This is a genomic window from Aerococcus mictus (genome assembly GCF_003286595.3).
GTDB classification, from domain to species: domain Bacteria; phylum Bacillota; class Bacilli; order Lactobacillales; family Aerococcaceae; genus Aerococcus; species Aerococcus mictus.
This window is the reverse complement of record NZ_CP132985.1, coordinates 288,358-346,028: the sequence shown is the minus strand read 5'-3', so window position 1 is coordinate 346,028 and position 57,671 is coordinate 288,358. Positions and strand designations below refer to the sequence as shown.

General features: G+C 42.6%; 53 protein-coding genes and 1 pseudogene (2 of these 54 only partly in view). 9 read left to right on the top strand and 45 right to left on the bottom strand.

Annotated features, from left to right (window positions below; translation table 11 throughout):
* From cobK to DBT49_RS01475, 18 genes are all read right to left on the bottom strand, one after another.
* A protein-coding gene (gene cobK, locus DBT49_RS01560; protein WP_070559487.1) for a precorrin-6A reductase crosses the window boundary here: on the bottom strand, window positions 1–214 show its beginning. Its footprint begins 614 nt before the window's first position; only the first 214 of its 828 coding nucleotides appear in the window; its start codon is at window positions 212–214; the stop codon falls past the left edge of the window.
* Between the two features lie 42 nt (window positions 215–256).
* Window positions 257–997 (bottom strand): precorrin-3B C(17)-methyltransferase, encoded by a 741-nt coding sequence (gene cobJ, locus DBT49_RS01555; protein WP_070559488.1) that lies wholly within the window; start codon window positions 995–997, stop codon window positions 257–259.
* A 6-nt stretch (window positions 998–1,003) separates the two neighbouring features.
* Window positions 1,004–2,176, bottom strand: a complete 1,173-nt coding sequence (locus tag DBT49_RS01550) for a cobalt-precorrin 5A hydrolase (protein ID WP_070559489.1) — start codon at window positions 2,174–2,176, stop codon at window positions 1,004–1,006.
* A complete protein-coding gene (locus DBT49_RS01545) occupies window positions 2,160–2,912 on the bottom strand; it encodes a cobalt-precorrin-4 methyltransferase (RefSeq protein ID WP_070559490.1) in 753 nt (250 codons plus the stop codon). Before DBT49_RS01545 ends, DBT49_RS01550 begins: the two co-directional genes overlap by 17 nt.
* Window positions 2,913–2,945: 33 nt before the next feature.
* On the bottom strand, window positions 2,946–3,500 hold the full coding sequence (locus DBT49_RS01540) for a decarboxylating cobalt-precorrin-6B (C(15))-methyltransferase (RefSeq protein WP_070559491.1): 555 nt from the start codon (window positions 3,498–3,500) through the stop codon (window positions 2,946–2,948).
* The gene (gene cbiE / locus DBT49_RS01535; RefSeq protein ID WP_070559492.1) at window positions 3,490–4,116 is read right to left on the bottom strand and encodes a precorrin-6y C5,15-methyltransferase (decarboxylating) subunit CbiE; all 627 of its coding nucleotides are present in this window, start codon (window positions 4,114–4,116) and stop codon (window positions 3,490–3,492) included. The genes DBT49_RS01540 and cbiE overlap by 11 nt, the downstream gene beginning before the upstream one ends.
* Window positions 4,113–5,240, bottom strand: a complete 1,128-nt coding sequence (gene cbiD / locus DBT49_RS01530; RefSeq protein ID WP_070559493.1) for a cobalt-precorrin-5B (C(1))-methyltransferase CbiD — start codon at window positions 5,238–5,240, stop codon at window positions 4,113–4,115. Before cbiD ends, cbiE begins: the two co-directional genes overlap by 4 nt.
* 45 nt (window positions 5,241–5,285) lie before the next feature.
* Complete coding sequence (locus DBT49_RS01525; RefSeq protein ID WP_070559494.1) at window positions 5,286–5,939, bottom strand: cobalt-precorrin-8 methylmutase; 654 nt, start codon at window positions 5,937–5,939, stop codon at window positions 5,286–5,288.
* A 2-nt stretch (window positions 5,940–5,941) separates the two neighbouring features.
* A complete protein-coding gene (locus tag DBT49_RS01520) occupies window positions 5,942–7,330 on the bottom strand; it encodes a cobyrinate a,c-diamide synthase (RefSeq protein WP_070559495.1) in 1,389 nt (462 codons plus the stop codon).
* The gene (locus DBT49_RS01515) at window positions 7,330–7,797 is read right to left on the bottom strand and encodes a flavodoxin domain-containing protein (RefSeq protein ID WP_111872425.1); all 468 of its coding nucleotides are present in this window, start codon (window positions 7,795–7,797) and stop codon (window positions 7,330–7,332) included. Before DBT49_RS01515 ends, DBT49_RS01520 begins: the two co-directional genes overlap by 1 nt.
* Before the next feature lie 254 nt (window positions 7,798–8,051).
* The gene (locus tag DBT49_RS01510) at window positions 8,052–9,692 is read right to left on the bottom strand and encodes a peptide ABC transporter substrate-binding protein (protein WP_070559497.1); all 1,641 of its coding nucleotides are present in this window, start codon (window positions 9,690–9,692) and stop codon (window positions 8,052–8,054) included.
* A 15-nt stretch (window positions 9,693–9,707) separates the two neighbouring features.
* A complete protein-coding gene (locus DBT49_RS01505) occupies window positions 9,708–10,226 on the bottom strand; it encodes an ECF transporter S component (RefSeq protein ID WP_083300477.1) in 519 nt (172 codons plus the stop codon).
* A gap of 74 nt (window positions 10,227–10,300) precedes the next feature.
* Window positions 10,301–11,251 carry an adenosylcobinamide-phosphate synthase CbiB gene (gene cbiB / locus DBT49_RS01500; RefSeq protein ID WP_070559499.1) on the bottom strand — a complete coding sequence of 317 codons (951 nt, stop codon included), beginning with the start codon at window positions 11,249–11,251 and terminating at the stop codon, window positions 10,301–10,303.
* A 26-nt stretch (window positions 11,252–11,277) separates the two neighbouring features.
* Window positions 11,278–12,363: a pyridoxal phosphate-dependent aminotransferase gene (locus DBT49_RS01495; RefSeq protein WP_070559500.1), complete on the bottom strand. Its 1,086-nt coding sequence runs from the start codon at window positions 12,361–12,363 to the stop codon at window positions 11,278–11,280.
* Window positions 12,339–12,989: a histidine phosphatase family protein gene (locus DBT49_RS01490; protein WP_070559501.1), complete on the bottom strand. Its 651-nt coding sequence runs from the start codon at window positions 12,987–12,989 to the stop codon at window positions 12,339–12,341. The genes DBT49_RS01495 and DBT49_RS01490 overlap by 25 nt, the downstream gene beginning before the upstream one ends.
* Complete coding sequence (gene cobS / locus DBT49_RS01485; RefSeq protein WP_070559502.1) at window positions 12,989–13,750, bottom strand: adenosylcobinamide-GDP ribazoletransferase; 762 nt, start codon at window positions 13,748–13,750, stop codon at window positions 12,989–12,991. Before cobS ends, DBT49_RS01490 begins: the two co-directional genes overlap by 1 nt.
* On the bottom strand, window positions 13,747–14,343 hold the full coding sequence (locus tag DBT49_RS01480) for a bifunctional adenosylcobinamide kinase/adenosylcobinamide-phosphate guanylyltransferase (RefSeq protein ID WP_070559503.1): 597 nt from the start codon (window positions 14,341–14,343) through the stop codon (window positions 13,747–13,749). The genes cobS and DBT49_RS01480 overlap by 4 nt, the downstream gene beginning before the upstream one ends.
* Before the next feature lies 1 nt (window position 14,344).
* On the bottom strand, window positions 14,345–15,121 hold the full coding sequence (locus tag DBT49_RS01475; protein WP_070559504.1) for a hypothetical protein: 777 nt from the start codon (window positions 15,119–15,121) through the stop codon (window positions 14,345–14,347).
* Between the two features lie 382 nt (window positions 15,122–15,503).
* Between DBT49_RS01475 and metE the strand changes: the two genes are divergently transcribed.
* Complete coding sequence (gene metE / locus DBT49_RS01470) at window positions 15,504–17,783, top strand: 5-methyltetrahydropteroyltriglutamate--homocysteine S-methyltransferase (RefSeq protein ID WP_070559505.1); 2,280 nt, start codon at window positions 15,504–15,506, stop codon at window positions 17,781–17,783.
* Complete coding sequence (metF, locus tag DBT49_RS01465; RefSeq protein WP_013668737.1) at window positions 17,761–18,615, top strand: methylenetetrahydrofolate reductase [NAD(P)H]; 855 nt, start codon at window positions 17,761–17,763, stop codon at window positions 18,613–18,615. The genes metE and metF overlap by 23 nt, the downstream gene beginning before the upstream one ends.
* Window positions 18,616–18,671: 56 nt before the next feature.
* Here the strand turns inward: metF and arcC are convergent, their stop codons facing one another.
* The 6 genes from arcC to argF form a co-directional block, all read right to left on the bottom strand.
* The gene (gene arcC, locus DBT49_RS01460) at window positions 18,672–19,598 is read right to left on the bottom strand and encodes a carbamate kinase (RefSeq protein WP_111872426.1); all 927 of its coding nucleotides are present in this window, start codon (window positions 19,596–19,598) and stop codon (window positions 18,672–18,674) included.
* A gap of 120 nt (window positions 19,599–19,718) precedes the next feature.
* Window positions 19,719–20,810 (bottom strand): putative NPN-dependent ornithine cyclodeaminase, encoded by a 1,092-nt coding sequence (locus DBT49_RS01455; protein WP_064292378.1) that lies wholly within the window; start codon window positions 20,808–20,810, stop codon window positions 19,719–19,721.
* Window positions 20,800–21,981 carry a fused N-dimethylarginine dimethylaminohydrolase/saccharopine dehydrogenase domain-containing protein gene (locus tag DBT49_RS01450; RefSeq protein WP_070559507.1) on the bottom strand — a complete coding sequence of 394 codons (1,182 nt, stop codon included), beginning with the start codon at window positions 21,979–21,981 and terminating at the stop codon, window positions 20,800–20,802. Before DBT49_RS01450 ends, DBT49_RS01455 begins: the two co-directional genes overlap by 11 nt.
* 41 nt (window positions 21,982–22,022) lie before the next feature.
* A complete protein-coding gene (locus DBT49_RS01445; RefSeq protein WP_070559508.1) occupies window positions 22,023–24,581 on the bottom strand; it encodes an ATP-dependent Clp protease ATP-binding subunit in 2,559 nt (852 codons plus the stop codon).
* A 216-nt stretch (window positions 24,582–24,797) separates the two neighbouring features.
* Window positions 24,798–26,168: an alanine/glycine:cation symporter family protein gene (locus DBT49_RS01440; protein WP_070559509.1), complete on the bottom strand. Its 1,371-nt coding sequence runs from the start codon at window positions 26,166–26,168 to the stop codon at window positions 24,798–24,800.
* 381 nt (window positions 26,169–26,549) lie between these two features.
* Window positions 26,550–27,542 carry an ornithine carbamoyltransferase gene (argF, locus tag DBT49_RS01435; protein WP_013669249.1) on the bottom strand — a complete coding sequence of 331 codons (993 nt, stop codon included), beginning with the start codon at window positions 27,540–27,542 and terminating at the stop codon, window positions 26,550–26,552.
* 273 nt (window positions 27,543–27,815) lie between these two features.
* On the opposite strand from argF, the gene DBT49_RS01430 reads away from it, so the two are divergent.
* Window positions 27,816–29,048 (top strand): helix-turn-helix transcriptional regulator, encoded by a 1,233-nt coding sequence (locus DBT49_RS01430; protein ID WP_070559510.1) that lies wholly within the window; start codon window positions 27,816–27,818, stop codon window positions 29,046–29,048.
* 72 nt (window positions 29,049–29,120) lie between these two features.
* Here DBT49_RS01430 and DBT49_RS01425 read toward each other — a convergent pair whose 3' ends face one another.
* The 5 genes from DBT49_RS01425 to larC form a co-directional block, all read right to left on the bottom strand.
* Window positions 29,121–30,077: a DMT family transporter gene (locus DBT49_RS01425; RefSeq protein WP_076340200.1), complete on the bottom strand. Its 957-nt coding sequence runs from the start codon at window positions 30,075–30,077 to the stop codon at window positions 29,121–29,123.
* Between the two features lie 87 nt (window positions 30,078–30,164).
* Complete coding sequence (gene larB, locus DBT49_RS01420; protein WP_070559511.1) at window positions 30,165–30,845, bottom strand: nickel pincer cofactor biosynthesis protein LarB; 681 nt, start codon at window positions 30,843–30,845, stop codon at window positions 30,165–30,167.
* 51 nt (window positions 30,846–30,896) lie between these two features.
* Window positions 30,897–31,691, bottom strand: coding sequence for an ATP-dependent sacrificial sulfur transferase LarE (larE, locus tag DBT49_RS01415; protein ID WP_070559512.1), 795 nt, complete (start codon window positions 31,689–31,691; stop codon window positions 30,897–30,899).
* A gap of 13 nt (window positions 31,692–31,704) precedes the next feature.
* Window positions 31,705–32,148, bottom strand: coding sequence for a nickel pincer cofactor biosynthesis protein LarC2 (larC2, locus tag DBT49_RS09745; protein WP_083300478.1), 444 nt, complete (start codon window positions 32,146–32,148; stop codon window positions 31,705–31,707).
* A gap of 23 nt (window positions 32,149–32,171) precedes the next feature.
* A complete protein-coding gene (larC, locus tag DBT49_RS09740) occupies window positions 32,172–32,912 on the bottom strand; it encodes a nickel pincer cofactor biosynthesis protein LarC (RefSeq protein WP_070559513.1) in 741 nt (246 codons plus the stop codon).
* A 183-nt stretch (window positions 32,913–33,095) separates the two neighbouring features.
* On the opposite strand from larC, the gene DBT49_RS01405 reads away from it, so the two are divergent.
* Window positions 33,096–34,331, top strand: coding sequence for an AraC family transcriptional regulator (locus DBT49_RS01405; RefSeq protein WP_102695256.1), 1,236 nt, complete (start codon window positions 33,096–33,098; stop codon window positions 34,329–34,331).
* Between the two features lie 45 nt (window positions 34,332–34,376).
* On the opposite strand, the gene DBT49_RS01400 is transcribed toward DBT49_RS01405, so the two are convergent.
* The gene (locus tag DBT49_RS01400) at window positions 34,377–35,576 is read right to left on the bottom strand and encodes a coenzyme F420-0:L-glutamate ligase (protein ID WP_070559515.1); all 1,200 of its coding nucleotides are present in this window, start codon (window positions 35,574–35,576) and stop codon (window positions 34,377–34,379) included.
* Window positions 35,577–35,771: 195 nt separating this feature from the next.
* On the opposite strand from DBT49_RS01400, the gene DBT49_RS01395 reads away from it, so the two are divergent.
* Window positions 35,772–36,737: a glutathione S-transferase family protein gene (locus DBT49_RS01395; RefSeq protein WP_111846112.1), complete on the top strand. Its 966-nt coding sequence runs from the start codon at window positions 35,772–35,774 to the stop codon at window positions 36,735–36,737.
* 85 nt (window positions 36,738–36,822) lie between these two features.
* Here the strand turns inward: DBT49_RS01395 and DBT49_RS01390 are convergent, their stop codons facing one another.
* Window positions 36,823–37,128, bottom strand: a complete 306-nt coding sequence (locus DBT49_RS01390; protein ID WP_224786524.1) for a DUF2316 family protein — start codon at window positions 37,126–37,128, stop codon at window positions 36,823–36,825.
* 106 nt (window positions 37,129–37,234) lie between these two features.
* Here DBT49_RS01390 and DBT49_RS01385 point away from each other — a divergent pair, with 106 nt between their 5' ends.
* Window positions 37,235–37,927: a response regulator transcription factor gene (locus tag DBT49_RS01385; RefSeq protein WP_070559516.1), complete on the top strand. Its 693-nt coding sequence runs from the start codon at window positions 37,235–37,237 to the stop codon at window positions 37,925–37,927.
* Entirely contained in the window at window positions 37,924–38,820 is an 897-nt protein-coding gene (locus DBT49_RS01380; RefSeq protein ID WP_111872427.1) for a sensor histidine kinase, read from the top strand. The genes DBT49_RS01385 and DBT49_RS01380 overlap by 4 nt, the downstream gene beginning before the upstream one ends.
* A 78-nt stretch (window positions 38,821–38,898) precedes the next feature.
* Here DBT49_RS01380 and DBT49_RS01375 read toward each other — a convergent pair whose 3' ends face one another.
* From DBT49_RS01375 to DBT49_RS01355, 6 genes and pseudogenes are all read right to left on the bottom strand, one after another.
* On the bottom strand, window positions 38,899–39,678 hold the full coding sequence (locus DBT49_RS01375) for an ABC transporter permease subunit (protein ID WP_070559518.1): 780 nt from the start codon (window positions 39,676–39,678) through the stop codon (window positions 38,899–38,901).
* Between the two features lie 3 nt (window positions 39,679–39,681).
* Window positions 39,682–40,602, bottom strand: coding sequence for an ABC transporter ATP-binding protein (locus tag DBT49_RS01370; RefSeq protein ID WP_070559519.1), 921 nt, complete (start codon window positions 40,600–40,602; stop codon window positions 39,682–39,684).
* A gap of 273 nt (window positions 40,603–40,875) precedes the next feature.
* Complete coding sequence (locus tag DBT49_RS01365; protein ID WP_070559520.1) at window positions 40,876–41,889, bottom strand: lipoate--protein ligase; 1,014 nt, start codon at window positions 41,887–41,889, stop codon at window positions 40,876–40,878.
* A gap of 239 nt (window positions 41,890–42,128) precedes the next feature.
* Window positions 42,129–45,329: a pneumococcal-type histidine triad protein gene (locus DBT49_RS01360; RefSeq protein ID WP_407648531.1), complete on the bottom strand. Its 3,201-nt coding sequence runs from the start codon at window positions 45,327–45,329 to the stop codon at window positions 42,129–42,131.
* Between the two features lie 198 nt (window positions 45,330–45,527).
* Window positions 45,528–46,268, bottom strand: a pseudogene (locus tag DBT49_RS09790) (pneumococcal-type histidine triad protein); the annotation flags it as partial.
* A gap of 44 nt (window positions 46,269–46,312) precedes the next feature.
* Window positions 46,313–47,221 (bottom strand): metal ABC transporter solute-binding protein, Zn/Mn family, encoded by a 909-nt coding sequence (locus DBT49_RS01355; RefSeq protein ID WP_070559687.1) that lies wholly within the window; start codon window positions 47,219–47,221, stop codon window positions 46,313–46,315.
* 252 nt (window positions 47,222–47,473) lie between these two features.
* On the opposite strand from DBT49_RS01355, the gene uidA reads away from it, so the two are divergent.
* Window positions 47,474–49,309 carry a beta-glucuronidase gene (gene uidA / locus DBT49_RS01350; protein WP_070559522.1) on the top strand — a complete coding sequence of 612 codons (1,836 nt, stop codon included), beginning with the start codon at window positions 47,474–47,476 and terminating at the stop codon, window positions 49,307–49,309.
* A 246-nt stretch (window positions 49,310–49,555) separates the two neighbouring features.
* Window positions 49,556–51,058 carry a DUF1846 domain-containing protein gene (locus tag DBT49_RS01345; protein ID WP_070559523.1) on the top strand — a complete coding sequence of 501 codons (1,503 nt, stop codon included), beginning with the start codon at window positions 49,556–49,558 and terminating at the stop codon, window positions 51,056–51,058.
* Between the two features lie 35 nt (window positions 51,059–51,093).
* Here the strand turns inward: DBT49_RS01345 and DBT49_RS01340 are convergent, their stop codons facing one another.
* From DBT49_RS01340 to DBT49_RS01305, 8 genes are all read right to left on the bottom strand, one after another.
* Window positions 51,094–51,768, bottom strand: a complete 675-nt coding sequence (locus DBT49_RS01340; RefSeq protein ID WP_070559524.1) for a potassium channel family protein — start codon at window positions 51,766–51,768, stop codon at window positions 51,094–51,096.
* A 40-nt stretch (window positions 51,769–51,808) separates the two neighbouring features.
* Window positions 51,809–53,185: a TrkH family potassium uptake protein gene (locus DBT49_RS01335; RefSeq protein ID WP_070559525.1), complete on the bottom strand. Its 1,377-nt coding sequence runs from the start codon at window positions 53,183–53,185 to the stop codon at window positions 51,809–51,811.
* A 17-nt stretch (window positions 53,186–53,202) separates the two neighbouring features.
* A complete protein-coding gene (locus DBT49_RS01330) occupies window positions 53,203–53,508 on the bottom strand; it encodes a DUF4298 domain-containing protein (RefSeq protein WP_070559526.1) in 306 nt (101 codons plus the stop codon).
* A gap of 213 nt (window positions 53,509–53,721) precedes the next feature.
* A complete protein-coding gene (gene pstB, locus DBT49_RS01325) occupies window positions 53,722–54,489 on the bottom strand; it encodes a phosphate ABC transporter ATP-binding protein PstB (RefSeq protein ID WP_216403018.1) in 768 nt (255 codons plus the stop codon).
* 37 nt (window positions 54,490–54,526) lie between these two features.
* Window positions 54,527–55,348, bottom strand: coding sequence for a phosphate ABC transporter permease PstA (gene pstA / locus DBT49_RS01320; protein WP_060777685.1), 822 nt, complete (start codon window positions 55,346–55,348; stop codon window positions 54,527–54,529).
* A complete protein-coding gene (pstC, locus tag DBT49_RS01315) occupies window positions 55,348–56,220 on the bottom strand; it encodes a phosphate ABC transporter permease subunit PstC (RefSeq protein WP_070559527.1) in 873 nt (290 codons plus the stop codon). The genes pstA and pstC overlap by 1 nt, the downstream gene beginning before the upstream one ends.
* A gap of 107 nt (window positions 56,221–56,327) precedes the next feature.
* Entirely contained in the window at window positions 56,328–57,215 is an 888-nt protein-coding gene (locus DBT49_RS01310) for a substrate-binding domain-containing protein (RefSeq protein WP_070559528.1), read from the bottom strand.
* Between the two features lie 313 nt (window positions 57,216–57,528).
* Window positions 57,529–57,671, bottom strand: the final stretch of a protein-coding gene (locus DBT49_RS01305) for a sensor histidine kinase (protein ID WP_111872428.1). 307 nt of this gene lie beyond the right edge of the window; the window shows 143 of its 450 coding nt (coding positions 308–450); its start codon lies off the right edge, out of view; it ends in the stop codon at window positions 57,529–57,531.

Sequence of the window (57,671 nt, the reverse complement as noted above, 5' to 3'; positions counted from 1 at the left end):
GGGTGGCATCAACCACCAGGTCAATGGCATGGCCTTTGAGATAAGTCTCCATCTCATCTTGGTCCATCCGACTTTGGATCACTCGGTCCTTAAATTTTTTCGAATAAATCTTACCATAATTAGTCGCCACTGAAAGGGTCACCTCACAACCCCCTTCAAGTAGGGTCTCCATTATTTTTATGCTATCCGAAGTCCCACCAAATAGAAGTATCATCAGCTCATCCTTTCTCGCTCAGCTTGTCTTAAATCTTCCAGCTTAAATCCCATACTTATCTTCGTAACCGCGAGGGGTATACATCCAATTCTTATAAACCTTGGTAAAGCGGTTGCCCACAATCACCGTAGTAGTCATATCAACCACTTCTTCATCGAGCTCGTCGATGGTCGTAATGATGGTTTCTTCCTCTTCACGGCCCACATCCTTAACGATGCCAACGACAATATCGCCGCCCTTATAGGATTTAATAATCTCTAGGGCCTTAGCTAAATGTTTGGGCCGGCCTTTGGAACGGGGATTGTACAAGCAAATCACAAAATCCCCTTGGGCTGCAGCATGGAGACGTTTTTCAATCATGGCCCATGGTGTCATTAAGTCACTCAGGCTAATAAAGCAAAAGTCATTCATTAAAGGGGCACCAAGGTTGGCCGCTCCAGCAATCCCAGCACTGAGACCTGGGATAACCTTAACTGGGATATCTTCTTCTTGACTAGCTAATAATTCAAAAATTAAACCAGCCATGGCGTAAATTCCTGAGTCGCCACTGCAGACCACCGCAATATCCTTACCGGTGTCTTTAGCTAATTCAATAGCCTTTTGACAGCGGTCAATTTCACCTTTCATACCAGTAGAATAAACTTCCTTACCTTTAATCAAGTATTCAATTAAGGCAATATAGGTCTTATAACCCACAATAATTTCCACCTGGTCAAGGACTTCAAGACACTCCTTGGTCATTAAATCCTTGTCACCTGGTCCCAATCCAACAATATATAACATCTTTCATTACTCCTCTTCTTGATAATAAGCCAGGGTAAAAGTTACCCCCTTATGGGCATAGCGTCCACTGACCACATGGCCCTTGGATTCTAGGTGGGCAGCTGTTTGTGAGACTGAACTCACGCCGACTGTCTTTTTGACAAAATCAGAACCCGGGTAATAACTTTCAAATGCCAGTAAGTCGTCTTTGGAAAACGTCTTAAAGTTAAAATAGTGGTCCTTGGCCAGTTGTAAAATGGCCTCTTCTTCTGCTTTTAAATCAATAGACACCACGGTTTTAATACTTTCCCAGCGTAAATTTTCCCCATGGAGGAATTTTTCTAATTCCTCTAAGAGTAAGGGATAGGGGGTATTTTTTTTGCAACCGATTCCTAAAATGTAGCGGCGGGGAATCATTTTCACCAAGGGCAGGTCCTTGGGCAGACTAAGATGATTTTGCTGGCGATTAGTCACCAGCACTAGGCCTTGGTAAGCCGCCAAAGTAGTGGGAGCAAGTAAGCTAGTTTTTGCTGCTGGCTCCGAACGCTCCCCTTTGACCAGGGTCTGATAACCCGGAGGCGGGGGGAAGTTAAATACCGTCTCATTTAAGTAGAGAATGGGTGCCTCTTCGGCAACCAGCAAGTTAAAGCGCCGGGTTTGTCTTTTAAAATCACAATAGACAGCCCCATAGCTAAAGGCCAAGTCATCAATTCCTAGCCGGCCTTGGCTATCGGTTGCTGTAGTAATCACTGCTTGACTAGGAAGTTCTTTAGCAAGTAGTCGGGCATAATGGTTAGCCCGTCCAAAGTGCCCCGCTAAAAGACTAATCACGTGTTGGCCGCCTTCATCGAGGACCAATACCGCGGGATCAGTCATCTTATCTTCAATCACTGGCGCCAAGGCCCGGACCACTACCCCAGTGGCCATAATGGCAATCACCAGGTCTGCAAATTGGAAAGCTTCCTGGAGGGCCAGAACTGCCCGCCCCTGGCTCTGCCTGTATTCATGGTAAGAGGGATCTAGGGGCGCTTGGTCAGTCGTTCTGACATAAAGCCTGGCCTGGGGAAAGCACTTAGATTTAATCTTTCGTCCCAAAGCTCTGGCCTTTTGGGTAATAGTAACAATAACTACCCGCTTATTTTCTTCCCCACGCTGCATCCGTGCTAAAAAGCGGGCATCAACCTTAGTTTCTAAAGCCATGACTAAAGTCCGTATCGTAGAGCTTGGAATAATAGAATTCTTCCCCTAAGAAATCCCCCACTAAAATCAAAGCAGTGAGCTTAATCCCAGCATCTTGGGTCTTTTCAGCGATATCTGCTAGAGTACCCACTACTTGTTTTTCTTCGGGCCAGGTGGCCTTATAAATCACTGCAGCTGGGGTGTCTTTGGAATAACCACCTGCCAATAATTCTTCCACCACGCCCTGGATATTTTGGACTGAGAGGAAGATGGCCATGGAAGTTTGGTGACTGGCTAAGGACCGTAAATTTTCTTTTTCAGGAACGGGTGTCCGCCCTGCCATCCGAGTAATGATCAGGCTTTGACTGACTTCAGGGACAGAATATTCAGTACCGATAGCTGCCGCTGCCCCTAAGAAGGAAGAAACTCCGGGAATAACGGCAAAGTCAATTCTACGTTTCTTTAATTCTTCAATTTGTTCTCGGATCGAACCGTATAGGGAAGCATCACCCGTGTGTAAACGGACCACTTCTTGGTCTTGGGCGATAGCTTCCTCAATCAAGGCCAGAATTTCATTGAGGTCTAACTTGGCACTGTCATAAGTTTCTGCCCCGCTCTTACAATAGTCGAGCAGGTCCTTATTGATGAGTGAACCCGCATAAATGACCCGATCGGCTTGGGCTAAGGCCTTATAGCCCTTTAGGGTAATGAGCTCCACATCGCCGGGACCCGCTCCCACAAAAGTTACTTTAGCCATACTTAACAACCTTTCTCTTTCATTCGCGCTTATTTACTTCTTACAGGAGATAATAGTGGTGGGGTTAAAGGGCTTAAAGTAGTGCCCTGGCCCCATGGTTTTTCGGGTGGCTGCTTGCAGGGTTTGCACCTCAAGGTCTTGCCAGGGGCCCGCTTCAAGGTAAGTAATGGCCTTATGGGCATTTTCCATCAGGATAAAGGTCAATACCAAACGTCCCCCCGGATTCAAGAGTGCATAGGCCCAATCAATAATTTCTAGTAACTTGCCCCCACTGCCTCCAATAAAAATTGCATCAAAGTGGCCCAAGTCTTCCGTCATGGGTGCTTCCGCTAAAAAGACTTGATAATTTTTTAGGCCAAAGTGGGCCCGGTTTTCTTTGATTAAATCTACTGCCGCTTCTTTATGTTCAATGGCATAAACGGCTAAATCAGGATATTCTTGGGCGGCTTGTAGGGAAATACTTCCGGTCCCGGCACCAATATCCAAAAAGCGTTGGGCTTGGTGTAATTCTAAGAGGTCTAAAGCAACCGCCCGAATGGGAGCCTTGGTCATGGGGACTTTGCCCCGGATAAAACAACTATCTTTCATTTAAAATCACCACCACATTCATCGCATAGTCGCGGTCTTCCACTTGGCTCAAAGGCCGTTTCTCGATCCGCTCATTGTCATAAGATAAATTCTCACCAATAACCATCTGACAATCAGCAAGTTCTTCTCCCTCGCTCCCCTTTAAGAGAGCTTGAGCAATTTGATAAGGCCCCCACTTGTCATCGGTCACCATGGCGACCTTAGGAAATTGACTGATCCAATCGATGTTGGGCTCCCGACCATGACTCGAGGTTAAATAGACATCATTCATGGCCATACCTGTTCGAGCAAAGATATACTGGAGGGAAGAAATGCCAGGATGGATACGAATAGCTTGCTGGGGTAAATTACGGTAAAGGTAGTTACCAATCCCATAAAGCATGGGGTCCCCCGAAGCGAGCACTGCTACATCTTCACCCTTAGCCAGGTGATTCTTTAAGCGGGCTAAAAGTTGTCCCAACTTGCCTAGTCGATGGGGCTGACCCTTAATATAGTCAGCTAAGGAATCCAACTGCCGCTGGCTTCCGTATACATGGGGCAAGTGAGCTAAGAGGTCAACAGCATGGTTGACCAGATAATCAGTTTGCCCTGGGCCAATACCAATCACATGAATCATCCCCAAATCGCCTCCAATTCCTTCAATGGCTTAGTCATCACGGTTACATCATGGTCACTTAGAAAAGTAATGGCCTCCACATGGATATCTGGGGCCCGGAACTTAAAGAGCTTTAAGACCCTGGCCTTAATTTTATCCACAATGACTTGGTAAACTTGACCATAACCCGCTGCTAAGATAAGTTCAGCTTGGGCTTCGGTAGTGATGGCCTCATTGACCTCCTGCAATAAGTCGAGGGGGGCTCCTAGGAGGGCCAAATTGGCCAGCATGATTTCGTTTCTGGCATCAGCATCCTTGGAATGGGTGGAAAAAATTCCTCCCGCAATTTTAATAAACTTGCCCAAGTGGCCCACCAGTAAGATATCGGTAAAGCCGATCCGCATGGCCTCTAATAAGACATAGCCCACAAAATTACTCATCTGAACAATATAATCAGGGTTCAAATGGGTATGTTCAGCGATAAAGTCATTGCCATAATTTCCCGGCGTTAAAATCAACTTATCTAGCCCTAAAGCTTTCTTTTGTTGCATTTCTAGGGTGATTGATTCTTTCCAGGTATCTTCCGACATTGGGCGAACGATTCCCGAAGTACCGAGGATGGATATCCCACCCAGGATACCAAGTTGGGGGTTTTGAGTAGCCTTAGCGGTCTCCTCTCCTCCAGGTACCGAGATAAGAATGTCCACCCCTTGGTCTGGTCCCAAGAGTTGGCGGGCAGCTTCCTGGATCATTTTTCGAGGTGTGGGATTAATGGCAGCATTGCCGGGCTCAATTTTTAAGCCGGGTTTGGTTATCCGCCCCACTCCTTGACCCCCATCCAGGGTAATTTGATTATCCTGGCGGCGGGTCACGGTGGCATAGATATCCAAGCCATCAGTGGCATCGGCGTCATCGCCCCCATCTTTGACCACCGAACAAGACGCTTGGTCTAAACTGAGCTGGCAATGGTCAATTTCTAAAACTAGGTCCACCCCTGCTGGAGTTGTCAACTGAACTTGGTGAACCGGTTTTTGGGTCAGTATCATTTCCACAGCAGCCATAGTCGCAGCGGTGGCACAGGTTCCGGTGGTATAGCCCATCCGGAGGCGCTTGCCGTTATAAGATAAATAACCTGTTTCATTCATCCCGATTCAGCTCCCTTTCCCTGTCTTCTAACTAATTTGGTCAACTTAATTTTGATAGATGGTATCTTTAATATCATATTGGATAGCATTAATAATGGCAGCTGCCACATTGGATCCGCCTTTACGCCCTAAGGCAGCAATACTTGGAATGGGATAATCATGGAGGGCTTGCTTGGACTCAGCTGCCCCTACGAAACCTACCGGCACCCCCACAACCGCTTCGGCTTGTAAACGTCCTGCGTCAATCATCTCTAAGATTTTATAAATGGCAGTCGGCGCATTGCCCACGACAAAGACTTTGGGCCCTTCAAGCTGAGCCGCTAATTCAATGGCTGCCATGGACCGGGTAATCCCCTTGTTTTCAGCGATTTGATAGGCTCTGGGGTCGCGGATAAAGCAGTGGGTCTCTGTGCCTAGCTCCCTTAAAATCCGCTTATTAATTCCCGATTGAGCCATAGTGGTATCAGTAATCAAGTGCCCTCCAGAGCGAATCACATCTTGGATCACTTGGGCGCCTTGGCGGTCAAAAACTAAGTTATGTAAATAATCAAAATCCGCTGAGGTATGAATCGCCCGCTTAATGATACGCTCCTCTAGGTCATTTTGAAATTGGAAGTCAGGGAAGTCCCGTTTGATTTCCGCGTCAATAATTTCAAATGAGCGGTCAGTGATGCGTTCAGGTTTTTTAATATAAGCCATCTCTAGTCCTCCTTAATCCATGAAATCATTTGGTCAATGACTTTAGGGTCTTGGTAAAAGTGTACATGTTGGTAGGCAGCATAGGTCTTATTCTTTTGAAAGCCCCCCTGCCACTCCTTAACCCGTTTACCATCGCGGTCCTTGTATAAGTTTCCAATCGTCCTTTCTGGACTGGTAAAGGTTGAATAATGAAATTCATGCCCCCTTACCTCATCACCAGCTTGGCCGTAAAAAGAATCGCTAGTAAGTGCCATAGTACAGTAGCCGAAGCGGCGTAGGCGGTCCGTCATTTGGCTCTGCCCTTCAAAGATCCCCACCATGGGGTAGTCTTTATCATCCTTAATAAAACGACTTCCTAAATACATAAGGCCACCGCATTCGGCCAAAATGGCCTTACCAGCCTTGTGGGCCTCGCGGAGGGCAGTGCGCATGGCTTGGTTCTTAGATAAAGTTTCGGCATAGAGTTCTGGAAAGCCCCCGCCAATATAGTAGAGGTCAGCCTTCGGTAAGTCTTGGTCATGGAGGGGACTAAAGGTTTGGAGTTGGCCACCCCGTTTCTCTAATAAGGATAAGTTATCAGGATAGTAAAAGGAAAAGGCCTCGTCATAGGCATAGGCCACCTTAAAAGGAGTTTGCTGGTCAGCCTTTTCATAGGGGGCCAAACTAGATTCAATAGCTGCTTGGTCGGCTTTGAGTCGGTCTGGATCTAATTGAGACAAGTTTAAGATGTCATCAATCGCAATACTTTCTTCCATAGCTTGGGCTACTTGACTGACTTGGTCAACTAAATGATTATTCGCTTCTTCCAGGGCCAGGCCTAGGTGGCGAGAAGGTAAGGAATAGGCTTCATTACGAGCCAGATAGCCTAGAACCGGCACCTGGTTATACCGTTCAATAGCATTCTTGATTAATTGATAATGGCTTGCTGAGGCCACCCGATTGACTAGGACACCGATAATATTGAGGTCAGGGATCAAGTTGAGATAGCCCTTGACCATGGCTGCCGCTGAAGTCGACATGGCCCGCCCATCAATCACTAAGAGGATGGGAATATCGAGGGCCTTAGCAATGCCCGCGCTAGAGGCCATGAGAGCATCAGAACCAAAGCCATCAAAGAGGCCCATGACCCCTTCCACTACAGCAATATCGCTACCCTCTAGATGACGGGTATAGAGTGCTTTTAAGACCTGGTCATCTGGAACTAAGAATTGGTCCAAATTGATCGAAGGACGCTGGCTAATCTCTTGGTGGAAACGCGTGTCAATATAGTCAGGCCCCACCTTGTAGGGTTGGACTTTCAATCCGCGCTTGATCAGGGCTTGGATCAGACCTAAAGTCAAGGTCGTCTTGCCCACATTACTGGTCGCTCCGGCAATCATTAAGGCTCTCATCAGTTATTCTCCTTTGCTATTTGTAAAAAGGCCTGGGCAATAGCGGCTAGGCCGGCAATTTCTTCATCATAGTCAGGATAGCCATCAATTTTTACCCCAGGTGCCAGTAAGTGCCCGCCACTTTTTTCAATGACTTCTACAAAATCATCCACGGCCTTAGCATAAATGGGATAGTCCCGGTCCCCAGAACCAAATACTGCTAGGGCCTGCTTTAATTTGGGGTTGGCTTGGATCAAATCGGGCAGGTCTTCGTATAGATCTAATAATTCTTCGGGAATTTCAGCATTGTTGCCGTAGGTATAGGAACCAATAGCTAAACCATCAGCTTCTAACAAGGTCTCATAGTCATAGGCATCGGCCCCAACTAATTGGGCGCTTAAGCCCAGGTCTTCCAAGAAGGAGGCCAGAATAAAGGCAGCAGCTTCGGTATTACCTCGCAAGCTACTATAAACAATGCATATCTTCATCGCCAAGTCCTCCTAACAGAAAAAAACGATTATTCAACAAATCAGGGTTTGCTCAATAATCGTTTTTGAATCATTTATCGCACGCAAAAATGACAGCCCTTTTTCGCCTTATTTATCAAACCCTGAGACATAAATAAAACTTCCTTTTATTACTGGCATTCTGACTGATACCTTAACGTAAACACAGTAGCATAGGGACTGCGTCGGACTCGCACCGACTTCCCCAGTAATAAAAGGGAGGACTTAGATATTATTTAATTACTTTGAATGGAAGCTAATCGAAAATCAACTTCAGGACCAATGGGGCGGTAGATAATGCCTTGAACCCGGTCGCTCCTGAGATGCCATTCATTTTGTTGGTAAAGTGGCACCACAACGGCTTGATTTTTGATTAATTCTTCAATTTTTTGGGCCACTTGGTAAGGCCGGTCTCGATCTTGATTATAAGGGAAAGCAAGGTCAGTGATCAACCGATCCAACTCAGGATTTTGATATCGCCCGCGGTTAAAGGAATTGTCACTTTTCAAATTTTGATAATAAGCCAGGGGATCATCGTAATCTGCCCCCCAGGCAGTCAAGGCAAAATCAAAGTCTTGCCGGTTCATACGGTCAATCCGATTTTTCTTGGGAACATTTTGTAATTCAATGGTCAAGCCGTCAAGGGCTTGCTCCAGAGTTTCTTTGAGGTATTCAGACAATTTGCGGCTATTTTCATCATCATTAGCTAATAGGGTGAGCCTTAAGCTTTCCTTCTGGTTAGCCGCCTTATAGCGGTCAAAAGCCTCCTGGGCTTGGTCTAAGTCGTACCAAGCATCTATGGCTGGGCTGTCGGTGATATCTTCTCCCGTCGCTGGGTCAACCACTAAGTGGCTAGGAACAAAGGTGTTTAAGGCCTGAGCCCCCCCACCAATGAGATCTTCAACCGAGCGGCTATCGATGGCATAGGCAATGGCTTGGCGCAAATCAAGCTGCGATAAATCAGTATCTTGGTGGTTAAACTCCAGGTAGTCAGTCCAAGCCTTGACTTGTAAAGTTCCCTCCCCCTTGGCTTGATAATTCTTGGCAATCTGGCCATGAAGGGGCATTTGATCTAACTGACCCGATTCAAATAAATTCACCCCAGTGTTCTCTTCCTTAATCACCTGAACTTTGACTCCATCAATAGCGACAGGGTGACGATTATATTGGTCACTCTTACGCAAGTCCCATTGGTCTTGGCCGGCCTGCCAATTTTCGATGACAAAGGGGCCATTGCCTAAGACATGGTCACTATCTTGCCCATACTGATTTCCTTGGGCCTTAACATAGGCTTCATTGACGGGATAGAAAGGAGTAAAGGCTAAAATCTTGGTGAAATTAGGGTTGGGATAGTCGAGTTGGATTTCTAATTGATAGTCATCCAAGGCCTTGACCCCAAGTTGGTCTAGGGGGGCTTGCCCGGCCATAATGGCTTTTGCCCCTTGGATTCCACCAGCTAAATTAGCATAGGGAGCTGCTGTCTTGGGATTGACTAAACGTCTAAAACTATAGACAAAATCATGGGCAGTGACCGGCTGCCCGTTTTCCCACTTGGCATCCTGGCGCAGGCTAATCTGGTAGGTCTTTCCGTCGGGGGAGACTTCAGGAAAATCCTGGGCCAGGTTAGGCTGTAAATCATTATTTTCATCCTGCCAATAAAGTCCATCAAAGACCTGGCTAGCGTAGGTCAGGCTGGTAATATCATTAGCCTTTTGATTATCCAGGGTCGTTAAGGGGTACTTGGCAGGAAAATTGATCTGATTAACTGACGGAGTGCTAGATTGATTCTGATCACTGTTTTTCCTTTGGCCCGCTTGACAAGCGACCAAAAAAAGACATAGCAAGCTAATCAATAGCGCTTTCAGTAAGCTTCGCATGCATTTGATACTCCTCTATTTTGTCTTTGTTTTCATGAATGGGTTTAAGAATTTAGCGGGGAGGCTAAGGTAAACCACTTCAGCCAATACTAAGTTAACCACACTAGCAATTAATAAAGTTAGCAATAACCCACCCGTTACCATGGCTAAAATCGCTTGCCAACCGAGAAGAGGGATTAAGGCTAATTGGGCCAGTAAAACATTAAACACTAAGGCAACAGCATCACTGAACAGGATTTTTCCTATGGACTTACCAGCCTTTCCTCGTAGATAGCCATAAACTGAACAGGTAAGTCCCATCATTACTCCAATAATAATATGGGCAGGTAGGGTCAGCGGAAAACCTGATAGGAGAGCGGTTAAGCCATGAGAAAGGAGGCCTAGCAAGAACCCATAGCCTGGACCTAGAATAATTGCCCCAAGAAAGGCAGGAAAAGAGTCTAAGGCGATACTACCTAGAAAGTGAACATTGGCTCCAATAGTTGCAATAGCTAAAAGTAAGGCAGTTAAAATATTGGCATGTAAATTTTTCATAAATAATCCTCGTTTCATTTTTGTTTTTTCCGCTGGACGAATCCAGCTTATCCTAAAGCATGGCTTAGCGGCTATCAGCTACTAATGAGCATCATCAACATCGACAAAGCCATGGCTAGACTGGCACTGGTATATAATAAAGCAATACTGGCTTTTACCTGCTGGGGACCGATCAACTTTTGTGGGTCTCCAATGGTTGGTTTTTCAATGGACTGGCCATGGTAGACATGGGTTCCGCCCAGCTGAACACCCAAGGCCCCAGCAGCTGCTGCTTCTGGATAACCCGCATTGGGGCTGCGATGGGCACGTCCATCCCGAAAACTAATCTTCCAAGCATTAGCCATATCTAAGCCCAAAAGGCCACTGGCTAAAACAATCAAAAGACAGCTAAGTCGGGCTGGAATATAATTTGCCAAGTCATCCAACTTGGCCGCAAAATATCCAAAATATTGATAACGGTCATCCAAGTAGGCAATCATCGAATCTAAGGTATTAATTCCCTTATAGAGGAGACCACCCACCGGGCCAAATAAGATCACGTAAAATAAGGGGGCCACAAAGCCATCACTTAAGTTTTCAGCAACAGTCTCAATGACGGCTTGGTAAACTTCTTCCTCACTGAGCTGACTGGTTTCTCTCCCGACAATCCGACTCAGTTGCCGACGCCCCGCTTGTAGACCACCTTCCTTCATCGCTTCTAAGACCCCATTAGCCTCATCAGCTAAGCCCTTAACGGCAAAGCAGGTATAGGTGAGATAGATCCATACCAGCGCATAGAGGATGGGCGACAAGTGCTTAGCCCCGTAAAGTAGCAGAGAACTAATCAGCAAAATGATGATTAAAAGTAAGAAAACTAAGACCCCGCCTAAAAAAGTTTGAGTCATCGGCTTTTTCTTATCGAACTGGCTAAGTCTCTCAAAACCACGAATGAAGCGGCCATAGAATTTCACCGGGTGAGGCCAGTTTGGGGGATCGGCTAGCCATAAATCTAACAGAAAGGCCAGCAAACGGTAAATAGCAAGCATCCTTTACCTCTCTTTCTTTATTTCACTCATAAAATATCAGCCAAGGCTTGAAGTAAAGCCTGGTTTTCTTCCTTCGTTCGAACGGCCAAACGGTAGTAACCTGGTCCCAAGCCCTTGAAATCACTTGTCTGACGCAAAACAATGCCCTTTTTCAATAAGTTTTGGGCCAAGTCATTGGGTCCTTGGATTAAAAAGAAGTTAGCAGCACTAGGAAAGACTTTCAAAGCCGAAAAACTCTCCAATCCTGCCTGCAAGTCTTTTTTAGCTTCTGCTAAATAATTCAAAGAGTCTTGGCGGTAAGCGGATAAGTCAGGCATTTCTCGACCACAGGCTTCCGCTAAGCCGTTGACTGACCAAGTCAGCTGAGCCGCCTCTAAGTCATCCAAGAAGGATTGGTTACTGGTCATGGCTACGCCTAGGCGAAGAGCGGGTATGGCGTAAAACTTGGTTAGGGAGCGAATAATCACCAAATTTTCTTCTTTTTCTACTTGTCCTAGCAGCGAATAGTCAACCTGGTCAGGAAGAAAATCAATAAAGGATTCATCCACCACTAAGAACCCCCCGCGGTCGCTGACACCAATTAATAAACGCCTTAATAAGTTGGGGGGATACAAGGCCCCAGTGGGATTATTAGGTTGGCAGAGCCAGACCGAAAACACCCCTGCCTGGTCTGCCTCTCGGGTACGGTGAGTATCCAGCCAGGCCCAAAAGCCCTCTAAATTAAAGGTAAAATCATCTTCTGCCTGGGTCTGATAAGACCAGTGGGGGCGCTTATATTTCTTAGCACTAGCCCCATACTCATTAAAACAAGGTTCAATGGTAACCATCGGGTATGGCAAGGTAAAGGCCAAGAGGTCAATCAATTCTGCGGCCCCATTGCCCACCAGTAAGTGGTCATAGGACACTTGATAAAAGTCCGCCAGGGCTTGGCGTAAGTCCCGATAAGTGTAGTCCGGATAGCGATCCAGCTGGTCCAAATGGGAAACAATGACTTCCTTAAAGGCCTGGGGCAAGCCGAGGGGATTAATATTGGCGGAAAAGTCCAAGGCCTGGGTCATATCCCTGCCCATTTCCTGGCTAAGTTCCTTTAAATTTCCACCATGTTTTGGCATTTTTCATCCCCCTCTTCAATAGCCTCAACTAGCCGGTCCAAAAATAAAGACTGGTCAATCGAATAACGATAAATCCTTCCCTGGGTAAAGTGACAATCAAAATATTTGACGTCCAAATTTAAGAGCCGACTGACCAATAAGCGCAACCAACCATGGTGGCCCAGTAAGAAATAGCTGCTCTCATGACTAGCTGAGCTAAAGACGCTTAATAGAGCCCTCAAGACCCGATCTCTAAAGGCAAAATAGCTTTCTGCCCCAGTCGGAGTGGTAAGAAAGGGTTGGGCAATGTATTCCCACCAGGTCTTAGGATCCATGGCTTCAATCTCTTGAGCCGTTTTCCCTTCCCAGACCCCCAAATCACGTTCGTTCAAATCAACTTCCCGAGTCCAAGGAAAGGCCTGGAAATCATTTTCAGCTTTTAGGCTGTCTGCAATAATCTGGGCAGTTTCTTGGGTCCGCTGCATTCTAGAGGTCACTAAACGGTCAATGCTTTTTCCTCTTAGTGCCTTTCCCAAGGCCCGGGCTTGTTGTTGTCCCAGTGGGGTTAAATGCGGGTCAAGCCGGCCATAAAATTGACCATCAACATTGCGCACGCTTTGGCCGTGCCGGGCTAAATAAAGATCCATCAAAACCCTCCTAAAGCCAGTATGCCTAAAAGAAAAGTGACCTCACTCAAAGGTCCCATACACCCCACCGTGTCTCCACTCATTCCGCCTAAGAGATGATAAATATGGCGGCGGTAAAGGAAGACAACCAGCGTGGTTACCCCATAGGCCAAGAGGCTCTTGACACCAATAATGAAAAACAAGATCACCAGCGTTAACAACTGGCCCAGTAAGATTCCCCATTTGGGGGTCCCTACCATCATTTTCCCCATACCATTGGGGTTGTAGCCTGAATAAACCAGCTGCCAGTGGCCTAAGGCAAGCATGGCACGAGAAATCAGTCCCAGACTAATGATCAACCCTATTTGAGAGCCTAATCCAGGAAGGCCATTCAGGACCTCACTCCCAAGCACGTAGTATAACAAATAATAAAAGATCAAGGCAATGCCACCAAAGGCCCCTAAGCGTGAATCCTTCATAATCCGTAACATATCCTCTTTTTTGCGAGCGGAGAAGATCCCATCACAAGTATCCGCCAAGGCGTCCTGGTGAAAGCCACCGGTGATTACCGTCTCAAAAACAACCACCATCAACCAGGCGACATGGATTGGTAACACATAAGCCAGGAGAGCATAAATGCAAGCCAAGAGACTAAAGAGCAAGCCCCCAAAAAGCGGTAGTAAATATATCCCCCGACGGTAGCGCTCTAGCGGATGGTCGACGGCGATAGGAATAGGAATCCGGGTAAAAAATTGAAAATAAATGATTAAAACTTTAATCATGGCTTCACCTGTTTTTTTAGTCCCATAATGGCTAAGTAGACCTCATCACTAGCAGCAGCCAGTTGCTGGTTGACTTGGCCGTAAAAATCAACAAACAAACGGCCCAACTGACTAGGCGGAGTTACGCCCCAACCGGTTTCATTGGTCACCAACCATAAGCTGGCAGAAGTCTTTTGAGCCGCTAGAAGCAGGTCAACAACTTCTTGCTGGAAATAGTCAGAAATGGCACTAATCTCTTCGGCTTTAAGATTAGCGATCTTCTGATCAAAGTCTTCCGTTGCAATGCCCTGCTTTTCTAAATAAGCGAAGAAAAGATTGGTTAGCCATAAAGTCACACAATCCAAGAGATAGCCATCATAAGACTGGCTAGCTATCCAGTCCGGCAGGTCGTTAAAACGTTCGACCGTTTCAAAGCGGGGCGATCGCTTGGCTTGGTGGGCCAGGATACGCCGCTCCATCTCCTTATCCGTGTGTTGGTTGGCTTGGGTAGCAATGTAGCAAAGGCGCTTAGCGGAAGAGGCCAAGGCCATCTCTTCGGCTAACTGGGTCTTACCACTCTTGGCCGCTCCAGATATCAGAATAATTTCCCCCATATTAAACCATCACTCCCAGGTCATAAACTTCATCAAAATGCTCTTTTAGGAAACTTTCCAATTGGTCTGTTCCTACTACAACCAGGGCGGTTGCGGGTCCAGCTGAATCTTGGTGAATGCTTAAACCTTCCACTTGAGGATTAACCTTAAAGATTAATTGATTACAGTCAGCCACTTGTCCCGCTTCATTCAGGGCTCCCTTAGACCCGATCGGACAAATCTCATGAACCAAGTCCGGACGCCCCAGCAAGCGATCAATGTCCTGATAAGAAACCAGCTTATCCATCTCATCAAGGACAGCTTGGCCGCAACGGGGACGTTTTAATTGAAAGACCCGGTCACCACTCACAACCCGTCGAATCCACAGGCCCTTAGCGTTTTGTGCCTTTCCCATCAAAACGATCCCTAAAGCGGACATAGTGGTTAACATATTCTCTTCCGTGGAGCCATTGACTTGGATATGGGGAAAACCGGCCCGGTTGAGTTCCGCTTGAAAGCCTTCTTGATAGGCAAGTCCCGTGGGATTCATTTCATTATTAACCAAATAAAATGCCAAGACCGGTTCCGCATTCACTGCTCGCAACTCAATCAAAGGCACCCGTAAGGCAGTTTGAGCGGTTAAGGGATTAGGAGAGGCTAATTGGTCATTAGCCTTTTCACCGATACTCGCTGAACTATCACAGGCAAAGACCAAGTAATCTTCTCCAGCTCTTTGCTTAGTGAGTCCAAGAGAAAACATTTCATCGATAGCAAGCAAGGTTAAATCACGATATTTCAATAGACTACTCCTTAATTAAAAAGTGCAAAGTAAAAGACTTTTGTAAAGAATTCCCCTACAAAAGTTCTCTGTAATCACAAGATATAGTTCACTGTTTAAAATTATAGCACAAAATATAGACCTGATTTCATTTTTTAAAGCTTTAATGGAAACAATTACTCGGCTTCAACAGGACTCCCCTTTTTGCTCAACAGCCTGGTCTTCAAAAATGCCCCAAAAAACTTCTTTATTAATTAAAAAATAATATCAAACTTTTAGAATTTCGATCACCTTTTATGCAAAATGCATATTAACACTCCAAGCTGGGATTTAGCTATACTCCTATACAAGTGAAAAAAGGAGATTTTGTAAATTAATTTTTATTTTTTAGGAGTGATAGATAATGAAAACATCCCTGATAGGCTACCCTCGTGTAGGACGACTTAGAGAACTAAAATTTGCCACTGAAAAATATTTCCGCCAAGAAATTACCGTCGACGAGCTCGAAGCAACCGCCCAAGCTATCCGTAAAGACCAATGGCTTAAACAAGCTCAAGCAGGCATCGACTTTATTCCCGTTAATGATTTTTCCTACTATGATAACCTCTTGGATGCCGCTTTCCAATTGAACATTATCCCTAAACGTTATCAAGCTCTCCAGCTGTCTGCTCTTGATACTTATTTTGCCTTGGCTAAGGGCTATCAAGGACCAGCTGGAGACGTGAAGGCCCTAGCTATGAAGAAATGGTTTAATACCAACTACCACTACATTGTGCCTGAGTTTGATAATGACACTGAAATTCGCTTCCACGCTGAACGATTAAAGGCAATTATTGAAGAAGCCAAAGCCTTGAAGATTAACGGCAAGGTCGTCTTCCCTGGGCCCTTTACCCTTTTAAAACTATCGCGTTACCGCGGTCAAAGCCAAGCCCAAGATTTTCTTGCCGGCCTGATTACTGCCTACCAAGATCTCGTAAAACTGCTTAATACAGAAAAGGTCCAATGGCTGCAACTGGATGAGCCTTACCTAGTCCATGACTTAAGTCATGAAGACATCAAACTATTCAAAGACCTCTACCAGGGCTTACTCAGTCAAAAAGACCAAGTCAAGGTGCTGGTCAATACCTATTTTGGCGACGTGAGAGATGTTTATCAAGAACTCACCGACTTAGCGATTGATGGTATCGGTTTAGACTTTATTGAAGGGAAGAAGAGCCAAGAATTGGTCGAACACTATGGCTTCCCCAAAGATAAAACCCTCTTTTTAGGTCTAGTCAATGGGAAAAATATTTGGCGCAATAACTACCAAAGTTCCCTCGCCCTGATTAAGGATCTCAAGAGTCAAGGAATCGATCTTGTTCTTTCCACTTCTTGTTCCCTACTCCATGTTCCCTATAGCTTGGAAAACGAAAGTGCCCTACCAGAAAAATATCAAAAGCATTTTGCCTTTGCTGAAGAGAAACTGGGCGAATTAGATGACCTAAGTCAGTTAATTGACACAGATTATCATCATGATCCTCGTTTCCAAGAGAATCAAGCGCTCTTCACCGATCGACCTGACAGTTATGATCCTAAGGTGCAAGAACGTCTAGCTGCTATCCCTAAAACAGCCTATCAACGGTCAGTGCCTTTCGACGAAAGAGAAAAAGCCCAAAAAGCATTCTTTAACTTACCTCTCTTTCCAACAACAACTATCGGTTCCTTCCCGCAAACCAAGGAAGTTAAGCTAAAGCGCAAGGCCTTTAAAAACGGTGAAATAAGCCAAGCAGACTACCAAAACTTCCTCAAAGAGAAAATTAAAGACTGCGTCCAACTGCAAGAAGAGCTGGGGCTCGATGTCTTAGTCCACGGTGAATTTGAAAGAAATGACATGGTCGAATACTTTGGTGAACAGTTAAATGGCGTCTTATTCACTGAAAAAGCCTGGGTTCAGTCATACGGTACCCGCTGTGTCAAACCACCAATTATTTGGGGCGACGTGTCACGCGCTCAATCGATGACAGTTTCCTGGTCAGTTTATGCCCAATCCCTCACCAAGAAACCAATGAAAGGGATGTTGACCGGTCCCGTAACTATCCTAAACTGGTCCTTCCCTAGAGAAGACATCAGCGTGAAAGACTCCACCTTACAACTGGCTCTGGCCATCCGTGACGAAGTCCTCGATCTAGAGGCCAATGGTATCCGCATTATCCAAGTCGACGAAGCCGCCCTGCGGGAGAAACTCCCTCTCCGTCAAAGTGACTGGTATACAGAATACCTCGACTGGGCCATTCCAGCCTTCCGTCTCGTTCACAGTGGTTGTCATAAGGAAACCCAGATCCACACCCATATGTGTTATAGCGAATTCACCGATATTATCCCAGCAATCGATGCCATGGATGCTGATGTCATTACCTTTGAAGCCTCACGTTCTAACTTAGAAATTCTGGATTCCTTAAAAGAAAATCATTTCACTACCGAAGTAGGTCCTGGTGTCTACGATATCCATTCTCCACGGATTCCTAGTGTCAGTGAAATTAAGGAAGCCTTGGATAAAATGCTTCAAAAAGTTAAGCCTGAAAAACTTTGGGTCAATCCCGATTGCGGTTTAAAAACCCGGGGCGAAAAAGAAACCCAAGCCAGCCTCAAGCACTTAGTCCAAGCAACAAAGGAGTTGCGTCATGAAAACCAAGGAATTGTTTAAGGGAAAGACCCTCTTCACCTATGAGGTTTTCCCGCCCAATGCTAAGTCGTCCTCTGCCAGTATCTATAAAACCTTAGATGGTCTAAAAGAACTTGATCCCGATGCCATCAGCGTGACCTGTGGAGCCTTAGGTAGTGATAACCGCCTAAAAAGTATCGAAATTGCCTCTTTGATCAAAAACTATGGGATTGAAAGTGTTATTCACCTGCCCTGCCTATATGAGACTCGGGCTAGTATCGATGAAAAATTAGCTGAATTAAAAGCAGCCAATATCGAAAATATCCTAGTTTTACGGGGCGATCCTAAACCTGGTCAAAGCCCTAAGGAAGACTTTCCCTATGCAGCTGACCTTATTCGCTACATCAAGTCAAAAGAGGACTTTAACCTCATTGCCGCCTGCTACCCAGAAGGCCACGTGGATGCGCCTGACCCCATTACCGATATCCGCTATCTCAAAGAAAAAGTCGATGCCGGTAGTGACCAATTAATTAGCCAACTCTTCCTAGATAATGATTATTTTTATCGCTTCCTAGAACGGGCTGATTTAGCAGGCATCGATGTTCCTATTGAAGCTGGTATTATGCCAGTCACCAATAAAAAGCAAATTGAAAGCATGGCTCGAATTTGTGGCGTACAAATTCCCGATAAATTCCGCCGGGCGATGGAAAAATACCAGGACAACCCTCTGGCCTTACGGGATGCCGGTCTGGCCTATGCCATTGATCAAATCGTTGACCTGATTAGCCATGGCGTAGATGGGATCCACCTCTACACCATGAACAATCCCTACGTCGCTCGTTACATCTACCAAGCCGTTAAAAATTTATTATAGAAAACAAAAAGCCCTCCTGGCTCAACAAAAGAGCTAGGAGGGCTTAGTTATTGTTTTTATTTAATTAAGGTACCATTTTGACCTTTAATACCTTCTTCAGCTTTTTCTAAGGAAGTGATAATGGCTTGATTACCTGGTTTTGATTCCACAAAGCCTAGGGCAGCCTCAATTTTTGGCTTCATTGATCCTTCAGCAAACTCTCCGGCATCGGTATACTCTTTGGCTTGGTCGACAGTCAATTCATCCAGCCATTCTTCATTTTCTTTACCAAAGTTGATTGCCACTTTTTCTACCGCGGTTAAAATAATCAACAAATCAGCTTCAACGAGTTCAGCTAATTTAGCGCTTGAAAAATCTTTATCAATGACAGCTGGAACTCCGTCATAACCGTCTTCTGCTTCAACTACTGGTATGCCACCACCACCGGCAGCAACAATGATATTACCTTGGTCAAAAGCATCTTGGATAAAGGCCTTTTCAACAATATCGATAGGCTTAGGTGAAGCCACCACCCGACGGTAACCCCGACCTGCATCTTCTTTCACTGCAAATCCTTTGTCACTTAGGGCTTGAGCTTCCTCTTCACTATAGAAAGCGCCAATCGGTTTTGTTGGATTATCAAAGGCTGGATCATCCTTATCTACCACAACTTGAGTAATCACTGATGCAACGGCTTTGTCAACACCACGTTTATTCAACTCATTTTCAATGGCATTTTGCAAATGGAAGCCAATATAACCTTGACTCATAGCTCCACATTCAGGGAATGGCATTTCAGGTGTGCCAGCATCACTTTTTGCAGAAACGTCCATAGCAAGGTTAATCATACCAACTTGCGGTCCATTTCCATGGGAAACGATAATTTCATTGCCCGCTTCAATTAAATCCACAATGGATTGGGCAGTTGTTTTTACTGCTTCTTTTTGTTCATTCGGAGTACTTCCTAGGGCATTACCACCCAAAGCTAATACTATCTTACTCATATTTTTCCTCCATTCTTATTAAGACTCTTCCGTTTCAGTCCCTTTTTCAAAAAATTTCAGATGTATTAATGCTTACGTTACAAAGCGCTAAGCTTCCAAGTCAGTAGCTTCCTTTACGACTTAAAGGGCACTACCAATATTCCGTAAGAAGTCTTGAACGTTGGTGACAATAGAAACTGCAGTTAGGGAGCCACGGTCAGCCAATTTATCTACCGCAAATTCTTGGACATCAACGGTATATAAGAATACCGGTCTGACTGTATCACCAAAACGGTTGTAGGAAGGCGTCATATTCCCAGTTGCAATGGTGAAGAGAATCGCTGACATAGCAATCATGGTTGAGGTTTTACGCATGTGGGAACGCATTTCATTTTGGGCATCATAGACATTATCGATACTTTCAGGTAAACCGAAGCGGTCACGGATGGTTCCAGCTAAAACAACTGGGACATCTTGTTCAATAGCTGCCTTCATGAAGCCATCTTTAACTTCACCAGATTCAACTAATTTCTTAGTTGACCCATAGCGGCGAGCGCGGTTGATGGTGGCATACATATTGTGGTAGGTATTTTGTTCTTGGGTAAAGGTTTCTTGACCCCAAGTGGTATCATACAAGCCTTGCTCTAAGTCAAAGGCAGCTGTTTCTGTCCCACAGAAAATTGCATTGACATAGCCTTCATTAATAATCTTGGCTAAAGCATCGCGGGAATCACGGTCTAAAACTGTAGCAGTCCCTAAAATTAAGGTCACATAACCATGTTCAGCTTCCCGCTCATGCTCTAAGAGTTCATAGAGATTGTCATAATCCATAGAGAAGGCGGTCTCACGAGAACGCCCTTCACGGAAGGCAAAAGTATCCGCATCAACAGCTGCTTCTTGGAAACCTTCAGTCCAAACATAGATCCCTTCGGAAGCATCTTCTGTCCGTCCGACAACGACTTTATCACCCTTCTTAAGGTTTCTAAACTCGATTACATCGATATATTCCTTACCAGGTTCATCATGGGCCACTGCGACGGTGTCCATCCGGGATTGTTCAGCCAATACCCATTTATCATTGATTTTAAAATATTCTGGATAAATGGATAAGGCATGGTAGTTTCTAGGACTAAGACCATCTTCTACTACTTCAACTAACTTAGCATTGGGTGCGTTTTTCAAAAATTCTTGGTCAAAATCTGGATGATGAAATTCAGCAATCTTAAATGTCATTTCCCAACTCTCCCTTCGCTGCGTCTTCATTGTTTTCTACTTCAACAGTTTCGTACTCCTCGTCTTCAACAGCCTTAGCCATTTCTCCTTGGGCAGGTGTTACTAAAGCTTTTTCACAAGCGACACAGAAGTCTTGAACGTTAGTCACCATTGGGTGGTAAGCCATGTATTCTCTGGCAGCCCCAACCTTGTTCACCACGTTTTCTGTGATATCAATGGTATAGAAATAAACGGGACGAACCTTGCCATCCTCGCCCACTTTATAGCTTGAGGCCAAGGAGGCTACTGAATTCGAGTGCAACATGGTCGCAATACAAATAATCAGAGTTGCTTCATTTAAAATTTTCTTAGTTTCAGTCAGAGCCTGGCTGGTTGAGCCCATCACTTCTGGTAGCGGACCATCATCACGAATGGAACCAGATAGCACAATTGGAATATCCATCTCGGTTAAGGCTTTAATAATACCGTCCTTAACGTTACCAGCGTCATTAAAGTTTTTAATCGATCCTGCTGTCCGAACTTCATTTAAAAGATCCAAGTGGTTGTAGTGTCCCATTGGTGCATTTTCTTGGGTATAAATATTTTGCCCGAGAGCAGTATTTAAGAAACCACCTTCCAGGTCATGGGTGGTCATGGCGTTCCCACCTAAGAGACTATGGATATAGCCATTTTCAGCTAGGTGAACTAAGGCATTCCGAGTGTCGTGGTCGAAAACAACTGCTGGCCCCAATACCCAGGAAATATGACCGCCATTATTCTTCTCATGTTCCATAATGTCAAAAAGCTTGTCGTAGTCTTGTGAGAATGAGGTTTCTACTGAAACACTACGTTGGGAATAAATGTCTTCTGGAAAACCTTCTTTATAAACTAAGATGCCTTGTGACCCATCAGTGGTCGACCCAGAAATAATTTTGTCACCGGCTTTGACATCACGCATCTCCCGAATAACAATATCATCATCTTCAACCACTGCCACACAGTTTAATGAGTTATATTTAGGTAAAATCCATTCTTCCCCTAACTTATAAAAGGTAGGTAAATGGGTGGTTAAATAAAAGCTATCAGGTAAAATGCCATCACTTTCAGCTTCCTTGTAAGTCACACTTGGCATTTCTTGATATTTTGCTTCTTGGAAATCAGGAAATTTAAATTCTGGTATCTTATAAGCCATTATCTCTTCCTCCTTGTTAATTTTAACGATATCTTTTTTCTTTAATTATCTTGCTTGCCATTCTCCTTCTGGTAGTCAATGTGAACTAGCCGATCACCACCCTTTGCCTGACTAAGTTCTATGTTGGTAAATGCTGGTAGTTGATCATTAAGACGTAGTTGGGCAATTGGCGTAGTGATTTCACTCTCCATCAATTGGGAGAGATCATTGGCACTATGACGATCTAAGTCATACACCAAATAATTCGCCAAGCTCCTGACTAATTCATCTTGATAGCTGAGTTTAATCTGATTATCTTTTAGGAGTTTGGCTAAGCGATCCAACTCTAATTGAATAAGAGCTTCCATCTCACGTTTATCAAATAGCTGTAAGTAGTAAACAGCATCAAAATCACTTAGCGATTGTCCATTCACCCGCTTGCTTACTTGTTTTTGATAATCCGCCTTCCCATCTAAAGTCAGGGTAGCGATAATCACTGTGTTAGAGAAATCAACATCCCGACTTTTATTATCACGAATTTGACCACTAGCAACTATTTGCTTGATCAAAGCAAAGATATCCGGATGGGCATAGTCAATATTTTCTAACAAAACAACTGAATAGGGGCGGGTTCGAATTTGTTCAGTTAAATGGTTATTCGATTCATAACCAATATAACCTGGTGGTGATCCAATCAATTTGGTATTGGAAGAGGCATCTCTAAATTCACTCATGTCTAAAGCGATAAGATGTTCTTCACCTCCAAATAGCGCCTGAGCAATTAACCTTGCCAGATAGGTTTTGCCAGTCCCCGACTCCCCTGCTAGTATCAAAGAAAGCAAGGGCTTGGCTTGATTAAATAAACCCGACCGACTCTGGGTAACCAGACTAATGATTTTGTCGATTAAATCATCTGCACCAACAAAATTTTCCCGCAGGTCACTTTCAATTTTAGCAATTTGAGCAGCAGGATCTGATTCCATTTCTGCTTTAGGCATATGGGCTAACTGGGCAACAACTTCGCGAATTTCATTGATTCCAACATCTGCCGATACATTATAGTAGGGAGTACTTTGTTCAAGTTCTTCTAAATCGGCCTTGGTACTTTTCTCTTCAGCTAAATAAGCACTCATTTTATCTAAATCCCGCTCATATTGGGCTTCCATTTTTTGTTGGTTCAGGGTTTCTAACTCACCCTTCAAGCGAGTGATTTCTTGGATGCGGTCTTTTTCTTTATGGTAATTCGCTAATTCTTGGTCGAGTAGCTTTTCTTGCTCAGCTACCTGTTCCATTAATTCTTTGAAACGGTATTGGCTGACCTGATCACTTTCATTTTTTAAGCGGGCCGCTTCAGTTTCCATTTTATTGAGCTCAGCCTCAAGATCTTGAATCTTTTCAGGCAATTCGTCCGTATACATTCTCACCATGGCCGAAGCTTCATCCAGAATATCGACAGCGACATCAGGTAACTTGCGGTTGGGTAGGTAACGTTTAGACAAACGAACAGCTTCCACTAAGGCAGGGTCTTTAATATTGACTTGGTGGAAAGATTCATACTTAGACTGGATTCCTCGCAGAATGGACAAGGTCGCCGCTTCTGAAGGCTCTTCAATGAGCACCTTTTGAAAACGTCGGTCTAGCGCCAGGTCTTTTTCGATGTAGAGTTTATACTCATCGGTCGTTGTCGCACCAATAGTCAAAATCTCTCCTCGCGCTAACATAGGTTTAAGGATGTTTGAGGTATCCATGGACCCTGAACTATTTCCAGCGCCAACAATATTATGGAGTTCATCAATAAAGAGAATGATGCGTCCCTTAGAATCCTTGATGATACCAAGGACTTCTTCCAAGCGTTCCTCAAAGTCCCCCCGATATTTAGCTCCTGAAATTAGGGAGGTAATATTTAAGGCAAAAATAATTCGATTCTTTAACTTATCCGGCACTCGGCCTTGAACAATCCGTTGAGCTAAGCCCTCAACAATAGCAGTCTTCCCTACGCCCGCCTCCCCAATCAAAACAGGGTTGTTTTTTATCCGCCGAGATAGGATTCGAATCACGCTACGCGTTTCCTGGTCACGTCCAATAATGGGGTCAAGGCGGCCTTCAATAGCTTCTTGGGTAAGATTACGTCCATACTTGAGTAATTGTTTCAAGTCTGCCTTAGAAATACCTTCTTGAAACTTATCAGTCTCTCTTTTAGCCATGGCTTGTTCATAGAAGTCGGCAGTGATCTCAAAGAGGGCTAATAATTTGGCACTAGCAAAATCTTCGTCTTTCATTAGGGCTAAGAAAAGATGGTCTAAGGACACCCGGCTTTCAAACTGGGCACGCGACACTTGCTCGCTAATCAAAAGCAAACGCTGGTAATTCCGGCTAATGTAAAGATTTTTAACCCCTTTTGGGCTCCGTAATTTATCCACTGCGGTATCCACTTGTTCTTTGAGTGGCCCCAGAATGATTCCTTGGTCGGTCAATAATTTAATCACCGAGTTTTCATCTTGGTCTAAAATCGCCTTGAGCAAATGGAGTTCAGTGACTTCGCTATGTTTTTTATTTATGGCTAAGTTTTGGGCCTCTTTCAGCACCTGCATGGCTTCCTGAGAATACTTTTCTGTGTTCATTTCCTCCCTCCTTTCTACATTTCTTACTAAGCTAAATTATTCGTTTATTTATAATTTACTATAAAAATATATTTTTATTAAGCGATTTCATTTAGCTTTCTCCTAGTTCGTTTTTATTAAGGCTATTTATATACAAAAGGCAATATTTCTTATTCTTTTTTACTTTATCCAAACTAAGAGAAAGTATAGTTTCTTAACTAAATTTATCGATACACATTACTTATCTTTTTTGGCACCAGGGAAATATTTAGGGTTTGTAAAGAAGTCATCTGTCAATTCTCTGACTTCACCACTTAGCATAATCATCCCTATCATATTTACAAAGACTACTAAACCTAGGGTGAAATCTAAGAATACTCCAGCCCCTTCAAATGTTACAAAACCACCTAGTAGGACCATAAAGCAAGCTAAGAAACGCATTAATTTACCAAAGTGGAGTCCAAATAGATATTCGCCTAATCTTTCTGCATAGAAGACAATAACGATAACCGTTGAAATAACAAACATAAATAAGGAAATAGCTATGATAACTGTCCCTATATTACCGAAAGCATTGTTAAAGGCTCTTTCGACAGCAATATCTTTAAGAGCGGGATTCTTATAATTTCCTGAAAGCATCACCACTAAAACAGAAATGGTACATACCATTAAGGTAGTAGAAACGACTTCAAAGATCCCCCAGAGTCCCTGACGTACGGGGTGGTCAGTAACGGCGGTAGCATGCGCATAAGCAGCTGAACCCATCCCAGCTTCATTAGAATAGGAACCGCGTGCAGCACCCGCTTTAAACATTTCTAAAAAGGCTCCCCATGCGCCACCTGTAATCGCAGCTTGTGGATTAAAAGCACTTGAAAAGATTGCTGAAACAGCATCAGGCAAATTCTGAATATTCATAAAAATAACAACCAGACCACAAATCACGTATAAACCAGCCATAAAGGGAACTAGTTTCTCAGTAATTTGTCCGATCCGTTGAATACCACCATAAACAACAAGAACGACTAAGACAGTTATCGCAGCAGCAGATATAGGACGAGAAAGTCCTAATTGTTCTAGCGGTGCTGTAGCAGAAATCGTTTGAACTGTGATGGAAGGTAAGATTTCTAACATGAAGAAGAATGCAACCAAAAAGCCCATGATTTTACCAAGGTTCCCTTTAATACCATTTTTAAAGGTATAGGCTGCACCCCCGACATAATCTCCTTCTTCATTAACTTCCCGATATTTAATCCCCAGAACAATTTCTGAAAACTTAGTGGCTTGACCAATAATACCTGCTACCCACATCCAAACAATTGCACCAGGTCCAGCAGTAAATATAATCGCCGGCGCAACCACAATGTTAGCCGCTCCGATTGAAGATGCTAAGGCTGCCGATGCTGCTTGGAAGGGACTTACTGAACCTTCACCACCTACATCTGAGTCAAACATTTTCCCAAATGTTTGCTTCATCGCATAACCAAAGTGTCGAATTTGAATAAAGCGAGTTTGGTAACCAAGTATTAATCCTCCGGTAATAAGTACAATTAATATAGGCCAGTTCCAAACCCAATTGGTAAATTGAGTAATCATTTCAATAAAATTCATTTTAACCACCTCTAAATATTGGTTTTTATATTAAGGAATTGTTAATCAATAATAGCTAGAGATAGCAATTAATAAAATAAGCCGGATAGTAGAAAAGCTTTTTAGTTAAATGTCTGTCGCTAAAAGCTTTCCCCTCCGGCCTATTAATTGAATAGATAACACTAGTTTCAAACCTTACCTTGACTTCATTTCTTTTTTTAATCTTTTCAACTAGGCTAGTGATGAGTTGTGGGAAACATCACTAGCCTCTTTCAAATGATTATTTAAGTGAGCAAGAAGCCGACTAATATTATCTTAGCCGTAGACAATCTGATCCTTTGAAATATATAAGATACTATTTCCATTCAACTAAGTGTTATCCGTAACAATTACCTTATTAAGTTATGATAATGTTGCATAAACAATAGCTTTAATTGTATGCATTCTATTTTCAGCTTGTTCAAAGACATAGGATTGTTCAGATTCAAAGACTTCGTCGCTAACTTCCATTTCAGTTAAGCCAAATTTCTTAGCAATTTCTTGGCCGACTGTTGTCTTTTCATCGTGGAAGGCTGGTAAGCAGTGTAAGAAAATAGCAGTTGGTTTTGCATTTTCCATGGCTTTTTTATTTACTTGATAATCTTTTAGTAAAGAAATTCTCTCTTCCCAAACTTCGTCTGGTTCACCCATTGAAACCCATACGTCAGTGTAGAGAACATCAGCATCTTTAGTTCCTTCTTCAACGTTGTCAGTCACAGTAACAGTTGAGAAGTTTTCTTTAGCAATTTCTTCACACATTTCCACTAACTTAGGATCTGGAGCGAGTTCTTTAGGAGAGCAAGCAACAAAGTTTACCCCCAATTTAGCACAGACAACCATTAAAGAATTTGCCATATTATTACGAGCGTCACCCATATATACAAATTTTAGCCCTTTTAAGTGGCCGTAATGTTCTTCAACAGTTAACATATCAGCTAACATTTGAGTTGGATGCCATTCATCAGTTAATCCGTTCCATACCGGAACACCTGCATATTCAGCTAATTCTTCAACAACGTCTTGGCTAAAGCCACGGTATTCAATCCCATCATACATACGACCAAGCACACGAGCGGTATCAGCGATGGATTCCTTATGTCCCATTTGGGAACTATTAGCATCTAAGAAAGTCACACCCATACCAAGGTCATAACCAGCAACTTCAAAAGCACAACGAGTCCGTGTAGATGTTTTTTCAAACAAGAGAACAATATTTTTACCTGTTAGGTATTTGTGAGGAACGCCAGCTCGCTTCATGTCTTTAAAGTTCTTTGAAAGATCTAATAAGTGACGAATATCACGACTGGTGAAATCAATTAATTTTAGATAACTTTTACCACGAAAGTTTTTTGCCATGAGATATTTCCTCCTAAAAATTAATGTCATTATTGCTATTACAAAAGTTCGAACTTTTTTAATTACAACTATGTTGTAATCGCTTACAGCACTATTATAGCAGCTCAGTTTTTTTATCTAGGACATCTTAAGTAAGAATTGTTGTTTGTCGTTTCTTATAATGCTTTCAAATACAATACCCAGACTTAATCACCGTCTCTTTTGAATTTTATTCAAGCAATTATATGGTAAAATAAACATAAGAGTGAAGAAGTTAAAAAGGTTGTGAATGTCATGCAAGGTCCTATTAATATCCAAGAACCTTCTCCCAATAATATTGATGATAACTTTATTGCATCATTAGATATTGAAAGCGACAGTTCTCCGACAAAGGCATTAATCCATAAAGAAGCTCGTTTTTTATTTATCTTATCCGGCAAAGGAAAAATAAAAATTCAAAACGAAGTTCATACGATGAAAAGAGGCAAGATTATTTCACTCTTACCTTGGCAAATTTCAGAAATTATTGAGGTCGATGAAAAAGTCACTTATTATCTATTAATTTATCGATTTGAGCTCATTGAATTTATCTTAAAGGAACAGTTAAGCTATGCAAATGAAGGTCAAGATATCGTTGACTTACTTTATCAACAACATTCAATCCAAGTCGATAAAGATGACAGTCAGGTCTTTCAAAGGGCAATCCATTCCTTAAGAGATGAGATCGGCTTACGCACTGCCTCAATCAATCGGCACACAAAGCCCCTATCTTCAATGTGGATTGTCATCCAATTAACAGAAATTATCATTTCTTACCTACGACAAATTTCTAACAATAAGACCCAAAGTATTTGTAGCGAAGAAATTTTTCGCTATATATACCTACACTCTTCTGAGGATATCTCTTTAAATAAACTTTCAGAAATTTTCTTTCTATCAAAATCGACGATTTCAAAATATATCAAGAAATTAACTGGTTTAGGTTTCTATAGCCTGCTCGATGAAATGCGCTTATCTAAAGCCCAGTACTTATTACTCCATACCGATCTCAGCTTGACCCAAATTGCTGAGACTTTAAACTTTAGTGATAAGTCCCGGCTATCCAAACTATTTAGCCAACACCACGGCATAAATAGTAGCCATTTCAAAGCCACCTATAAAAAAGGAGACAAACAAATACCTAGCCGCCTAAGCCCGCGAGACCTTAAATTAATCAATTACCTGTATGAAAACTATGCCGAAGATATTACCATTGACCAACTGTCGAAGATATTTGATAGTAATCCTAAAGATATTAATTCTATGCTTAATTATTTTGTTGAAGATAATTTTTCAAATTTCTTGAATCAATTACGCGTCAATAAAGCTTGTGACTTACTTATTAAAACTGACCTAAGCATTATTGATATCGCCTATCAAGTCGGTTTTAATTCCAGCAAGACCCTGACCCGGAATTTTAAAAAAATTTTACAGATATCCCCCAGTGCATTTCGCAAATTAAACCCTAAAGAACAAATCCGTTATTAAAAAAATCTTGATAAATAACAAAAGAGTTGACCGCAATGCTCCGTAAGCATTCCAATCAACTCTTTTTATTAATTATTCTTCTTTTGAATCAGAAAATAAGAAGCTCAGTTTAGTTTCTGAAATTAAGATCGCAACAAATATCATTACGAAACCGATAGTCTTGTATACGGTTAGGGTCTCAACCCCTAAAGCCACTGGAATTAAAATACCAAAGACTGATTCTAGAGAAAGAATTAAAGCCGCACTGGTTTCATCAGTATATTTTTGTCCAACATTTTGAAATAGGAGGGCAACTGCTGTACACATGATCGCCAAGTAAGCCAACTCTAAGAAAGTCCTCTGGCCAATTACCAGATTAGAGTTATCTTCAAAGAACAAGGTCGTTAAGCCAGATAAGACTGCTGCAGTAATGAACTGCAGAATAGTCATCAAATAAGGATCCTTGCCCTTAGAAAATTTCGTAACCGCTACAATATGAGAGGCAAAAAACAGACCACTCAGTAAAGCCAAAGCATCACCTAAGATCGCTTCTCGTCCTTGACCCAGCACTGAATTTTCAGCACCTCCAGCCATTGACACAAAATAAATTCCTACAATACAGAATGCTGCAGCAATCATGTTAAATTTATCAGGCCGATTTTTTAAAACAATCCAGGAAATAAAGGGGACTAAAACACAATAGGAAGCGGACAGAAAGGCTGATCTACCGGGATCTGTATATCCTACCCCAACTGTCTGGATAGAATAAGCAATAAAGAGAAAAACCCCAATACTTACCCCACTTTTTAAATCTTCTTTAGTCATATCACGAATTTTTTTCCAAAAGATTATCGCTAAGACCAAAGCCGCCACTGAAAAGCGAATCGCTAAAATCATATTTGGATTAACGTAATCCTGTGCGCCCTTAACTACGGTAAGTGATGATCCCCATAAAAAAGCAACAACCAGTAAAAGTAGATTACCGAGTTTTTTATTCTTTTTCTTCTTCTGGGGAGCTGGCTGATTAGCAGTTTGATTTTCTTCTTTCATGATAATTCCTCACTTTTCTTTGCAAGTGACAAGTGACAAAGTTATATCTTCGTATCACCCCCTCCTTCTACTTATCTATAAAAACTGTTAATCTCTCTCCTTAATAAATTGGCTGATCTGCTTTAAGAATAAGGCTCCTTGGTAGGCTCCACCGAAGCCATTATCGATATTTACGACACTTATCCCGGAAGAACAAGAAGTAATCATGGCTAAGAGCGTCGTAATCCCTTCTAAGTTTGCCCCATACCCCACCGAGGTTGGTACAGCAATCACAGGCGCCTCGACTAGGCCAGAAACTACACTGGGTAAAGCGCCTTCCATGCCTGCAACGACTACAAGCACGTTAGCTTGGCGAATTTCCTCTTGGTAGGATAACAAGCGATGGATACCGGCCACACCAACATCATAAATGCAGGTCACTTGGCAACCCATCCACTCTGCTGTCACCCGGGCCTCCTCTGATACGGGAAAGTCAGAAGTCCCTGCATTTAAGATTACCATCTTGCCATGAGGAATTTTCTCACACTGGCCAATGGTAATCGTTTGCGCAGCTTCTTGATAGTCCGCTTGAGGGAACTCTGCCCCAATAGCCTCCCATTTTTCTTTAGCCACCCGGGTCACCAAAACAGGCTTATCGTGGTCAAGTAAAGACTGCATCACCCGAGCGATTTGGCCTGCAGTTTTATGCAAACCATAGACAATCTCTGGGTACCCCTTTAAATGATCGCGATCAATATCCACCTTACTTTCACCTAAATTATCAAACATTATAAGTCCTTCCTCTATCTCTCTTTATTGATACCACTTAATAAATTAGTTTTAACGATTGAGTTTTCCATAAACATAGCCTTCAACATCTAGGGCGAGGTGTTTAAAGCCATAATGCTTAAATTGGGCTAAAATCTCATCCTTTTCTCGGAAGAATTGCTGGAACTGGTCAGGAGAGAGCTCTAGCTTAGCCAATTCATTGTAGTAGCGAACCCGAACGGGATCAAAACCCTTTTGGCGCATATAAGCTTCACTAGCTAGAATTTGCTGGACATTTTTCGGGTTAAGTGGTGTTCCTGTGGGGAAGCGTGAAATTACACTACAGCCACTTGACCGATTCCAATTCGAAATGCCTTCTTCTTTAGCCAGTTGACGGACATCCTCTTTAGTAAAATCACACAGGATTAAGGGGCTTTTGATATCAAACTCTTTACGAGCCTTTAACCCTGGACGATAATCGTTTAAATCATCTACAATCATCCCGTCCACCAAGACATAGTCTTTATTTTGAGCCATAGCGGCCTCTTGAACGGCTTGGTAAAACAACAATTTGCTGTAATACCAAATATTTTCATCGTTTTTTTGAATACGAGGATCTTCTAACTCATTGACAGGAATAAGCTGACTTTCGACATCCATAGCCTGAGCAAGAGCCAGCGCTTCCTGGTCATCCGCCTCACTCACTAAATCAGACTGAATAATGATGGCCAAGGTGTTCTCCTTGCCTAGTAATTTTCTAGCAAGATATAAGAGAAGAGTTGAATCCACTCCCCCAGAGAAAGCAACGCAGACTTGGCCCATTTCTTTTAAGAGACTTTCCAGTTGCTGCAATTTCTTTTGCTCCATAATTACTCCTTACTTATTCTATTTGCGAACCGAACTTTTCTTCAATAACCGCCAAGGCCTTTTGATAGACTTGACTAAGGGCTAAGTGATTATCTCTAGCCAAGTTCACCAAGTCGTCGTATTCTGGAGTGACTTTAATCATCTTTCCATCTAGGTAACCAATTTTAAGTTGAAGCCAACCACCCATTAAGGCCACTTGGGTAAATTCTCTCGCTAAAATCAAGCGTTCGGTATCATAGTAACGAACCCCAAAAGAAGAGCTTTCTTTTAATAAAATTTTAGCCAGCTTTTCCTTGTATTGGGCTGGGGCTAAGACCGTAATAAGAACGCCTGGACGGTCTTTTTTCATCTTTACGGGACTGTAGAAGACATCAAGAACTTCTTCTTGGCTCTCCAACAGGCGCAACAAATAGCCTAATGCTTCCCCCGTCATATCATCGACTTGGCACTCAATCACTGAAACACTTTCCCTAGTGCCAGCTAGTTTTTTTTTACCAAGGCTACTCTTAAGACATTAGGATGGTCAAATTCACGGTCTCCCACCCCATAGCCGATTTTTTCAATGGTTCCTTCAACCACATCCGCATAATCATCAGCTAAAACCTTGGCGAAGGCCGCTCCAGTTGGAGTAGTTAATTCACCTTCCGCAGTAAAAGAGGATAAAGGTACGCCCACTAAAATCTCCATAGTCGCTGGTGCTGGAACCGGATAAAGCCCATGAGCAATTTCAATCTTGCCATGACCGGTAGGCACTTTTGAAAAAGTCAAGTGGTCAACATCTAAATCTTCAAGTGCTAAACACACCCCAATAATATCAATAATGGAGTCCATGGCGCCTACTTCATGAAAATGAATCTCGTCAATTGGCTTACCATGGATTTTCCCTTCTGCGCGAGCGACTTCTTTAAATATGGCTAAACTCCGCTCCTTAACTCGATCAGCCAAGTCACTATCTTCAATTAATTGAAAAATCCCCTGAGCCGAATGATGGTGGTGACCGTGGTGATCATGGTCTTCATCAAGCTCTGTAAAGCTTAAATTGAGTTTATTTGCGGTAATCCCCTTTTCATCTTTTTTGCTAAAAGACATGGAAAACTCATCAATTGGTAATTTATTTAACTCGCTTTCGATATAATGCGGATCTGCCCCTAAGTCAACTAAAGCAGCTAGGGTTAAGTCACCAGAAATCCCATATTCACAATTCACGAATAAATGACTCATAATAATCTCCTTTTTTCATTTAATCTCGACCATTTAATATGTTTTTATTATATCGTTGATCAATAAATTATCAAAGTATAGCGCTTTCTTTTATCATTTTGATTGTGCTAAGTTTAGTATATAATAATCTTATTCATGCCATTAAATGAGCTAAAATAATAGGGGAGTGAACCATAATTGGTGATGAGAAAATATGTCAATAAACTGGATGACGGCTTTAGACAAAATTCATTTGCTTTGTCAATGGATATCCAATCAGATTCTAGCCCCACAAAACCCTTATTGCATAAAGAAGCTCGGTTTTTAATTATTATTTCAGGTCAAGGGAAAATTAAAATTAATAATACTGACTATACTATGAAAGCTGGGCATATTATTGCCTTACTACCTTTTGAAGTTTCTGAAATTGTAGAGATAACCGAAAAAGTAACCTATTATTTACTCGTTTATAACTTTGATCGCATAAAATTTCTAATGAAAGACTATTTAAATATTGATAAGGAGTCATTTGATTTATTCAATTATCTAGAAAATAATCCTTGTAAAAAAATAAGCCCTAAGGGGCGTTATCAAGTCAAACAGATTCTCACTGATTTACGTGAAGAGGTTGGACTAATTTCCACCCACACCAACCAACTATTTCATGACCACCAAGAGTTATCTACTATTCGTAGTTTACTTAAATTAGCAGAGTTTATTATTCTCTATCAAAGAGAAAACCAACAAATAAGTAATTACACCCCTTCTTATAAAGAAATATTTGCTTATTTATTCTACAATGCTTCAAAATCGCTTCATTTAGATGAAGTCGCTAACATCTTTTTCCTGGACAGCCAGTCCCTAGAAGCAGGAATACAAGCTTATGTAGGCATCAGCTTCAAAGAAGTTTTACAAAGAATTCGTGTCTTTAAATGGCTTCATTTACAAGAAAATACTGAGTTAAATCAAGAAGAAATTGCTCTGCTATTAAACTATCCCTACAGTCAAGAAATACAGGAAGAAAGCAAAAGAATTCAGCACTTAAGTCCTGCAGAATGTGAGTCTTACTGGCAATTAATTGAAGTCATTACTCCTATAGCCCTTAAAGAATTGCAACCTAAAATATTAGAATTCACCTACTCTCACTTTACTGATGCGCTTACAATTGAACACCTGAGTCAAAGATTTTCCCTTAACCCCCAAGATATCAATAGCCAACTTATCGCCTATACTGAAAGAAACTTTCAAAACTTAGTCACCCATCTACGAATAAAAAGGGTATGTCAACGCTTACAAGCTGGAGATAAAGACCTTAAAGAAATCGCCAAAGAAACGGGCTTTATTCATGAAAATAAACTCAAGCGTAGCTTCTATACTCTTATGCAAATGACCCCAAAAGCCTACTGGGAAAAATATAAGCAAGAAAAAAGTTCAAGCTGATTGTTATTCTCAGCTTGAACTTTTTCTTTTTACTCGTTAAACGAATTAATCTTCATCGGATAAATTATCAAAGTAACCTTGGATGTAAACGATCGGGGTTCCTTTGTCCCCGCTACCACTGGTTAAGTCAGATAAGGAACCTACTAAGTCAGTAATTTGCCGTGGTGTTGTTCCTAAGCTGACATTTTTACCATCTCTATCCACATCGTCATGTTGGCTAATATAGTCAGTGATGGCATCTTCTAAGGCTTGCCCATTAAGATCACTGAACTCGTTGTCGGCCAAGTATTTTAATTTCACTTCATTAGGGGTCCCTTCAAGGCCACTGGTATAACCAGGGGAAACGACTGGGTCAGCCAGTTCCCAAATATGACCCACTGGGTCTTTGAAGGCGCCGTCTCCATAGACCATGACTTCAATTTTCTTGCCGGTGGCTTCTAATAAGCGCTTTTGCACGTCATAGACAAAGGATTTTGAGTCACGCGGGAAGAGTTTTAATTCATTGTCCCCAGAGAGGTTGGTTCCCAACAAACCGTATTCTTCATTATAACCTGAACCATCAACCGCTTGGGTTAGGATTTCATCTAGACGATAGACCGTCTTAGCGCCAGCTTCTTTAACGGCTTGAGCTGTTTTGAAACGGGTATGAATATCCGATACTAAGACAGAATCGGTATAGTCAAGAATGGCTTTAGCTTGGTTAGAAAAGATGATTTCACATTCAGCGCCTTCTTTTTCCACGCATTCGCGGTAAAGGGCCACATAGTCTACCCCAGTAAATTTATGTTTGATTTCTTCAAAGTGCGAACGGAATTCTGCTTCACTTAGGGTATCTGTCCAAGGGTTAACGCCCGATTTCACCAGAGCTTCATCACTGATTAATTCATTGCCCACTTCATCAGCTGGGTAGGAGAGTTGGATCACAACTTTCTTAGTTGCCCGGGCAACGGCTTGGAGAATATTATAGAAACGATTCCGACTATTAATTGGAAATACTACACCGATACTTTCGGATTGGAATTTTTGGTGGATATCCTTAGCGACAGCATCCAAGCTGGCATAATTTCCTTGGGCTCTGGCATAGATTGATTCGGTAATGGCCACGATATCCTTATCATTAATAGTAAAGGGCGCTTCTTTGGCTGCATGAGTGACTGTATCAACCACAATTTGTGCGAGGTCGTCACCTTTTTTTACGATGGGGGCACGTAGGCCACGTGATACTGTCCCAACAACTCTTGACATATTCATCATCCTTTTTAATTAAATTACTTTGAGTACCTGAACATTTTACCATTATTTTCTCTGACATTAAATCATTTCTTGGTCTTTTACCCATACAAGAAAAAGGAGCAAATCATTTTTCATTTAAGGATTGGTCTTATATAGTAAATAAGAAGCTTATATGACCTAAAGACAAGTAAAAGGAGCGATTAATCGATGGGATTATTAGTTGACGGTAAATGGTATGACAAGTGGTACGATACCGAGAGTACTGGGGGCCACTTTGTCCGCAAAGATTCCCAATTTAGAAACTGGATTACTAAAGACGGCTCACCCGGGCCTACAGGTGAAGGCGGTTTTAAGGCAGAAGCCGGCCGCTACCACCTCTATGTGTCCTATGCCTGCCCCTGGGCTAGCCGTACCCTCATTATGCGGGCACTCAAGGGACTAGAAGATATGGTTTCAATCTCGGTTGTCCATCCCCATATGGGTGAAAATGGCTGGACCTTTGAAGAAGCAGATGGCGTCATCAAAGATCCACTCTTTGACGCTGACTATCTCTATCAAATCTATACCCATGTTGACCCTAATTATAGCGGTCGGGTCACGGTTCCCGTCCTCTACGATAAGAAAACCGATACCATTGTTAATAACGAGTCTTCCGAAATCATGCGGATGTTTAACCAAGCCTTTGACGATATTGGCGCCAAAGCAGGCGACTACTACCCGGAAAACTTGCGCGATGAAATCGACCAATGGAATGATGAAATTTATCCTAAGGTTAATAATGGGGTCTACAAGGCGGGCTTCGCGACTAAACAATCCGTCTATGAAGAAGAAGTGGACCAACTATTTAAGGAATTGGATCGCTTAGAGGACCACTTAAGCCAAGAGGATTACCTGGTTGGAGACCAAATCACTGAAGCCGATTGGCGCCTCTTCACCACCTTGGTTCGTTTTGATTCCGTCTATTACGGCCACTTCAAATGTAATATTAGAAACCTAACCGACTACCCTGCCCTCTGGCTCTACACCCGTAAACTTTATCAATGGCCGGGCGTCAAAGAAACGGTGAACTTCTCCCATATTAAGGAACACTACTACACCAGCCATCCGACCATTAACCCTAACGGCATCGTACCGCTTGGGCCTGATTTAGACTGGTCACTTCCTAATGAATAAAGATTGAAATTATTGCAATAAGCATTCTCACTTGTCTTAGACCTGCTGACCGAATAAGCAGCTCTGAGATTATGGGGATGCTTTTTTACTTTAATAGACCGCGATCAATCAGCTTAGCATCCAAGAACCAATAGGCATGGTAATCGCCACCCAAGGCTTGAAAAGGCACCGGTTCTTGGCCGTGTTCACTTAAATAAGTATTGAGATAATTTTTTAAGATCCAGGCATCTTCCAAGCGTTGTCCTTTTAATTGAAAGACCTGGTCCAAGTAACTTTCACTGGTTTCCAAAGCCTCAGCCAGTTCCTGCTTGCTTAAGCCAGTCTTATTGAAGGCTGTTATAAGCGCCTGTTTAGTTTCTTCTCTTTGAGCTAGGGTTAAAGACATGGTCATCACTTCTCTTTCTAGCTTTATTATAAACTTCGTCCGATAAATAAGAGAATAATCCGCCTAGTCCATGTTACAATACTGGTAAAAATCAAGTGAAAGGCGTGGTTGCATGAAACAAATCATGATTGTGGAAGATAATGATGACATTAATACAATGCTTAAAGACCTCCTGAGTCAGGATTACCAAATCCAACAAGCTTTTTCCGGAACTGAAGCCATCCGACTCTTTGACCAAGAGGACATTGACCTAGTCCTCCTAGATATCCTCCTTCCCGGCATGAAAGGCGACGAAGTCCTAGACTATATTCGTCAAAAAAGCCAAATCCCGGTCATCATGCTGACAGCCCTGGGGGACAAAGACCTGGTCAGTGACTACCTCTTAAAAGGAGCCAATGACTACATCACTAAGCCTTTTAATAATAAAGAAGTCTTAGCCCGAATTACGGTTCAATTGCGGCAAAGCCACCAGCAGACTAAAGATCAGTCAGACCAAGTCATTGACTTTCAAGCCATCCACTTTGATCCTAAGCAGTTCCTTATCTATACCGACCAAAAAGCTATCCGACTAACTAAAATCGAAGCCAAGATCTTCCACAAATTGCTCAACCACCCCAAGCAAATTTTCACCAAGGAGCGACTCTATGAATCCATCTGGCAGGCGCAATATATCGCCGAGGACAACACCTTAAACACCCACCTCTCCAATCTGCGTAAGAAATTGAGTCAATTAGACCCTAGCCAGGACTACATTGAAACCATTTGGGGGATTGGCGTCAGACTAGCAAGGGGGGACCAGGATTGACCCTGCTACTTTGCATCTTATCTTTATTCTTGCTCTACCGCTATCTGAAAATGAAAAAGGCTCTGCAGGACTTAAGCCAGGACATGGCCTACCGAAGAGAAGAACAATCTAACCGCCTACTCACCAGTTCCCTGAATGATAAGGGCCTCCACCAAGTAATTAGGCAGGCCAACCAACTCTTCGATGACTTACAAACTTTGCGGATTAAAAACCTCCAAGAAAAGAATAGTCTCGACCAAGCCATCCATAATATTGCCCATGATATCAGGACTCCTCTCACCGTTACCAGCGGCTACTGCCAGCAGCTCTTAGATTCAGGAGGCAGTTTAGACTCGATTGAAAAAGAAAAGCTACTGAAAATCAACCAACATCTCAGCCAAGTAGCCCACCGCTTAGAAGAATTACTTAGCTATCAAAAACTTATCGAAGGTCAAGTCCAAGTGAAGTTTGAGCCAGTAAACCTTAGCCAAGCGGTAAAGGAAAACTTACTCCATTACTACGACCGGCTTAATGATGATTTTCAAATTCACTTAGCTATTGAAGAAGCTTGCTATATTGACAATAACCCAGACCTATTGAACCGGATCCTGGATAATTTACTGGGTAATGTGATTAAGCACGGGCACTCCACATTAAATATCCAAGTCAAAAAAGACCAGGATGAGGTCCGCTTGACTCTGTCAAATCAAAGTCAGCAAGCCGTCCAACATTTAGACCAATTAACCAAGCGCTTCTACGCAGAAAACCTTGCCAACGACCAACTTTCTTCGGGCTTGGGCTTGTTTATCATCCAAGAATTAGTTGATCTCACTAAGGGCCAACTGACCATGACCTACCAAAACGGCCGCTTCACCAGCCAACTCACTTGGCCAGTCAGTCAACTTAAAGATTAAAAAATAACCGACCTCCAGACTTAGAGGCTTATTCTAAGTCAACGAGGTCGGTTTTTCATTACTATTAAATGGCTAATTTTAGAAATCGCGCTGTTTAAATGACATTAAGGCGATTAAAAGGCAGACTGCAATCACTAAGAGAGCTAAGGGGGTAAATTGTAAGAAAAATTCACTATCCAAAGTTAAGGCGCCAGCCTGGTTAAGCATACTTTGGAAATTCAGGTAGGCTAAAATTTTACTTTCAGCAAAGTAAACAATCTGAACGACCGTTAGTACCAAGGGCACAACGATAGTCGCTAAGATACTCCACACATTGGAAAGAGTTAGGAAAATCACCAGCATCGTTACCGCAAAGACTCCTTGGAGGGAGAGGTACTGCACCAAGAATACCCTGATAAAATTACCAAGCCACTCTAAGTTTAAGGGATCAAAGCCATTCGTAAATCCTGCTACCAGGTAGGTCGTTCCGTAATAGAAGATGAATTGCAGGGCTGTCACCATAAGGAAAACACTATACTTGGAAAAGAAGTAATGAGTCCTAGACATCCCGCTACTAATAATATTCTTTAAGGTGCCACTATTCAAATCAGCGCCCACAGTCATATAAAAGAGCGGGAGAGAGAAATAGATTAGAAAGGCTGCCATGGTTGACATCGCCATAAGGGCTTGATGACTAGTCCAGGCCATTTCTTGGATCACTTCGGTTCTTTGGGCGATTTCCTGAGCATTTTGCTCACTAACAGTCATCGAAAAAACACCCTTATCCCAAACACAAAAGGCGACCACCAGAATCAAAACCAGCTGGGTAATATAAAAGCCCTTGCTATGAAATAATCGATAAAAATCTGCTCTTAACATGGTCTATTGGTCTCCTTTCTCTTCGACAATTCCGGTGAAATAATCTTCTAAGTTTTTGTGCGAAAAATAAATGGCATCGATAGGCACATCTGCTTGACTAAATAGCTGGATGTAGGGCTGAATCTTTTGGTCAGAAGTAAAAATGTGAATGGTTTCTTCATCCACCACTTTAAAATTCGATTGCCCTTGTTCAGACAATAAGCGGCTGGCCTGGGGCACTTGACTAGTTTGTAAGACAATATACTCCCGGTTCATTTGCTCAAATTCCTCTTTAGTCATTTCTTGGATAAGTCGCCCCTGGTTAATGAAGCCGAAGCGGCTAGCTGTTTGATAAAGTTCAGAAAGAATATGACTAGAAATGATAATAGTCATTTGCTTTTCCTGGCTTAGCCGTTTAACTAATTGACGGAAATGGCTGATGGCAATTGGGTCTAAGCCATTGATGGGCTCATCGAGGATGAGTAGGTCAGGCTGGGTTAATAAGGCAATCCCAATGCCTAATTTTTGTTTCATCCCCATGGAAAAGGATTTATAGGCTTTCTTGCGGTCTTGGGTCAGGCCAACCAAGTCTAAGGTTTCCTTTACCACCCGGTCTTCATCCACAACCCCACGTAATTTACAATAATAATGTAAATTTTGCTCTGCAGTTAAGGCGTCATAGGCCACGGGACTTTCAATGACTGCCCCAGTGCGTTCCAAGGCCTTGGTCCACTCCCGGCTACTTCCTGAATGGAACAAGGACACTTTACCCGAGCTTGGTTTGATCAAACGGACTATCGCTTTGAGCAGGGTGGTTTTCCCTGCTCCATTGCGGCCAATTAAGCCATAAATTTCTCCTGCCTTAAGACTTAAAGACACTTGGTCTAAGGCTACTTGCTTGCCATAAGTCTTGGTCAGCTGGTCAACTCTTAGCACTTCTTCCATGCTAATCCCTCACTTTCATATCTGATCTCTTCTTGACACTGTTTATTATGCCAGCCGCTTCTCAATAGATTCCCAAGCAATTCTAAAGACTTTCTAAAGAAATGGAAACAGACAAAAAGGAGCTGTGACTGGGGCCTGCTTTTCTATTGCTTAGGCAGGATTTTTCCACTTGGTTACAGCTCCCTTATTGTTATTCAGTTTTTATCCACAGACTGCTCTCTCATACAGACAGTTTTAGAGTTTTTCCTCAAAATATCCCCAAGGAGGATTTTTCTAGGCTTTTTGGAAAACAATATCCACTAATTCTTCCGCACTGATATCACCGAGGTATTTATTTAAATCTAAATCGCTTAGAGCATCAATCATGGCTTGACGGTCGTATTTAACTCCCTCCAAGCTTTCTTCCACATCAGAAATTTCTCCTAGGCCGAAGAAGTCCCCGTAGATCTTCGCTTGACTAATGAGTCCCTTAGAAACATTTAAACGCAAGTCCACAAATCCGAAGGGAAATTTATGCGAGGCTTGAATATCAAAGTCAGGGGATTGGCCATAATTCCAATTCCAGTTTCCCATCCGTTCAGCCCGTAAATCCATGACCCCTTGCCAAATTTCAGGGGTTAATTTTAGCTCAGGGACTTCTTCACGACTTTCAACCCCAAAGATTTCTAGTAGAATCCGGTCACGAAACTCTTCTGTGGAAAGGTTCTTATACTCTTCGTCGACAAAGGGTTTGATATTGGTTACCCGTGAGCGAACCGACTTAATCCCTTTAGATTCGAATTTTTCTTTACGGGGTTTCAGGGCATTGTTAACCTCATTCAGGTCAGCATCAAATAAAATGGTTCCGTGGGCAGTCATCCGACCGTCCTTAGCGTACATAGCGTTACCGGAAAATTTTTGGTCGCCAATCACTAAGTCATTACGACCCTTTAGGGCAGCGCCTTCTACCCCCATCTTGTGGAGGGCATCGATAACCGGTTTAGTAAAGGAAGCAAAGTCACGGAAACTGCCATCATCATCTTTAATAAAGCAGAAGGAAAAGTTACCCCGGTCATGATAAACTGCTCCCCCACCAGACATGCGACGAACCACTTGGATATTATGCTCATCCACATAACGTTGGTTAATCTCTTCATAGGTATTTTGGTTGCGTCCAATAATAATTGAAGGATCATTGATATAAAATAGTAGGATGGGTTCATCGACTAGGCGGTTTTCAACTAAATAGGTCTCCAAGGCAATATTAACCGAAGCATCGTAGTGATTATTATTATCTACAAAAATCATTGTTTTCCTTCCTCTCATGACAATTCATATTTAATAAATCTTACCAGAGCTTATTATAGCAAATTTAACTGATAATGAAAGCGGTTGATAAGCCAAGGGCCAAGAAAAAACTCCCCCTAAAGTTTTTAGCTTGTTTCAAGTTAACTTTAGAGGGAGTGCCTTATCTTAGTAGCTTATCTTCAATAAATTTCTTTAAGATAAGATGACTGAATTTATCAAATCACCTGAGTTTTCACTGTTTAATCCGTCGCTTGGATTGCAGTGGGCAGGTTGGTCTCACTATTTTCTGGCAAGACTTGTTGGTCATCGATTTTTTCGGCTTCAGTATTTTCTGAATTGACTGCTTCAGTAAGCACATTTTCTGCTAGACCTTTCTTGTCCTCACTATGATCTAAGGACGGATTGTGATTGCTTTCAGAAGTTAACTTGGCCCTTTCTTGCTCACGGGATTTGAGCACAGCTTCCACTGCAGCAACTTGGTCAGGACTTAATTCACTGGCCTTTTTAGCTTGTCCGGATTCTGGCTTATAGACTGTCAGCTTATATTCCGTGCCGAAGATTTCAAAGATGTAGCCTCCAGCAGTTCTGGATTTTACTTCTTCAGGGTTAAAGCCATGAGAAGCTAGAAAGGCTTCTTTTGCCGTTTCAATCCGTTCAGCATCGTTTTTTTGCTCGGCAGCCGCTTTTGAATCGGTGGCCGGCTCATTATCTGGAGCCTTGCTATTTCTTTGCTGCAAGACTTCTTCTACCGCGGCAATTTGTTCTTTTGAGAGTTCAGACTGACTGAAGTACTGGTTGCCTTGGTCAAATTGGAAGAGGTATCCCCGTGAAAAGCGGCTAAGCACCTTATCTGCTTGGAAATTCTTCAAGAAAAGTTGCCGTTCAATTTTTTCAACTTGGTAATCGGATAAAGCTTCAGCAGGGTAGACCACGGACTTTCCATTCACTTTAAAGTGGTAACCATCGTCATCCTTGCTTATCACTGCTTGAGGATCAAGTGCTTTTCTAGCTAAGACCGCTTCGACTGCAGCAATTTGCTCCGGTCTTAATTCAAATGGATAGACATAAAATTCCTTGCCATTTTCACCTTCGAAGACGTAGCGGTCATCACGCTTGTCAGGCACAACACTTTCTGGATCAATTTGAGGGCTTTGGTTCTTAGTTTTTTCAACTGCTATCCCCTGTTCTTCCATCCATTCTTCCACTTGGGCAAGTTCATAGCCCTTTAATTCGCCAAATTCAATATAGTGGGTATGGGCATGGCCATCTTCTCGGTGCTCGGTGGTTACACCATGGTCATCCACCCCTAAGATATTATCCTTACTGAAAACATAGCCTTCAGATCCAGTATTATAAGGTCCCGCTTGGAGCCCCTTTCCAAAAGCCTTATACTTTTTACCATTAAAGGTTACATAGAAATCCTTGTCATCCGCCGATTGATTATGAGGGACACCAAAACCATTTTTAGGTGGCATTTTAGCTTCAGGATGAGCGATTAAATAGCGCATACTTGCCTTAGCCTTTTCAATTTTTTCCTTATCTTGGTTAAACCAAGCATTTAAATGGATATTTTCGATTTTGTGCCAGTGATCAATATGGTAAACCAAGAAAGCCCCATTTTCTTCTCTTTCCGGATAGGCCATTTGTATATTCACTGCTGCCAATTGCTGAGGGGTAAAGAGGCCTTCAGGAATAGGGGTAGCTTGTGGCTGCTCTGCTACAATTTCTTCCTTCTTCTCATCTTGGTCATTTTTAGAAGAACTAAATGAAACAGTTTCATAGTCTATCGGTAAAGTAATCTCATCAAGTTTTTTAGCAATCGTTTTATCCGCGAGAACAGCAAATAACTGGTCACCATCACGTAAAACCTCTTTATCTTGGAGACCATGTGCCAATTTGAACTGACTCAATTTTAATCCTAAAATATAGTCTTTATATTCTTCAACAGTAGAAAAATCACTCGCTCTTAGATAGGAAGGATAATCGGATAAATTCTTCAGATGACTATGATTACCATGCGGAACAATGACTTTATTGCCGGTTACTTTAAGATCGGCCTTATTAATCCCACTTTCCAGGGCGATTAAAGAAAGTTTCTTATCGATTTCATCAGCAGAATCCTGACTTGCTTCGACAAACTTAATTACCTTTTTCCCGCTATTCACATAATCCTGTGCTTGACGAATCTCTTCATCATCCAAATCAGCAAAGGGAACATAGTGACTGTGATCACCATGTTGGGTGATAAATCCCTTACTGTCATACTCTACGATCGACTCTGGGCTAAAACGATAGCCGTCATCAGTGGTATAGGTTTTATGATCTTTACCTTTAGCCGATTTAGCGATTTTTTGAGCCAGAGCAAGGAAGTTTACCTTATCTTGGTCTTTCTCCTCTTGGCTATTCTCCAGCTGGCTGGCTGGCTTCTTAGACTCATCTGCTTGACTATTTATCTCTTCACCATGGGAATCTGAAGGTTTACTTTCTTGATCGGTTTTCCCAGCTTGGTAAATATAAGAAGGATTGTTGAGATGAGCCTCCGTTGCAGCAATTTCAAGAGCGGATAATTCTTGCAAAGGAATCACATGATGATGGTCACCATGGGGATGAACATAGCCAAATTTGGTCTTGCGTGTCACTTTCATCGGATCGAATAATAAGCCATCCCCTTCCCTATGGCGTTCTTTTAGAGGAAGAGCGTAGAGTTCGTCCAACATTTGCTCTAAGGTTTTTTGACTATTTGCCTGACTTTGGTTTAGATCTTTTTGCGGCTGTGCTTCACTTTCTTGAGGATGGTCGATTTGGCTAGGTTTAAAGCCTGGTTTATTCACTTGCGGGCGAACTGGGTCTAAGGGCTTAATGACTTTTTCAGTCTGCTCTTGCTCTGCCCCCGCTTGCCCGCTACTCTTATTAAGATATGCCTTGGCTTGGGCGCGCTCATTAGCACTTAAATCATCCTTAGGGACATAGTGGAAATGATCGCCGTGCTGACAGATATAACCATCGCCTTGGTCGGAAACGATAGATTCGGGGGTAAAGATATAGCCATCGTCGGTAGTATAACGTCCCTGACGTCGCGCTTCTTCTAAGGGGCTCAAATCCTTCCCTTGATCTTTTTTGCCTTGGCCATGGTCCTGGTTTTTCTGCCCTGCTGGCTCTTTTTGCCCAGGAGATGCTTGGTCTTTTTTCTCAGGCTGTGGACCCGTTTGCGGTTTCTTATTAGATGCTGTCGTTTTTGAATGGTCTTTAGGCGCTTGATAATTGTAGTTTCCAGACTTTAAATAAGCTTCAGTGGCTGCAATTTCCAAATCGGATAGTTGGTTAAAAGGAATAATATGGAAGTGGTCCCCATGGGGAAGGACATAGCCAAAGTTATTTCTTTTGGTGACCTTAACCGGATCAAAAACTAAGCCATCAGACTCCACATGGCGTTGATTCATTGGCAGCTTATAAAGTTGGTCTAATAAACCGTCTAAGCCAGGCCGTTGTCCCTGACTTGCTTGGGGGGATTGCTGGTTGGCTTGATGTTGAGGGCTTGTTTGTCCTGATGCTCCTTGTGGATTTTGCCAGTTATTATTCCCATTCACTAAACCAGCATAAGGACTATTATTTAAACGTTGGCTAACGATGCTTTGTCCACTACTATGCGAAGGGCCCGCGGATCCTGACTGAGAAGTGCCTGATCGTCCAGCCATATAGGCAGCTGCAGCCGCCCGTTCCGCTGGGGAAAGATCTGCCTTAGGTACATAGTGGAAGTGGTCGCCATGGGCACAAATATAAGCGTCCCCAGTATCTTGGACAATGCTACCCACGGTAAAGACATAGCCATCATCGGTGGTATAACGGCCTTGGGCTTTAGCTGCTTGGACAGCTTGGGCCTCAGCCTTAGTCATGGCATGTCCTCCGTGGCTACCGTCTTCTTTAACATTGTGCAGTTTTCTCTGCTCTTCAATTTCTTCCTTGGTCCGCACATTAACGGCCTTATTAGGATCTTTTAGATAGAGGTAATATTTGCCGTTCACCTTAATGATATAGCCATCCCGAACTTCGTTTACGATATCTTCTTGACGGAGTTTGTAGTTGGGGTCTCGCATAATTAATTCTTCACTAATAATGGCATCATAAGGAACCTTACCATTGTAATAGTGAAAATGATCGCCGTGAGAAGTGACATAGCCATCATCAGTGATCTTCACCACGATTTGTTCTGCTTCGATTTCATCATCCGCATGAGACAATTTCTTGACTTCAGCCCCATCTTTTTCCAGGCCTTGGTCAGCCACATAATTAATTCCCGATTCATTGCCTGAATGTCCCTGGGAGTAGCCCCAATAATAGCCCCCTCCTAATAAGAGTGCTGAGGCTGAGCAGGCCAGAATGGCTTGCTTAATGTTTTTCTTCTCCACAATTATTCACTCACTTTCTACTTTTTATCTTCTTGTAAATGCTTCAAGAGGGTTTGTAAATTCATCTCGATATTTCCTAATAGCCCTTTATCATTTTGGGGGTCAGCTTCCAAGGGACTTAAGGTATCCAATTGGGCCCCCGTCGCTTGGGAAATGACCTCAGCAATTTTGGTAGACACTTGAGGCTCAACGAAAATGGTCTTAACCTGGTAAGTCTTTACAAAGTCTTGAATTTCAGCCATTTGTTGGGCACTGGGCTCTTGGTCCGGTGAAATTCCCGATATGCCTAGTTGCCGTAATCCAAAGCGATTAGCTAAATAAGAAAAAGCTGTGTGCTGGGTGACAAAAGTTTTTTGCTTGACCTCTTTAAATTGATCTTGGTATTTATCCACTAGGTCTTGGGCCTGGGCTTGATAGTCGTCAGCGTTCTTTTGATAGATTGCTGCATGGTCAGGATCAATCGCACTTAATTGCTTAGCAATACTTTGCACCTCTTGACCGACAAGTACCGGATCAAGCCAGGAGTGGGGGTCATAGAGTGTTTTTTCATCGACTTCTTGACCAGGGTCGAGGTCTTCTAAGCCAGGAACCTTGTCTAGAGTTAAGTCTTCTGATCCTTCGATGACTTTGACTGGAGAATCTTTCAGGTTTTCCTTAAGGTTCTTGGCCCAACCCTCCAAAGTCCGCGAATGATAAACGAAGACATCTGCCTTTTCAATGGCAGCAATATCATTGGCTGAGGGTTCAAAGGAATGAATACCGGCTCCACTTTGAATCATTTGCACAGTATTCAAGTCTCCTGAAACCGCCCGGGTCATTTCATAAATTGGGTAAAAACTGGTGACAATATTTAGCCCCTTGACTTCTTTATCCCCAGTATTCTTCGTACAAGCACCAGTCAACGCTAATAAAGCGAGTAAAAGCATGCTAAAGACTAGGCTTTTAACCGATTTTTTCACTTGATTTCCTCCTCTTAATTTTAAATCGTAACTCTTACGATTTATATTATCGATTCTCCCGATCGAAGTCAATAGTAAATCGTAAATATTACGATTTATTTTTGCCGGCGCTTTTATTTCTGTTTCTACAAAAGGCCTGTTAAAGTAATAACAAGAAGATTTATCCCTAACCATGACCAAGAGGCTGGCTAAGAGAAAATCCATAGAAAGGAAATGAAGATGTTATATCCACAAACTAACTCATGTCGTAGTGTCTTATCACTCGATGGCAACTGGCGCTTCCGCATTAAAGAAGACCAAGAAAGTTATGATCCTAAGGACCCCTTAGACCACTGGCAAAGTGTTGCAGTCCCTGCCTCCTTCAATGACCAAGTCGCCGATCCAGCCATTCGCAACCATGTCGGCTACTTTTACTATCAAAGAGACTTCAGCCTACCCAAGACTTTAGCTGACCAGGATATCTTCCTCCGCTTTGGCTCTGCAACCCACCAAGCTTGGGTCTATGTCAATGGTCAAGAAGTCACCCATCACCAAGGGGGCTTTACTCCCTTTGAGTGCAAGATTACGGACGCAGTTTCTTTTTCTGAGCCTAACCGCCTAACTGTTCTCCTCTCCAATATCCTTGACCACACCACCCTACCCGTGGGCCACTACCATGAAAAGAAAGATGACCAAGGAAAGATCCAACGAAAATTGGATGAGAACTTTGATTTCTTCAATTACGCTGGGCTTAACCGCTCCATTGTCATCTATACTAGCTCCAAATCAGCCCGCCTAAGTGACCTCACTATCCTGCCCGACTTAAATGATTCCTTAGACCAAGCTAAAGTCAGCTTTGATGTTTCGATTGATTCAAAGCTTAATGACGGGTTATCCTATCAAATAAGTATTTACGATGAAGCTGAAAAGTTAGTTGCCGAGGGGAAGGCGAATGAGAGTGAATTTTACCTAGACCAACCCCATCTCTGGCAACCACTGAATGCCTATCTCTATACTGCCCAAGTCGACCTCTATCGAGACGGTGACCTGGTGGACACCTACCGGCAAAACTTTGGGATTCGTAAGGTCGAAGTTAAAAATGGCCAATTTCTAATTAACCAAGAACCCTTCTATTTCAAGGGTTGTGGTAAACATGAAGATAGCTACGCCCATGGTCGTGGTTTTGATCCTGTGTATAATGTCTTGGATATTAACCTCTTAAAGAGCATGGGAGCCAACTCTATCCGTACCTCCCACTATCCTTATTCCGAGGAAATGATGCAGCTCTGTGACCGGGAAGGGATTGTCGTTATCGATGAAACCACCGGGGTGGGAATTATGTCCTCCTTTGGTTTTAATATGTCTAACTTTGACCCAAAAACTTACCGCGATGACACTTTCCAAGAACTCGATACCCAAGCAGCCCATGAACAAGTTATCCGCGAACTGATTCAAAGAGATAAAAACCACGCCTGTGTAGTGATGTGGTCCTTAGCCAACGAAGCTGCCACTTTCAACCCGGAAGCTCATGATTATTTTGCCCCGCTCTTTGAATTAGCTCGGTCGCTCGACCCCCAAAAACGTCCACTAACTATGATCAATATCCTCTTAGCCACTCCGGATACTGACCAATGTTCTGACCTGGTTGATGTCATTTGCCTTAACCGCTATTACGGCTGGTATACCCAAACCGCTGATTTTGACCTAGCTGAAGAGCTGAGCCTCAAAGAATTACAAGACTGGCAAGTCCTCTATCCAGATAAACCGATCATGTACACGGAATATGGGGTGGATACGGTTGCTGGCCTTCATGCTGTCGAGCGCCAACCCTTCACGGAAGAATTCCAATGGGATTACTATGTCATGATGTCTCGGGTCTTTGACCAAGTGGATAACTTTGTCGGCGAGCAACTCTGGAATTTCGCTGACTTTCAAACCAAGGTTGGCGTTCAACGGGTTCAAGGCAACAAAAAAGGTATCTTTAACCGGGCCCGGGAACCGAAAATGGTGGTTCGTTTCCTTAAGGACCGCTGGCAAAAGATACCAAACTTTAATTATAAAACGATAGAAAACTAAGCCTAATTGATAAAATCATTTAAAGCAAAGCTGGTCCCTTTTCGCCAAAAGCTTGAAATAATGGGAATCAGTCTTTGCTTTTTATCGTTTTTGACTAATATTTTACGAGAATTATTTTTTTCTACTGTGCAAGCGAGCTTTTTCGTGTATCATATTGTAGGTGTTCATTTGTTGGACTGACAAATGAACCGAGACAAGTAACGATCACTTGATCGTTAATAAAAAAGAGAAAGTGAGTGTAAGAGTATGGGTAAAATTGGTTTTGACACTAAAAAGTATCTTGAAGAACAGTCTAAGTATATCTTTAAGCGCGTTGAAGGCAAAGATAAGCTCTACCTGGAATTTGGGGGAAAATTAATCGGCGATAAGCACGCCAAACGGGTCCTTCCAGGTTTCGATGAAGATGCCAAATTGAAACTCTTGGAGAGAATGAAGGACCAAGCTGAAATTATTATCTGTGTCTATGCTGGAGACATTGAAAGTAACAAGATGCGGGGCGACTATGGCATCACTTATGACCTTGAAGTCTTACGTTTAATCGACGAATACCATGCCTTAGATATTTCTGTTAACAGTGTCCTCATCACCCGCTACCATGGTGAGGCGAATGCCACAAACTTTATGCATAATCTCGAACGACGGGGAATTAAGGTCTACACCCACCAAGAAATTAAGGGTTACCCCACTAACGTTGACCTTTTAGGAGAAAATGGTTTTGAAGTCAACCCTTATATTGAAACCACAAAACCGATTGTGGTTGTCTCTGGTCCAGGTGCCGGCTCTGGAAAACTAGCCACCTGCCTTAACCAGCTCTACCATGAATGGAAGCGTGGAGTCCGGGCATCTTACGCCAAATTTGAAACCTTCCCAGTCTGGAACCTCCCCCTCAACCACCCGGTTAATATTGCCTATGAAGCAGCGACGGTGGACTTAAAAGACGTCAATATGATTGATAATTATCACTACGACGCTTATGGGGAAGTCGCTGTTAATTACAACCGCGACTTAAAGATGTTCCCAGTCATCCGCCGCATCCTACAAAGCATTACCCATGAAACTGTCTACCAATCCCCTACCGACATGGGCGTGAACTGTGTCAAGGCTGGCATTATTGATGACGAAGTGGTCCGTCAGGCAGCTAATGAAGAAATCATCCGCCGTTCCTTCCAAACAGAAAACGATTATAAGAGTGGTCTGGTCGATGAAGAAGCCTTGTCACGGATGCAATTAATTATGGAAGACTCCAACCTCAAACAAGAAGACCGCATTCCTGTCAAAGAAGCACGCCAATATGCTAAAGAAGTCCAAGACCGCTTCAATTCCGAAGAAGACCAACCCGTCATGGCCTTGGCTTTAGATGATGGTCAAATTGTTACTGGGCGTAGCAGTGACCTGATGGACGCCTCAGGTGCAGTCATCCTAAACAGCTTAAAGGTACTAGCTGGTATTGCTGATCCGATTAACCTCTTATCACCACTCATTTTACAAACCATTCAAGAACTCAAAACCGGCCCTTTACGTGACCGGACACCGATCCTAACTGCCAATGAATTACTCATTGCCCTAGCTATCTCAGCGTCAACCAATCCAACCGCCCAAATGGCTTATGACCAATTAAAAGCCCTGGACGGCACCCAAGCTCACTCAACCTACATACTCACTAAAGACAATGAAAAAACCTTGAAGAGTTTAGGTATCGATGTCACTAATGACCCTGTCTTCCCTAATGAAAATCTCTATTATCAATAAAAACAAAAAACAGGCCGCGGCCTGTTTTTTGCTTATTATAAACGTTCTAAGTAATCAATTTGATCAAATTTTTCATTATTGGCTACAGCCACGATAATATCGTCTTTAGCAAAACGATAATCCGGTTGGAATTGGGTATTTAGGGTTTCCTTTAGATGTTTCCTGATCCCGATAATATTGAGATCGTATTTCTGTCTGACATCTAATTCATCCAAAGTGACATTGATCCATTTTTCCGGAGCCCGGAATTCAACAATGGCGGTTTCTTCATCCAGATTAATCAGGTCTTCAATGGATTGGCGGCTGATAACATCAGCGATATGGTAGCCTGATTCCTCTTCAGGAAGAATCACTCGCGAAACCCCTAGCGCTAACAAGGCTTGGGCAAAACGTTGGTTCTTCGCCTTACAGATAATGTGGTTGACCCCTAATTCTTGACAATTAATCACACCGAGAACGGCAGCCTCGAGGTTTTCACCGGTTCCAATCACAATAATATCGCAATTTCCAAAACCAGCTTCTCGCATAAAGTCGAGGTCAGTAAAGTCTCCTACACTACCTATGGTTAGACAATCTTCCAAGTCGTTGACATGTTTTTCCATGCGGTCACAAGCAATCACATCAATTCCCTTGGTTGCTAGTCGCTTAACCAAGGCAGAACCAAAGAGGCCTAAGCCCATAACACCAATAACACGATTTGCTTTACTCATAATGACTCCCTTATCCTATTATTTTTTATTTCTTTCTCATCTACCCAATAAGAATATTGGTCTTCGCATAGCGAATATCATAATTGTTCCGATTCCGTCTCAAACTTAAAGCCATGGTCATTGGACCGATACGGCCAACAAACATTAATAGCATTAAAACAATGTGGCTAGCTAAGGAAAGGTTAGGCGTCAAGCCAGCAGAGACCCCAACTGTCGCCAAGGCTGAAATGGCTTCAAATAATAAGTGTAAGTAGCGCTGGCCTGGATCAAAAGTTAATAATAAGGCCGACCCAATGAAGAGAGCACTAACATACATTAAAGCTATGGTAAAAGATTGACGAACCGCAGCATCTGGAATCGTATGCCGGTCAAAGTTGACATGCTTAATTTGCCGCACCTCGCGCAAGGCTAACATAATGGTTAAGGCAAAGGTGGTTACCTTTAACCCACCGGCAGTACCCCCGGCACCCCCACCAATGAACATGGTGAGAACAAAGATCAACAAGGACACGGGGCGGCAGGCCGTGTAATCCACAGTGGCAAAGCCGGCAGTACGCATAGTGATGGTTTGGAAAAAGGCGGTCATAATCTTATCACCAAGCGATAACGGCCCAATGGTACCAGGATTATTCCACTCCACGAGTAAAAATAAAGAGGCTCCAGTCAGAATAACTAGGCTAGTAACGATAAGAACTAACTTGGTATGGGGACTTAAGTGTTTAAAATAAAAACTCAGTTTGCGTCCATTACTTTTCTTAGCATAATTTTTGATTTGATTAGTAATATCAAACCAAACACTGAAACCAATTCCACCCAGGACGATGAGGGCCATGATGGTCCAATTTAATACCGGGACTGTCTTAAGATCAATTAGGGAATTGTTTCCCATAATATCAAAGCCAGCATTACAGAAAGCTGAGATAGCTGTAAAGAGACCATTCCAGAGCCCCTTAGCCCAGCCGAAGCGAGGCACAAAGTAGGTCGACAATAAGATAAAGCCAGTCCCCTCAATAATCGCCGTATAGCGAATAATTCGGGTTAGGAAGTCGCCAATTTTGTAATTTTCGCTGTGGTTAAGGGCCGCGCCAGTGGCTATTTGATTTTTCAAACCAATGTTTTGTCCAATGGTATGGTAGATGGACCCAATAATAGTCATCAAGCCCAAGCCACCCGTTTGGATCAGGGCTAGCATCACCATTTGTCCGATAATATTATAAGAATCATAAATGGATTCGGTCCATAAACCAGTCACACAAACGGCTGATACTGAAATAAACAAATGGTCTAAATAAGTTGCAGTAGAAGTCGCCGTATGGGCGATCGGTAGGGATAAGAGTAAGGACCCTACTAAAATCACACTCATGAAAGAAAAAGCAATCTTTTGAGAAACATTTAAGCGCTTAAAAAAATTTAACATGACTACCCTCTTTATTCTTAATAATTTTTAATAACTTGTGTGGCTATTTCTAGCATACGGATAGCTAAATCATAGTTATCTGTAAGTAAATTATAGACTTGATCCTCAGAAAGCACACCACATTTTAAGTCACTAGGAAGAGCTCCCTGGTTAGAAGCCTCAAAATCATGATACCATTCTTCACTCCCATAATAGTCGCTAAGTTTATTTACGGCAGCTTGACCCTTAGCATATGCCTCTAAAGACTTAGAAAAATCAGTAAGTAAAGCGGCCACTTGATCGGCATGGTTTTCCATTGCCTGGATTCTAGCTTCTGTTTCCATCAACATCCTCCTTAACTTGCTAAGCCATTATTTCCGGCTAGCGCATATATTCACTCTCAATAACTATGAATTGTACGCCTAATACTTCTAATAAGCTAGCTTTTTCTCCAAGTAATAAGACAATTTTTCAATTATTTTCTATTTCTAAAAAAAGAGGACCTGGCCTTAACCAAGTCCTGAAAGCTTCTTTTCAATTGTAAAAGGCAAGTTCCACTAACCAAAACGACCAGCCACATAGTCGGCAGTTTGTTCTTGTTGAGGGTTGTTAAAGATTTGTTCCGTTGGGCCATACTCGATAATTCTAGAATGGCCACCGCCTAATTCTGGATCAGCATAGAAGAAGGCCGTGTAGTCGGATACCCGGGCAGCTTGTTGCATGTTATGGGTCACGATGACAATGGTATATTCTTCTTTAAGATCATTAATTAAGTCTTCAATCTTCAAAGTGGATATTGGGTCCAAGGCTGAAGTGGGTTCGTCCATGAGTAAGACTTCTGGTTTAACGGCTAAGGCACGCGCAATACATACCCGTTGTTGTTGCCCACCAGAAATAGCTAAACCACTCTTAGACAAGTCATCCTTGACTTCGTCCCAAATAGCTGCACCACGTAAGGATTCTTCCACAATTTGATCAAGTTCATTTTTATCACGGATACCGTGGGTACGAGGGCCATAAGCCACGTTATCGTAAATACTCATTGGGAAGGGGTTAGGTTGTTGGAAAACCATCCCTACTTCCTTACGTAAAAGGTTAAGGTTGATATTTTTATCGTAAATATTTTTACCTTCTAATTCAATGGTTCCGTCAATCCGGCAACCATCAACCAGGTCATTCATACGGTTTAAAGATTTAAGAAAGGTGGATTTCCCTGATCCAGAAGGTCCGATCAAAGCAGTCACTTGTTTTTCATAAATTTCAATATCAATATCTTCCAAAGCCTGGAAATTACCATACCAGAGGTCCATATTATGGGCACTCATCTTTAATTTCATCGGCGTTTTTGTTTGTTCAGCCATTTTATTGTTGTCCTCCTTGTGCTCCCAATTTATTGGATAGCCATGTTGATGTTCCGTTAATAATTAAAACTAAGATCAGCAATACCACACCCGTTGCCATCGCTTCGTTACGGTGTAAGCCTTCAGTGGAAAGCACGTACATATGTAAGGCTAAGGTTCTCCCGGATGAAAAGAGTGATTTTGGTAAGCTAGTCGAAGTCCCTAAGGTATACATAAGAGCTGCCGTTTCACCTACGATACGCCCGATAGCCAAGATAACCCCTGATAAGATCCCTGGCATAGCCACTGGTAAAACGATCCTAAAGATGGTCCGTAACTTACCTGCCCCTAAGCCATATGAGGCAAAGCGTAAGCTATCGTTAACTGACATTAAACCTTCTTCGGTATTACGGATAATTAAGGGTAAGACCATGATTGCCATGGTTAAAATCCCGGCTAAAACGGAATACTGGAATTGTGCTGCCAAAACAAAGGCAAGCATACCGAATAAACCATACACAATGGAGGGTACCCCTGTCAAGGTATCTGTAGCAATTCGAATGGCTTCCACCCATTTATTATTTTTACCAGCATATTCTACCAAGTAGAAACCAGCAAAAACTCCTAAAGGCACTGCAATGAGTAAGGAACCTAGAACAATGTAAATGGTGGTGATGATAGAAGGCATCATCGACACATTCTCAGTGGTATAATTCCAAGCAAATAGTTCTGGTGATAAATAAGGAACCCCTTTTACTAGAACATAGAGAATAATGAAAAATAACCAACCAAAAGTAAATAAGGTAAAGAGATAAGTCAAAGCACGTAGTAATTTATCTGCCATTAGTGGTTGCCTCCTTTACGGTTTACAATAGCTAGTACACCATTGATGATTAAGATAACCACAAATAAGACTGCCCCTGTCGCAATCAGGGCATCACGGTGAGTCCCAGAAGCATAAGCCATTTCTAACATAATGTTAGTGGTCATGGTTCTGACCCCTTTGAAGAGGCCTTGAGGGAAAATGGCTTGGTTACCAGCAACCATAATTACCGCCATGGTTTCTCCCACCGCACGACCAATACCTAAGATAACCGCTGCAAGAACCCCTGACCGAGCCGCTGGCAACATAATCCGATAAGCTGTTCGATCATGGGTCGCTCCCAGACCAACAGAGGCTTGGTAGTAGGACTTAGGAACCGCTCTTAGGGATGATTCAGAAGTGGTAATAATGGTTGGTAAAATCATAATTCCTAAAACTAAACCCGCTGTAAAAACGCTCATCCCGGTACTTGAAATGCGTAGGGACTGGCAGAAACTACGAACAGCTGGAACTAGAACCACTAAACCAAAATACCCATAGACAATGGAAGGAATCCCCGCCATCAAGTTAACAGCAGGTTTCAACCAGGTATGGAGTTTCTTGGGACAATAGAAGGCCATAAAGACCGCAGTAAAAATTCCTGCAGGGACACCAATAGCAATCGCTAAGAGAGTCACATAAAAAGAACCAACAATCATTGGAGCAATTCCAAAGTCTCCCTGACGCGGACGCCAGCTAGAACCAAACAAGAAGTTTCCTAGTCCATAATCCGACAAGAAAGGAATACTTCCCGCAAAAATGAAATAACAAATAGCTAATAATGCTAAAATTGAAACAGCCGCACAGATGAAAAAGATCCATTTCATGACGACTTCTAAAGTATTCTTCTGCATTTTTTTCTCCCTTTAAAATTCTTCTACTAAGCTATTATATTATAAAGGGCCAGCAATAAAAAGGGCTACCTCTAGTTAAAGGAGTAGCCTCTTTTTACTAATCGCTATTATTGATTTAGCTCTGACCAGTCAAGAATTTCTCCTGTATAAACTCCTCTAATTTGGTCTACAGATAAATCATCTGTTGGGTTTTCCTTGTTGACGATTACTGCAATACCATCTTTAGCAATTGCTTCAGCTGTTACACCAGTTTCGTCTTCTTTTAATTCACGAGAAGCCATACCGATATCAGCTGTACCTTCTTGAGCACCGGTAACCCCTGCACCAGAACCATTTTGGGTAATGTTAATTTGAACATTTGGATTCTTTTGTTCATAAGCTTCTTTTAGTTTTTCCATAACCGGACCAACAGAAGTTGAACCAGCGATATTAATGGTACCACTTGCAGAACCATCACCGCTATATGCTTCAGCGTCAGACTTCACAGGAACATAACCATTTTCTAAGACAATGTCTTGCCCTTCTTTAGAGAAGATAAAGTCATGGAAGTCTTTGGCTGCGCCTTCTAATTCACCAGAGTAAACAATGTTGAAAGGACGAGCAATCTTATAGCTGTCATTGGCAACATTTTCTTCAGTTGCTTCGACACCGTCAATCTTCAAGGCTTTCACGGTATCGTTCATAGAACCAAGGGAGATGTATCCAATGGAGTATGTATCTCCAGCTACATAGGAAAGCACTTGGTCAGTACCGTTTTGAACTAAAGCAGATGCATCTGGTTCTTCAAAATCAATGATTTCTTGGAAAGCATCACGGGTACCAGAACCTTCTTCACGAGTGGTTACGTTAATAGTACCTGAGAAATCACCAGCTGATTCACTACCACCATCTGCAGTATTTGAGCCTTCAGAACCGCCGTTACCACAAGCAGCTAAAGTTGCTGTTACACCTAAAGCCATAACTAACTTACCTAGTGGTTTGAATTTCAATGCCATTAAACAATCTCTCCTTCTGATTGATAAAATATAGCCATCATGGATGACCGTTTTTTTCTTACTATATCCATTATAGCCCCCTAATGTAAAAATAATGTTAGGGTTTAGCCTTTTTTGCCAATTTTTGTAAAATATATGTAAATTTTGTGTAAATTTTTCCTTTTTATAAATTATATTTTAAATAGTCAAAAAGACAAAAGCAGCCAATCCCTTTCACTTAAAGGTCATTGACTGCTCTAGTTTGTTCTTTATTAAAATATTATTTATCGGTATTTCTCTGCTATTGAAATCTGTTCCTTAAAAAACTTAATTTCTATTCACTATCAGCAGACAGGGAGGCATCTGCTTCTATTTCTAGTAAATTTTTATCGTTTTTAGGCAAATAGACTGTAAAGGTCGACCCCTCATTGAGTTCGCTGACCACATCAATATTTCCACTCATTGATGCGACTAAAT

What these genes read in the sequence shown, in the direction of transcription:
- DBT49_RS01310 (WP_070559528.1), bottom strand. Translation starts at nt 57,215, where the DNA reads ATGGCATTGAAATTCAAACCACTAGGTAAGTTAGTTATGGCTTTAGGT.
- argF (WP_013669249.1), bottom strand. Translation starts at nt 27,542, where the DNA reads ATGGCAAAAAACTTTCGTGGTAAAAGTTATCTAAAATTAATTGATTTC.
- DBT49_RS01375 (WP_070559518.1), bottom strand. Translation starts at nt 39,678, where the DNA reads ATGTTAAGAGCAGATTTTTATCGATTATTTCATAGCAAGGGCTTTTAT.
- DBT49_RS01335 (WP_070559525.1), bottom strand. Translation starts at nt 53,185, where the DNA reads ATGTTAAATTTTTTTAAGCGCTTAAATGTTTCTCAAAAGATTGCTTTT.
- cbiE (WP_070559492.1), bottom strand. Translation starts at nt 4,116, where the DNA reads ATGATTCATGTGATTGGTATTGGCCCAGGGCAAACTGATTATCTGGTC.
- DBT49_RS01445 (WP_070559508.1), bottom strand. Translation starts at nt 24,581, where the DNA reads ATGAACACAGAAAAGTATTCTCAGGAAGCCATGCAGGTGCTGAAAGAG.
- DBT49_RS01440 (WP_070559509.1), bottom strand. Translation starts at nt 26,168, where the DNA reads ATGAATTTTATTGAAATGATTACTCAATTTACCAATTGGGTTTGGAAC.
- pstB (WP_216403018.1), bottom strand. Translation starts at nt 54,489, where the DNA reads ATGAGTGCCCATAATATGGACCTCTGGTATGGTAATTTCCAGGCTTTG.
- DBT49_RS01430 (WP_070559510.1), top strand. Translation starts at nt 27,816, where the DNA reads ATGCAAGGTCCTATTAATATCCAAGAACCTTCTCCCAATAATATTGAT.
- cbiB (WP_070559499.1), bottom strand. Translation starts at nt 11,251, where the DNA reads ATGCTTGCTATTTACCGTTTGCTGGCCTTTCTGTTAGATTTATGGCTA.
- DBT49_RS01480 (WP_070559503.1), bottom strand. Translation starts at nt 14,343, where the DNA reads ATGGGGGAAATTATTCTGATATCTGGAGCGGCCAAGAGTGGTAAGACC.
- pstA (WP_060777685.1), bottom strand. Translation starts at nt 55,348, where the DNA reads ATGGCAGATAAATTACTACGTGCTTTGACTTATCTCTTTACCTTATTT.
- DBT49_RS01355 (WP_070559687.1), bottom strand. Translation starts at nt 47,221, where the DNA reads ATGCTTTTACTCGCTTTATTAGCGTTGACTGGTGCTTGTACGAAGAAT.
- cobS (WP_070559502.1), bottom strand. Translation starts at nt 13,750, where the DNA reads ATGATTAAAGTTTTAATCATTTATTTTCAATTTTTTACCCGGATTCCT.
- DBT49_RS01405 (WP_102695256.1), top strand. Translation starts at nt 33,096, where the DNA reads ATGAGAAAATATGTCAATAAACTGGATGACGGCTTTAGACAAAATTCA.
- larC (WP_070559513.1), bottom strand. Translation starts at nt 32,912, where the DNA reads ATGAGTCATTTATTCGTGAATTGTGAATATGGGATTTCTGGTGACTTA.
- DBT49_RS01360 (WP_407648531.1), bottom strand. Translation starts at nt 45,329, where the DNA reads ATGAATCAACGCCATGTGGAGTCTGATGGCTTAGTTTTTGATCCGGTT.
- cobJ (WP_070559488.1), bottom strand. Translation starts at nt 997, where the DNA reads ATGTTATATATTGTTGGATTGGGACCAGGTGACAAGGATTTAATGACC.
- DBT49_RS01550 (WP_070559489.1), bottom strand. Translation starts at nt 2,176, where the DNA reads ATGGCTTTAGAAACTAAGGTTGATGCCCGCTTTTTAGCACGGATGCAG.
- DBT49_RS01455 (WP_064292378.1), bottom strand. Translation starts at nt 20,810, where the DNA reads ATGACATTTAAGATTGCTGAATTTCATCATCCAGATTTTGACCAAGAA.
- arcC (WP_111872426.1), bottom strand. Translation starts at nt 19,598, where the DNA reads ATGAGTAAGATAGTATTAGCTTTGGGTGGTAATGCCCTAGGAAGTACT.
- DBT49_RS01425 (WP_076340200.1), bottom strand. Translation starts at nt 30,077, where the DNA reads ATGAAAGAAGAAAATCAAACTGCTAATCAGCCAGCTCCCCAGAAGAAG.
- DBT49_RS01365 (WP_070559520.1), bottom strand. Translation starts at nt 41,889, where the DNA reads ATGATTTTTGTAGATAATAATAATCACTACGATGCTTCGGTTAATATT.
- DBT49_RS01450 (WP_070559507.1), bottom strand. Translation starts at nt 21,981, where the DNA reads ATGGCTTATAAGATACCAGAATTTAAATTTCCTGATTTCCAAGAAGCA.
- DBT49_RS01510 (WP_070559497.1), bottom strand. Translation starts at nt 9,692, where the DNA reads ATGCGAAGCTTACTGAAAGCGCTATTGATTAGCTTGCTATGTCTTTTT.
- DBT49_RS01515 (WP_111872425.1), bottom strand. Translation starts at nt 7,797, where the DNA reads ATGAAGATATGCATTGTTTATAGTAGCTTGCGAGGTAATACCGAAGCT.
- DBT49_RS01370 (WP_070559519.1), bottom strand. Translation starts at nt 40,602, where the DNA reads ATGGAAGAAGTGCTAAGAGTTGACCAGCTGACCAAGACTTATGGCAAG.
- cbiD (WP_070559493.1), bottom strand. Translation starts at nt 5,240, where the DNA reads ATGAATGAAACAGGTTATTTATCTTATAACGGCAAGCGCCTCCGGATG.
- metE (WP_070559505.1), top strand. Translation starts at nt 15,504, where the DNA reads ATGAAAACATCCCTGATAGGCTACCCTCGTGTAGGACGACTTAGAGAA.
- larB (WP_070559511.1), bottom strand. Translation starts at nt 30,845, where the DNA reads ATGTTTGATAATTTAGGTGAAAGTAAGGTGGATATTGATCGCGATCAT.
- DBT49_RS01505 (WP_083300477.1), bottom strand. Translation starts at nt 10,226, where the DNA reads ATGAAAAATTTACATGCCAATATTTTAACTGCCTTACTTTTAGCTATT.
- DBT49_RS01400 (WP_070559515.1), bottom strand. Translation starts at nt 35,576, where the DNA reads ATGTCAAGAGTTGTTGGGACAGTATCACGTGGCCTACGTGCCCCCATC.
- DBT49_RS01545 (WP_070559490.1), bottom strand. Translation starts at nt 2,912, where the DNA reads ATGGCTAAAGTAACTTTTGTGGGAGCGGGTCCCGGCGATGTGGAGCTC.
- DBT49_RS01395 (WP_111846112.1), top strand. Translation starts at nt 35,772, where the DNA reads ATGGGATTATTAGTTGACGGTAAATGGTATGACAAGTGGTACGATACC.
- DBT49_RS01490 (WP_070559501.1), bottom strand. Translation starts at nt 12,989, where the DNA reads ATGGATCTTTATTTAGCCCGGCACGGCCAAAGCGTGCGCAATGTTGAT.
- DBT49_RS01495 (WP_070559500.1), bottom strand. Translation starts at nt 12,363, where the DNA reads ATGCCAAAACATGGTGGAAATTTAAAGGAACTTAGCCAGGAAATGGGC.
- DBT49_RS01390 (WP_224786524.1), bottom strand. Translation starts at nt 37,128, where the DNA reads ATGACCATGTCTTTAACCCTAGCTCAAAGAGAAGAAACTAAACAGGCG.
- larE (WP_070559512.1), bottom strand. Translation starts at nt 31,691, where the DNA reads ATGGAGCAAAAGAAATTGCAGCAACTGGAAAGTCTCTTAAAAGAAATG.
- DBT49_RS01385 (WP_070559516.1), top strand. Translation starts at nt 37,235, where the DNA reads ATGAAACAAATCATGATTGTGGAAGATAATGATGACATTAATACAATG.
- pstC (WP_070559527.1), bottom strand. Translation starts at nt 56,220, where the DNA reads ATGCAGAAGAATACTTTAGAAGTCGTCATGAAATGGATCTTTTTCATC.
- DBT49_RS01540 (WP_070559491.1), bottom strand. Translation starts at nt 3,500, where the DNA reads ATGAAAGATAGTTGTTTTATCCGGGGCAAAGTCCCCATGACCAAGGCT.
- metF (WP_013668737.1), top strand. Translation starts at nt 17,761, where the DNA reads ATGAAAACCAAGGAATTGTTTAAGGGAAAGACCCTCTTCACCTATGAG.
- DBT49_RS01520 (WP_070559495.1), bottom strand. Translation starts at nt 7,330, where the DNA reads ATGAGAGCCTTAATGATTGCCGGAGCGACCAGTAATGTGGGCAAGACG.
- DBT49_RS01525 (WP_070559494.1), bottom strand. Translation starts at nt 5,939, where the DNA reads ATGGCTTATATTAAAAAACCTGAACGCATCACTGACCGCTCATTTGAA.
- DBT49_RS01340 (WP_070559524.1), bottom strand. Translation starts at nt 51,768, where the DNA reads ATGAGTAAAGCAAATCGTGTTATTGGTGTTATGGGCTTAGGCCTCTTT.
- DBT49_RS01330 (WP_070559526.1), bottom strand. Translation starts at nt 53,508, where the DNA reads ATGGAAACAGAAGCTAGAATCCAGGCAATGGAAAACCATGCCGATCAA.
- DBT49_RS01345 (WP_070559523.1), top strand. Translation starts at nt 49,556, where the DNA reads ATGGGTAAAATTGGTTTTGACACTAAAAAGTATCTTGAAGAACAGTCT.
- uidA (WP_070559522.1), top strand. Translation starts at nt 47,474, where the DNA reads ATGTTATATCCACAAACTAACTCATGTCGTAGTGTCTTATCACTCGAT.